This window comes from Streptomyces sp. MS06, assembly GCF_047200655.1.
Lineage (GTDB): Bacteria > Actinomycetota > Actinomycetes > Streptomycetales > Streptomycetaceae > Streptomyces.
In genome coordinates, this window is the sequence record NZ_JBJZOJ010000064.1 from 1 (window position 1) to 44,893 (window position 44,893).

At 72.2% G+C, this 44,893-nt stretch carries 41 protein-coding genes, 1 tRNA gene and 1 pseudogene; 24 read left to right on the forward strand and 19 right to left on the reverse strand.

Annotation, left to right across the window (positions count from 1 at the left end; translation table 11 throughout):
• Nucleotides 1-265 precede the first annotated feature (265 nt).
• Together ACL02U_RS27080 and ACL02U_RS27085 are read right to left on the reverse strand one after the other, a co-directional pair.
• Nucleotides 266-1,012, reverse strand: a complete 747-nt coding sequence (locus ACL02U_RS27080; RefSeq protein WP_412793578.1) for a class I SAM-dependent methyltransferase — start codon at nucleotides 1,010-1,012, stop codon at nucleotides 266-268.
• Between the two features lie 5 nt (nucleotides 1,013-1,017).
• Nucleotides 1,018-1,581, reverse strand: coding sequence for a PadR family transcriptional regulator (locus tag ACL02U_RS27085; protein WP_412793617.1), 564 nt, complete (start codon nucleotides 1,579-1,581; stop codon nucleotides 1,018-1,020).
• 70 nt (nucleotides 1,582-1,651) lie between these two features.
• On the opposite strand from ACL02U_RS27085, the gene ACL02U_RS27090 reads away from it, so the two are divergent.
• The 3 genes and pseudogenes from ACL02U_RS27090 to ACL02U_RS27100 form a co-directional block, all read left to right on the forward strand.
• Nucleotides 1,652-2,050, forward strand: a complete 399-nt coding sequence (locus ACL02U_RS27090) for a nuclear transport factor 2 family protein (RefSeq protein ID WP_412793579.1) — start codon at nucleotides 1,652-1,654, stop codon at nucleotides 2,048-2,050.
• An 842-nt stretch (nucleotides 2,051-2,892) separates the two neighbouring features.
• Entirely contained in the window at nucleotides 2,893-4,035 is a 1,143-nt protein-coding gene (rho, locus tag ACL02U_RS27095) for a transcription termination factor Rho (protein ID WP_412793580.1), read from the forward strand.
• A 98-nt stretch (nucleotides 4,036-4,133) separates the two neighbouring features.
• Nucleotides 4,134-4,967, forward strand: a pseudogene (locus ACL02U_RS27100) (D-alanyl-D-alanine carboxypeptidase family protein); the annotation flags it as partial.
• 83 nt (nucleotides 4,968-5,050) lie between these two features.
• On the opposite strand, the gene ACL02U_RS27105 reads toward ACL02U_RS27100, so the two are convergent.
• The 3 genes from ACL02U_RS27105 to ACL02U_RS27115 all read right to left on the reverse strand — a co-directional run bounded on the left by ACL02U_RS27105 (nucleotide 5,051) and on the right by ACL02U_RS27115 (nucleotide 9,101).
• Entirely contained in the window at nucleotides 5,051-6,439 is a 1,389-nt protein-coding gene (locus tag ACL02U_RS27105; RefSeq protein ID WP_412793581.1) for a glycosyltransferase 87 family protein, read from the reverse strand.
• Nucleotides 6,436-7,836, reverse strand: coding sequence for a polyprenol phosphomannose-dependent alpha 1,6 mannosyltransferase MptB (gene mptB / locus ACL02U_RS27110; RefSeq protein WP_412793618.1), 1,401 nt, complete (start codon nucleotides 7,834-7,836; stop codon nucleotides 6,436-6,438). The genes ACL02U_RS27105 and mptB overlap by 4 nt, the downstream gene beginning before the upstream one ends.
• Nucleotides 7,837-8,171: 335 nt before the next feature.
• Entirely contained in the window at nucleotides 8,172-9,101 is a 930-nt protein-coding gene (locus tag ACL02U_RS27115) for a glutaminase (RefSeq protein WP_412793582.1), read from the reverse strand.
• A 221-nt stretch (nucleotides 9,102-9,322) separates the two neighbouring features.
• On the opposite strand from ACL02U_RS27115, the gene ACL02U_RS27120 reads away from it, so the two are divergent.
• The 3 genes from ACL02U_RS27120 (at nucleotide 9,323) to ACL02U_RS27130 (ending at nucleotide 11,439) form a co-directional block, all read left to right on the forward strand.
• Entirely contained in the window at nucleotides 9,323-9,952 is a 630-nt protein-coding gene (locus ACL02U_RS27120) for a hypothetical protein (RefSeq protein WP_412793583.1), read from the forward strand.
• A 75-nt stretch (nucleotides 9,953-10,027) separates the two neighbouring features.
• Nucleotides 10,028-10,342 carry a hypothetical protein gene (locus ACL02U_RS27125; protein WP_412793584.1) on the forward strand — a complete coding sequence of 105 codons (315 nt, stop codon included), beginning with the start codon at nucleotides 10,028-10,030 and terminating at the stop codon, nucleotides 10,340-10,342.
• Between the two features lie 89 nt (nucleotides 10,343-10,431).
• Nucleotides 10,432-11,439 (forward strand): TIGR00341 family protein, encoded by a 1,008-nt coding sequence (locus tag ACL02U_RS27130; protein ID WP_412793585.1) that lies wholly within the window; start codon nucleotides 10,432-10,434, stop codon nucleotides 11,437-11,439.
• A gap of 81 nt (nucleotides 11,440-11,520) precedes the next feature.
• Here the strand turns inward: ACL02U_RS27130 and ACL02U_RS27135 are convergent, their stop codons facing one another.
• Nucleotides 11,521-11,928: a hypothetical protein gene (locus ACL02U_RS27135; protein ID WP_412793586.1), complete on the reverse strand. Its 408-nt coding sequence runs from the start codon at nucleotides 11,926-11,928 to the stop codon at nucleotides 11,521-11,523.
• A gap of 464 nt (nucleotides 11,929-12,392) precedes the next feature.
• On the opposite strand from ACL02U_RS27135, the gene ACL02U_RS27140 reads away from it, so the two are divergent.
• A complete protein-coding gene (locus ACL02U_RS27140; protein ID WP_412793587.1) occupies nucleotides 12,393-14,747 on the forward strand; it encodes a sulfatase-like hydrolase/transferase in 2,355 nt (784 codons plus the stop codon).
• Nucleotides 14,748-15,117: 370 nt separating this feature from the next.
• On the opposite strand, the gene ACL02U_RS27145 is transcribed toward ACL02U_RS27140, so the two are convergent.
• The 7 genes from ACL02U_RS27145 to ACL02U_RS27175 form a co-directional block, all read right to left on the reverse strand.
• Nucleotides 15,118-16,134, reverse strand: a complete 1,017-nt coding sequence (locus tag ACL02U_RS27145; RefSeq protein ID WP_412793588.1) for an asparaginase — start codon at nucleotides 16,132-16,134, stop codon at nucleotides 15,118-15,120.
• A gap of 267 nt (nucleotides 16,135-16,401) precedes the next feature.
• The gene (locus ACL02U_RS27150; protein ID WP_412793589.1) at nucleotides 16,402-17,133 is read right to left on the reverse strand and encodes a FadR/GntR family transcriptional regulator; all 732 of its coding nucleotides are present in this window, start codon (nucleotides 17,131-17,133) and stop codon (nucleotides 16,402-16,404) included.
• A gap of 141 nt (nucleotides 17,134-17,274) precedes the next feature.
• Nucleotides 17,275-18,111: an undecaprenyl-diphosphate phosphatase gene (locus ACL02U_RS27155; protein ID WP_412793590.1), complete on the reverse strand. Its 837-nt coding sequence runs from the start codon at nucleotides 18,109-18,111 to the stop codon at nucleotides 17,275-17,277.
• Between the two features lie 241 nt (nucleotides 18,112-18,352).
• On the reverse strand, nucleotides 18,353-18,727 hold the full coding sequence (gene crcB, locus ACL02U_RS27160) for a fluoride efflux transporter CrcB (RefSeq protein WP_412793591.1): 375 nt from the start codon (nucleotides 18,725-18,727) through the stop codon (nucleotides 18,353-18,355).
• Nucleotides 18,724-19,104 (reverse strand): DUF190 domain-containing protein, encoded by a 381-nt coding sequence (locus ACL02U_RS27165; protein WP_412793592.1) that lies wholly within the window; start codon nucleotides 19,102-19,104, stop codon nucleotides 18,724-18,726. Before ACL02U_RS27165 ends, crcB begins: the two co-directional genes overlap by 4 nt.
• Nucleotides 19,101-19,562 carry a fluoride efflux transporter FluC gene (locus ACL02U_RS27170; RefSeq protein ID WP_412793593.1) on the reverse strand — a complete coding sequence of 154 codons (462 nt, stop codon included), beginning with the start codon at nucleotides 19,560-19,562 and terminating at the stop codon, nucleotides 19,101-19,103. Before ACL02U_RS27170 ends, ACL02U_RS27165 begins: the two co-directional genes overlap by 4 nt.
• A gap of 179 nt (nucleotides 19,563-19,741) precedes the next feature.
• Nucleotides 19,742-20,029, reverse strand: a complete 288-nt coding sequence (locus ACL02U_RS27175) for an ArsR family transcriptional regulator (protein WP_412793594.1) — start codon at nucleotides 20,027-20,029, stop codon at nucleotides 19,742-19,744.
• Nucleotides 20,030-20,531: 502 nt separating this feature from the next.
• Between ACL02U_RS27175 and ACL02U_RS27180 the strand changes: the two genes are divergently transcribed.
• The 4 genes from ACL02U_RS27180 (at nucleotide 20,532) to ACL02U_RS27195 (ending at nucleotide 22,398) form a co-directional block, all read left to right on the forward strand.
• Nucleotides 20,532-20,921 (forward strand): MarR family winged helix-turn-helix transcriptional regulator, encoded by a 390-nt coding sequence (locus ACL02U_RS27180; protein WP_412793595.1) that lies wholly within the window; start codon nucleotides 20,532-20,534, stop codon nucleotides 20,919-20,921.
• 327 nt (nucleotides 20,922-21,248) lie between these two features.
• Entirely contained in the window at nucleotides 21,249-21,392 is a 144-nt protein-coding gene (locus ACL02U_RS27185; RefSeq protein WP_412793596.1) for a hypothetical protein, read from the forward strand.
• Nucleotides 21,389-21,955 carry a PRC-barrel domain-containing protein gene (locus ACL02U_RS27190; protein WP_412793597.1) on the forward strand — a complete coding sequence of 189 codons (567 nt, stop codon included), beginning with the start codon at nucleotides 21,389-21,391 and terminating at the stop codon, nucleotides 21,953-21,955. Before ACL02U_RS27185 ends, ACL02U_RS27190 begins: the two co-directional genes overlap by 4 nt.
• A 2-nt stretch (nucleotides 21,956-21,957) precedes the next feature.
• Nucleotides 21,958-22,398 carry a PRC-barrel domain-containing protein gene (locus ACL02U_RS27195; protein ID WP_412793598.1) on the forward strand — a complete coding sequence of 147 codons (441 nt, stop codon included), beginning with the start codon at nucleotides 21,958-21,960 and terminating at the stop codon, nucleotides 22,396-22,398.
• 157 nt (nucleotides 22,399-22,555) lie between these two features.
• On the opposite strand, the gene hpnR is transcribed toward ACL02U_RS27195, so the two are convergent.
• Both hpnR and ACL02U_RS27205 read right to left on the reverse strand, forming a co-directional pair.
• Nucleotides 22,556-24,049: a hopanoid C-3 methylase HpnR gene (hpnR, locus tag ACL02U_RS27200; protein ID WP_412793599.1), complete on the reverse strand. Its 1,494-nt coding sequence runs from the start codon at nucleotides 24,047-24,049 to the stop codon at nucleotides 22,556-22,558.
• Nucleotides 23,988-25,208 (reverse strand): Rieske 2Fe-2S domain-containing protein, encoded by a 1,221-nt coding sequence (locus tag ACL02U_RS27205; RefSeq protein ID WP_412793600.1) that lies wholly within the window; start codon nucleotides 25,206-25,208, stop codon nucleotides 23,988-23,990. Before ACL02U_RS27205 ends, hpnR begins: the two co-directional genes overlap by 62 nt.
• Before the next feature lie 358 nt (nucleotides 25,209-25,566).
• Here ACL02U_RS27205 and ACL02U_RS27210 point away from each other — a divergent pair, with 358 nt between their 5' ends.
• The 7 genes from ACL02U_RS27210 to ACL02U_RS27240 all read left to right on the forward strand — a co-directional run bounded on the left by ACL02U_RS27210 (nucleotide 25,567) and on the right by ACL02U_RS27240 (nucleotide 33,055).
• Entirely contained in the window at nucleotides 25,567-26,214 is a 648-nt protein-coding gene (locus ACL02U_RS27210; protein WP_412793601.1) for a TetR/AcrR family transcriptional regulator, read from the forward strand.
• A gap of 21 nt (nucleotides 26,215-26,235) precedes the next feature.
• Nucleotides 26,236-27,894 (forward strand): acyl-CoA dehydrogenase family protein, encoded by a 1,659-nt coding sequence (locus ACL02U_RS27215; RefSeq protein WP_412793602.1) that lies wholly within the window; start codon nucleotides 26,236-26,238, stop codon nucleotides 27,892-27,894.
• Between the two features lie 313 nt (nucleotides 27,895-28,207).
• Nucleotides 28,208-29,032 carry a pentapeptide repeat-containing protein gene (locus ACL02U_RS27220; RefSeq protein WP_412793603.1) on the forward strand — a complete coding sequence of 275 codons (825 nt, stop codon included), beginning with the start codon at nucleotides 28,208-28,210 and terminating at the stop codon, nucleotides 29,030-29,032.
• Between the two features lie 430 nt (nucleotides 29,033-29,462).
• Complete coding sequence (locus tag ACL02U_RS27225) at nucleotides 29,463-30,434, forward strand: lysylphosphatidylglycerol synthase domain-containing protein (protein ID WP_412793604.1); 972 nt, start codon at nucleotides 29,463-29,465, stop codon at nucleotides 30,432-30,434.
• Nucleotides 30,435-30,588: 154 nt separating this feature from the next.
• Nucleotides 30,589-31,347: a crotonase/enoyl-CoA hydratase family protein gene (locus ACL02U_RS27230; RefSeq protein WP_412793605.1), complete on the forward strand. Its 759-nt coding sequence runs from the start codon at nucleotides 30,589-30,591 to the stop codon at nucleotides 31,345-31,347.
• A gap of 210 nt (nucleotides 31,348-31,557) precedes the next feature.
• Nucleotides 31,558-31,749 (forward strand): antitoxin, encoded by a 192-nt coding sequence (locus tag ACL02U_RS27235; protein WP_412793606.1) that lies wholly within the window; start codon nucleotides 31,558-31,560, stop codon nucleotides 31,747-31,749.
• Between the two features lie 214 nt (nucleotides 31,750-31,963).
• The gene (locus ACL02U_RS27240; protein WP_412793607.1) at nucleotides 31,964-33,055 is read left to right on the forward strand and encodes a mechanosensitive ion channel family protein; all 1,092 of its coding nucleotides are present in this window, start codon (nucleotides 31,964-31,966) and stop codon (nucleotides 33,053-33,055) included.
• Nucleotides 33,056-33,388: 333 nt separating this feature from the next.
• Here the strand turns inward: ACL02U_RS27240 and ACL02U_RS27245 are convergent, their stop codons facing one another.
• The 3 genes from ACL02U_RS27245 to ACL02U_RS27255 all read right to left on the reverse strand — a co-directional run bounded on the left by ACL02U_RS27245 (nucleotide 33,389) and on the right by ACL02U_RS27255 (nucleotide 38,284).
• Nucleotides 33,389-34,273 carry a hypothetical protein gene (locus tag ACL02U_RS27245; protein WP_412793608.1) on the reverse strand — a complete coding sequence of 295 codons (885 nt, stop codon included), beginning with the start codon at nucleotides 34,271-34,273 and terminating at the stop codon, nucleotides 33,389-33,391.
• A 488-nt stretch (nucleotides 34,274-34,761) separates the two neighbouring features.
• Nucleotides 34,762-37,563 (reverse strand): hypothetical protein, encoded by a 2,802-nt coding sequence (locus tag ACL02U_RS27250; protein WP_412793609.1) that lies wholly within the window; start codon nucleotides 37,561-37,563, stop codon nucleotides 34,762-34,764.
• Entirely contained in the window at nucleotides 37,556-38,284 is a 729-nt protein-coding gene (locus tag ACL02U_RS27255; protein ID WP_412793610.1) for a hypothetical protein, read from the reverse strand. Before ACL02U_RS27255 ends, ACL02U_RS27250 begins: the two co-directional genes overlap by 8 nt.
• A gap of 269 nt (nucleotides 38,285-38,553) precedes the next feature.
• Between ACL02U_RS27255 and ACL02U_RS27260 the strand changes: the two genes are divergently transcribed.
• The 5 genes from ACL02U_RS27260 (at nucleotide 38,554) to ACL02U_RS27280 (ending at nucleotide 43,602) form a co-directional block, all read left to right on the forward strand.
• Entirely contained in the window at nucleotides 38,554-39,081 is a 528-nt protein-coding gene (locus ACL02U_RS27260) for an IPT/TIG domain-containing protein (protein ID WP_412793611.1), read from the forward strand.
• Between the two features lie 279 nt (nucleotides 39,082-39,360).
• Nucleotides 39,361-41,580: an NADP-dependent isocitrate dehydrogenase gene (locus tag ACL02U_RS27265; protein WP_412793612.1), complete on the forward strand. Its 2,220-nt coding sequence runs from the start codon at nucleotides 39,361-39,363 to the stop codon at nucleotides 41,578-41,580.
• Nucleotides 41,581-41,797: 217 nt separating this feature from the next.
• Complete coding sequence (locus ACL02U_RS27270; protein WP_412793613.1) at nucleotides 41,798-42,589, forward strand: N-formylglutamate amidohydrolase; 792 nt, start codon at nucleotides 41,798-41,800, stop codon at nucleotides 42,587-42,589.
• Nucleotides 42,590-42,594: 5 nt separating this feature from the next.
• Nucleotides 42,595-42,879, forward strand: a complete 285-nt coding sequence (locus ACL02U_RS27275; protein WP_412793614.1) for an RICIN domain-containing protein — start codon at nucleotides 42,595-42,597, stop codon at nucleotides 42,877-42,879.
• Between the two features lie 270 nt (nucleotides 42,880-43,149).
• Nucleotides 43,150-43,602 carry a hypothetical protein gene (locus tag ACL02U_RS27280; protein ID WP_412793615.1) on the forward strand — a complete coding sequence of 151 codons (453 nt, stop codon included), beginning with the start codon at nucleotides 43,150-43,152 and terminating at the stop codon, nucleotides 43,600-43,602.
• A 566-nt stretch (nucleotides 43,603-44,168) separates the two neighbouring features.
• On the opposite strand, the gene ACL02U_RS27285 is transcribed toward ACL02U_RS27280, so the two are convergent.
• Nucleotides 44,169-44,242: transfer RNA gene (locus ACL02U_RS27285), tRNA-Pro, on the reverse strand.
• Nucleotides 44,243-44,424: 182 nt separating this feature from the next.
• Between ACL02U_RS27285 and ACL02U_RS27290 the strand changes: the two genes are divergently transcribed.
• A complete protein-coding gene (locus ACL02U_RS27290; protein WP_412793616.1) occupies nucleotides 44,425-44,769 on the forward strand; it encodes a cupin domain-containing protein in 345 nt (114 codons plus the stop codon).
• Nucleotides 44,770-44,893: the final 124 nt, after the last annotated feature.

Genomic DNA, 44,893 nt, shown 5'->3' on the forward strand with positions numbered 1-44,893 from the left:
CCCCCCCCCCCCCCCCCCCCCCCCCCCCCCCCGGATCGGTCCGCGCGCAGGCCGGTCCGGCGGCACGGAGGCACACGCCGTCACCGCGCCCCCGGGGCGCCCCTGGGCGGCGGGCGCGGGCGCGGGCCGCCGCTCCCGACCGCCCCGCCCTCGCCGCACACGGCCCGGAACCCGGTGTCGGGGGATGCGCACCGGAGTCGTGCCGTCGGACGGGAAACGCCCCGTCAGGCGGCAGGCGCCCGCCGGTCCGGCCGAGTCGGCGATGTCATGCCCGGCCGGTCGACGCCGCGGGAGGACGCCGGGCCAGCACCAGCCGCGCCCGCGGACTGCCGTCCCGGCGGTCGCCGAACTCCGGAAGGGGCCGCAACTCCACGCGGAAGCCGACGTCCTCGAGTGCGCGGCGGACATCGCCGAGCCGGAACGCCCGGTAGTACATGACGAACGGGGGTCTCCACACGGCGTTGCGCACCCGCATGGCCGCGTCGAAGCCCAGCAGCATCCAGTACAGGGGCGCGGTCGGGCGGGGCGGGGCGAGCACCGGGAAGGCGAAGCCGCCCCCGGGACGCAGAACCGAGTGGACCTGGGCGAACAGCCCGGGGAGTTCCCGCGGAAGGAAGTGGCCGAACGCGCCGAAGCTCACCACCAGATCGAAGACGGGCGCGAACGGCAGCGCCCGTGCATCGGCGCGCACCCAGGTCGGGCGAGGCCCGCGCCCGGTCCTGCGTGCACGGGCCTCGGCGAGCATCCCGGCGCTGAAGTCGACGCCGGTCACGCCGGACCGGCACACCCGGGCCAGCACGTCCGTGCCGGCGCCGGTCCCGCAGCACAGGTCGAGGCCCTTCTCGTACGGTCCGGTCCGGATCAGCGCCGCGGCGACGGCGTCCAGCACGGCGTCCGGGGTGCGGAAGGGGGTGTGGTCGAACTTGGGGGCGAGCAGGTCGTAGCCGTGCTCGACGGAGGACAGGGCCTGTACGGCCAGCTCGCGCAGGGTGGGACCGTCGGGGCCGAACATCCGCCTCACCTCTGCGGAACGCGGCGGGAGAGGACGGCCAGCACCCGCTCGCACCAGCGGAGGTTCTCCTCCTCGAAGGCGATGCCGCCCATCAGGGTGAGGTAGGGGCCGATCCGGTCGGCCTCGCGCAGGTAGTCCTCCTCGGTGCGGCCGTCGAGAAGGCGGGCGCGGACCCGCCGGTACCGGTCGAGCCTGCCCTGCGCCCAGCCCATCCGCTCCTCGATCAGCGCGCGGGTCGCCGCGGGGTCGGCGCCGTCCATGGCCTGGATCTTGATGAGGAGCTCGTCGCGGAGCGCGGCCGGCCGCCGGGGCGGCTCGGCGGCGAACCCGCGCAGCTCGGCCCGGCCCGCCTCGGTGAGGGTGAACATCCGCTTGTTCGGACGCCGTTGCTGCTGGACGACGCGCGCCTCGATCAGCCCTTGCCGTGCCAGGCGCTCCAGTTCGCGGTAGAGCTGCTGCGGGGTGGCCGGCCAGAAGTTGGCGAGGGAGACGTCGAAGATCTTCGACAGCTCGTAGCCGGAGGCCTCGCCCTCCAGCAGAGCCGCCAGGACGGCGTACTTCAGCGACATGTGGACACCGTAGCAGCAGGTGATTATTCTCATCGGCACCTACTCAACTATTTGAATACGAGGTGATCCGATGCGCGCGTTCCGTGAGGCGGTGCTGTCCGGCGATCTCGACGCCGTGGAGGCGCTGCTGGCCGAGGACGTCGTCTTCACCAGCCCGGTCGTCTTCGCGCCGTACTCGGGCAAGGCGATCACCGCGGCGATCCTCCGGGAGGTCGCGCAGGTGATGGAGGACTTCCGCTACGAGCGGGAACTGGCCGGGGCGGACGGCCGCGACCACGCGCTCGTGTTCGCGGCCCGGGTGGGGGACCGGGAGATCAGCGGCTGCGACTTCCTCCATCTCGACGAGGAGGGACTCGTCGACGAGATGACGGTGATGGTGCGTCCGCTGTCGGCCGCTCAGGCGCTCGCGGCGGCCATGGGTGCACGGTTCGACCGGATCGCCGCCGAGGCGCAGAAGCGCCGGGCCTGAGCCGGGACCCCCGCCCGCCCCGCCCCGGGCGGAACGCGGACCCGATCGGGAGCGGGAGCGTCCGGGCACGGGACGCCTGCCGGCGTGGAACGCCCGCGGACGCTGCGGGCCTGCGGGTGCGAGACGCCCGCCGGCGTGGGGCGCCCGCCGGCGCGTGAAACGTGCGGCCGCTGCCCGACGGGAGGGGTCGACGTCGCCTCCGGTGGCGGGAACCGGTGAAGCACGGAGCGCCGCCCCGGCACCGATTCCGCGACGGCGCGGCGCCGGCCGCCGAGCGGCACCGATGGAACCCGGTCGGTTCACGGCCACTCCCCGCACCCCCACCGCGATGAAACCGGCGGGCACCGGGGGAAGTTGCACGAGCTGCAACGGAACACGCACCGTGCCGGCTGCGCGGCCGCCGGGACCCGCACCCCCGCCCCGCGGCACGCCGAGCGATACCCGCAGCCGGCCCGGTGCGATCCGACGCGTGCGATCCCGACCCGTGCTACGCTGCCGACTGCACCTGTGCACGCCCCGTCGCGGGCGTTGGTGCGGATCTCGCTCCGGTTCGTCCTGCGGACTGCACGACCACCGGCTCCGCGGACACGGACACCGTTTCGTCTGCGCAGGCACTCCCCGCCGAGATCGCGTGTTCGGATTCTTCTCGTTCCACCGACGCGCCAGCCGCATGACGGCCGGCGACCCGGTTTCCCGCTGCCTCCTCACACGGTGACGCATCGCAGTCCCGCAGGAGGCCGCCTTCCCGCCGCGGGCAGGCGCGTTCCCGCGCCGTCGGCTCCACAGCGGCCGCACCCTCCCAAACCCCGCCCCTCCCACCGTCCGCCGAAAGGACCGCCCCCATGACCACGACAGTCGAACATCCCCCGGCAGCAGCTCCCTCCGTCCCCCGGCTCGTCACCGGGGTCCTCGACATCGGCGGCAGCGGCAAGGCGCACCTGCGCACCGCCGGCCTGTTGCCCTCGGCCGCGGACCCGCAGGTACCGCAGGCGCTGATCCGGCGGTTCGGACTGCGCACCGGCGACCTCGTCGAAGGCGTGGCCGGCGGCCGGCAGGGCCTCACGGACGTGGCCCGGGTGGAGGGTCGCGCACCCGAGGGGCTGCGCGACCGACCGCACTTCCGCGACCTGACACCGGTGCACCCGCGCGAGCGGCTCCGTCTGGACCACCCCGCGGCGGGTCTGACCGGCCGCCTCACCGACCTGTTCGCCCCCGTGGGCAAGGGGCAGCGCGGACTGATCGTGGCACCGCCGAAGACCGGCAAGACCGTGCTGCTCCAGCAGTTCGCGGCCGCCGTCGCCGCACGGCACCCCGAGTGCCGGCTGATGGTGCTGCTGCTCGACGAGCGCCCCGAGGAGGTCACCGACATGCGGCGCTCGGTGCGCGGCGAGGTGTACGCGTCCACCTTCGACCGGTCGCCCCGCGGACACATCGCGCTCGCCGAACTCGTCGTCGAGCGGGCCAGGCGACTCGTCGAACGCGGCGAGGACGTCGTCATCCTGCTGGACTCCCTGACGCGGCTGTGCCGGGCCCACAACCACGCGGCGAGCGGCGGCGGCCGCACCCTCAGCGGAGGCGTGGACGCGTCCGCGCTGCTCGGCCCGAAGAAGCTGTTCGGGGCCGCCCGCGCGGCCGAGGAGGGCGGCTCGCTGACCCTGCTGGCCACCGCGCTCGTCGACACCGGCTCCCGCGCCGACGACCTGTTCTTCGAGGAGTTGAAGAGCACCGGCAACATGGAGTTGCGCCTCGACCGGGCCCTCGCCGCGCGTCGTGTGTTCCCCGCGGTCGACCTCGACGCCTCCGGCACCCGCCGCGAGGAACTGCTCCTCGATCCGCAGGTGTCGGCGGCCGTGCGCGGCCTTCGCCGCGCCCTGCGGGCCGGTGACGGCCGGGCCGATCTGGAGGCGCTGCTGGAGCGGCTGCGCGCCACCCCCGACAACGCCGCCTTCCTGCGCCTGATCCGGCCGGCGCCGCCCCGGCGGTGAGGCGCACCGCACGCGGGGCCTGCGGCATCCGGGTGTACACGACGGGCCGTCGGCCGGGTCGGCTCGGCGTACCGCAGACCCGTTTCTAGGTTGATCATATGACTATCGGTTTGATTTCCCGGGCTGTGCGGTCCGGCTGCACGCTGTGCGTGACCGGTGTCCTGGCGCTGTCCCCCGCGGCGGCGTCCGCCGCCGGAAGGACGCACACCGCACCGAGCCGACCCGCGGCCGACCGGCCGCGCCCCCAGCTGCTCCACGGCTCCGGCACCCAGGTGCGGCCGCGCACCGGAGCCCCGCGGGTCCCGCACGTGTCCGCGCTGTCCTGGCTGGTCGCCGACGCCGGCACCGGCGACGTGCTCGCCGCCCACCGGCCGCACCGCGAACTGCCCCCGGCCAGCACCCTCAAGACCCTGTTCGCGCTCACCGTGCTGCCCACCCTGCCCGCCGGCCTGCGGCACACCGTCAAGCCCGCGGAACTCGAGGGCATCGGCCCGGGCAGCAGCCTGGTCGGTGTGGTCGAGAACCAGACCTACCGGGTCGCCGACCTGTGGCGCGGGGTCTTCCTCGACTCCGGCAACGACGCCGTCCACGTCCTGGCCGCCCTGGCCGGCGGCTGGCGGGCCACGGCAAAGCACATGCAGGCCAAGGCCCGCGCGCTGGGCGCGCTCGACACCCACGTGGTCTCCCCCGACGGCTACGACGCCCCCGGTCAGGTGTCCTCGGCGTACGACCTGGCCGTGTTCGGGCGCGCCGGGCTGCGCAACACGGACTTCGCCCGGTACTGCCGCACGGCCACCGCCCGCTTCCCCGGCCGGGGAAGCGACTCGTTCGGCATCCAGAACACCAACCGGCTGCTGACCGGCGCCGACGGCGTGGACAAGTACCCCGGACTGCTCGGCGTCAAGAACGGCTACACCAGCAACGCGGGCAACACTCTGATCGCCGCGGCACGCCGGGACGGCCGCACCCTGCTGGTGACGGTGATGAACCCGCAGTCGGGCGGCGGATTCGAGGTCTACGAGGAAGCCCGCGAACTGCTGGACTGGGGGTTCGCGGCCTCCGGGAAGGTCGATCCGGTGGGGTCGCTGCCCGCGCACGACCAGGCAGTGCCGGCCGGGCCCGCGGGGGCGCCCGTCGCCGCGTCCCTGCCGTCGTCCCGCAGCCGCTGGGCGGACGCGGTCGACGGACTCGGCTGGTCCGGGGCGGCCGCGATCGCCGGGACGGCCGTACTGGGGGCCGCCGCCGTGGCGCTCGTACTGCGCGGGAAGCTCTCCGACGCGGGGAGCTGACGGACCGGCAGCCCCAGCAGCAGGCCGAGCGCGACCCAGGCGTACGCGTTGCCGCCGAGGAAGCCGGACACGCCGGAGGCGTCGTCGACCCACAGCCACACGACGCTGCTGCACAGCACCGCGTACAGAGCCGCGGCCGTCCGGGGGCGACCGGCGTGCAGCAGCACACCGAAGGACGGCAGCAGCCAGACCAGGTGGTGCACCCAGGTGACCGGGCTGACCAGGCAGGCCGCCGCTCCCGTGAGGGCGAAGGCGGCCCGCCAGTCACCGGCCGCCGCGGCACCGCGCGCCCGCCGGGCCCACACGCACAGCACCAGCAGTGCCACCACGGCCCACACCGCGCGGTGCGGCTCGCCCGACCGGGCGAGGACGCCCAGCAGGGACTGGTTGGAGACGTAGTCGAGGCGGCCCACTCGGCTGGTGTCCCGCACCGCCTCCGTCCAGTAGAAGCGGGACGCGTCCGGGAGCAGCACAGCGGCCAGCCCCGTCGCTGCGGCCGCGACCGCCGCGGCGACGGCGGCGGCCCGGAAGCGGCGGGCGAGCAGCAGCAGCACGATGAACAGCGCGGGTGTCAGCTTGATCGCCGCGGCCAGGCCGATCCCCGCGCCCGCCGCGCGGCCCCGGCCGGTTGCGAGCAGCCGGCCGTCGGCGAGCACGAGCGCCAGCAGGAGCAGGTTGACCTGCCCGAAGCTGACCGTGTCCCGCAGCGGCTCGAACAGGGCGAGCAGACACACCGTCAGGGCGCCGCCGTACCAGCCGTAGCGGCGCCAGGCCCGGCCGGTCAGCACCCGCACCACCGCGGCCAGTGCCACGGCGTCCAGCAGCAGGGCGCCGGCGACCGCGGCCGGCCAGCGGAGCAGCGCCATCGGCAGCATGGCGACGGCGGCGAAGGGCGGATAGGTGAAGCCGTAGCCGGTGCCGGGCACCCGGTAGTCGTAGAGGCGGCCGCCGTGGTGGACCCAACTGCCGACCGCACCGTAGTAGACGCGCAGGTCGAACCAGTCGCGCAGCAGCGGCACGGTCGCGGTGAAGACGGCCACGGCGGAGCCGAGCGCGACGACCAGCAGCAGGCGGCCGCGGTCGGTGCGCGGCGCGCGGGGGTGGGCGGTCCTCACGCCGCCGGCCCCCAGACCGGGGTCCGGTACACCTGGTGCGCCTGCCAGAGCACCACCAGGGCGAGCGCACCGCCGGAGACGGCGAGCACCAGGTGCCCGCGGTCGGCCGGACCGCCGCCGGGCAGCACGGCGAGGGCGAGCACCCCCGCCACGGCCGCACCGCGGTGGCGCGCCCCCGCGCTGGGTGCGGCGGCGGCGATCAGGAACAGCCCCCACAGCGCGTACCAGGGGCGGATCGCCGGGCCGAGCGCGGCGACCGCGGCCAGGCTGAGCCCGAGCGCGTAGACCGGCCGCAGGTGCAGCCGCCGCCACAGGCCGAGCAGGAGCGCGGCGGTCAGTGCCAGGCCGGCCAGGTGCCAGGCGGGCACGGCGAGTGGCGCCAGATCGCTGCCGACCCGGATGAGCAGCGCGGCGGTCACCCGGCCGAGCAGGCTGGTCGGGGCCCAGTTGCCCGGGGAGACGGGGGTGTCCAGGGCGCGTACCCAGCCGTATCCCGTCCCGGCCACCAGGGTCGCGGCGACCGTGGTGCCGGCGGCCGTCGCTCCGGTGGTCAACGCGGCTCGCAGCGGGCTGCGGCCCGACCGGACCTGGAGGACGAGGACCGCGGCCAGGCCCAGTGCCGCAGGTGCCTTCACCAGTGCGGCGAGCGTGACGAGGACGGCCGCGGGCAGCGGCCGGCCGCCGAGGGCTGCGACCAGGCCCAGTCCGAGCAGGCCGAGCATCAGGGCGTCGTTGTGGGCGCCCGCGACCAGATGCAGCAGGACCAGCGGGTTCAGGGCGCCGAGCCAGAGCGCGGCGGAGGGTTCGCCGCCGCTGCGCCGGGCGAGCGGGGGCAGTACGGCGGCCATCAGCGCCAGGCCGAGCAGGGCCAGCAGCCGCATGCCGAGCAGCCCCGCGGGCAGTTCGCCGCGGGTGAGCGCGCTGAGCTCGGAGGCGGCGGCCAGGAACACCGGGCCGTAGGGGGCCGCGGTGTGCCGCCACACCGGGGCCACCTGCTCTGCGAGCGGCCCGCCGAGCAGGGCGGGGCCGTGGGTGTACACGTCCAGATGGGCGTCGACCATGGCGCCCTGTGCGAGGTAGCTGTAGACGTCGCGGCTGAACAGCGGCGGTGCCAGGAGCAGCGGGGCCGCCCAGGCGGCCAGCACCCGCAGCAGGGCGCGCGGGCTGGGCGGGCCGGCGCCGTGCACGAGCCGGCCGAGCGACGCCCAGGCCGCGATCAGCAGGACGACGCCGAAGTAGGCGCCGACCAGACCGACTGCGGCGCGGGCGGAGGAAGGCGCCGGGATGTCGCGCACCGGGAGCGCGCCGGCGCTCTCCCCGCCGAGCGCGAGGAAGGCGGTGCCGGCCAGGCCGAGAAGCTGGCAGCGGCGCAGCGGGACAGGGGATGCCGTGGCCAACACTCGCTCAGCCTGGTGTCCTTCGGTGGCCGTGAGGCGACGTGCCGCTTCCCGGCCGGCGGCCCGTACGTGACCGGCGGGTGAGCGCGGCCGGTCCCGGAGGACCGGGGGCCGACCACACGCCGGGTGGGGTGCCGCCGGCGGCCCCGGCGGCACGCGCCGGCGGCCCCGGCGGCACGCGCCGGGGGCGCCGGGGGCGCACCCGCCGGGCGGGCTCCGGCCGTTGCGGCCGGGATACGGGGGACGGGTCGCGTGCGGCAGGATGCGGGCGGGCTGGACCCCGTGAGGCCGGCCGCGCGGCCGCACGAGGCGTCGCGGGTGCCCGCGAACGGGGATCAGAAGACCGACAGGCCGGTCAGCGTGGTGAAACGGTCCAGGGCCGCCACGCCGGCCACCGAGTTGCCGCGCTCGTCCAGGCCGGGGCTCCACACGCACAGCGTGCACCGGCCCGGCACGACGGCGATGATGCCGCCGCCGACGCCGCTCTTGCCCGGCAGGCCGACGCGGTGGGCGAACTCCCCGGCCGCGTCGTACGTGCCGCAGGTCAGCATCACCGCGTTGACCTGCTTGGCCTGGCTGCGGGTCAGCAGCCGGCTGCCGTCGGCGCGGATGCCGTGCCGGGCCAGGAAACCGGTCGCGCGGGCCAGGTCGGCGCAGGAGGCGCTGACCGAGCACTGGCGGAAGTACTGTTCGAGCAGCTCCGGCACCGGATTGTCGATGTTGCCGTACGACGACATGAAGTGGCCGAGGGCGGCGTTGCGGTCGCCGTGCGCGGTCTCCGAGGCGGCGACGTCCTCGTCGAAGCCGAGCCCGGGGTTGCCGCTCTCGGCACGCAGGAAGGCGAGCAGCTCACCGGCCGCGTCACCGGTGCGGGTGTGCAGGCGGTCAGTAACCACCAGGGCACCGGCGTTGATGAACGGGTTGCGCGGGATGCCGCTCTCGTACTCCAGCTGGACCAGGGAGTTGAACGGGTTGCCGGAGGGTTCGCGGCCCACGTGGTCCCACAGGTCGTCGCCCTCGCGAGCCAGGTCGAGGGCGAGTGTGAAGACCTTGGTGATCGACTGGGCGGAGAACGGTTCGCGCCAGTCCCCCACGCCGTACACGGTGCCGTCCGGCTCGGCCACGGCCATGCCGAAGCGGCGGGGGTCGCAGGCCGCGAGTGCCGGGATGTAGTCCGCGGGGCGGCCGCGGCCCGGGGTGCGTTCGACTTCGCCGGCGATGCGGTCGAGGACGGACTGGAACTGCGGAGCCATGATCGCCATCATGCCGCACGGCCGTGCGGGCGCGCGCGGCGGGCCGGGCGCCCGCGCGCCGGCGCCCCGGGCTTCCTCCCGCCGGGTGCGGTGACGCCGCCGATCAGGCGTGACACGGGCCGCCGCCCGCGTGCTCACCTGCCCGGACGCGGTCCGGGACGGCAGGCTGTGCTCCGAGGAGTCCGACGGATCGCGCCCGCTCGGTGCCCGGTCCGTCCCAGGGGCGAGGAGAGATGTCGCGCCAACGGAACGCATGCACGTCGCTCACCGGTCGACAGCGGCGAGCAGGGGACGCCGGCCGGCCCCTGCTCGCACGGGGTCCGCGCGTAGGCGCCGCGGCCGCCCTGTGCGCGGCGGCGCTGCTGCTGGCGGGGTGCCGGATGCCCGCCCCGCACGTGCCGGTGCGCGACAACGCGCAGGGCGGACGGACGTTCTACGTCAGCCCGGACGGCGACGACCGTGCCGGCGGCCGCACACCGGAGACCGCCTGGCGCACCCTCACCCACGCCGACTCGATGCGGTTCCGTCCCGGTGACGTGCTCAGGCTGCGGGGCGGCGCCCGCTTCCCGGGGACTTTCAGCATCGGCGCCGGGGACGCCGGCGACGCCGGCAAGCCCGTGGTCGTCGAGTCGTACGGGACCGGCCGTGCGACGATCGCGGCGTCCGGCACGCGCGGCATCGAGGTGCACGACACCGGCGGGGTGACCGTCCGCAACCTGATCGTCACCGGGGACGCCGAGTCCTACCGCGAGCAGGACGGGATCGCGTTCGTGAGCGATCTGAGGGCGGCCCCGCCGACGGCGGCACCGGGAAGCGGAGGCCGCTCCCGGCGCCGCGCTGCGCCGTCCACCCGCCGTGGCTAGGGTGGTGAGGGAGAGCACAGCGCCGGAACACGCCGTCGGCGGGTCCGCGACCGACGGTGGAACGGATGGCCAGCCATGACCGCATCGACCGATACCCCCCGCCTGGACGGCTCCTTCCGGCAGCGCGTCCCGGGCCGGGACGCCAGGACCGCACGCGAGGCCGCCGACCACGCGGTCGCCCGGCACAGCGTGACGATCGGCCTGTGCGGAGCACGCGTCGAACTCCCTCCGCCGGAGCAGCTCGCCTTCCTCGCGGGCGTCGGCGCACTGGCCGCGTTCGAGATCATCGAGTGGCCGGTGGCGCTGGTCCTGGGAGTCGGACACCAGCTCGCCCACAGCCATCACGGTCGGATGCTGCGCGAGTTCGGCGAGGCCCTCGAAGAGGCCTGACGGCGCCCGCCCGACCCCCGAGGCTGAACCTGGCCGCTCCCCCCGTGTCCTGCGCAGCGCGGGCCCCGGGGCCGTGGTTACTTGAGGACATGCCCCTGCGAGTGCGCACCCTTGTCCTCCCGGCCTCCCAGCGCCGCTCGCTCAAAGAGCTGACACAGGAGCTGGACCTGTCCTTCGGGGACACCCGGTCCAAGCGCTCGGCCTTCTGGACGATGCTGACGCTTTCGTCGGTCATCGCGGCCGGCGGCGTGCTCACCGACTCGACGGCCACCGTGATCGGCGCCATGATCATCGCACCGCTGTCGACGCCGATCATGGGCATCGCACTGGGATCGGTGCAACGCCGGCGCACCGGATCGGCCAAGGTCGTGCTGGCCGCGTGCACGCTGGTGGTCCTGGTCGGGTTGGTGTTCTCCCTGGCACTCCCGGCGAACTACGACCTGCTCTCCAACAGCCAGATCGCGTCGAGGACGTCGCCGGGGCTGATGGACCTGATCGCGGCGCTGGCGACCGGCTTCGCCGGCGCGGTGGCGCTGGCCCGCCGGGACGTCGCCGCCGTACTGCCCGGCGTCGCGATCGCCATCTCCCTCGTCCCTCCCCTGGTGGTGACCGGGGTGTGCGCGGGCCGCCTGTCGGGGTGGCTCGCGCTGGGCGCCCTGGTCCTCTTCGTGTCCAACCTGTTCGCGCTGGTCTTCGGCGGCATGGTGGTCTTCGCCGCCCTCAGTTACGACACGCAGGAGGAAGCGGCCGCCGGACGGCCCGCGCGCCGCACCTTCGCCGCCATGGTCGTCCTGTTCGTCGTGGTGTTCGTGCCGCTGGCGGCCAACACCGCGCTGACCCTCCTGATCAACACCTGGACCGCGCGCACCAAGACCGCGGCGGAGGAGTGGCTGGCCGACACTCCGGGCGCGTCCGTCACCAGTGTCGACGTCGCGTCGCGGACGATCCAGGTGCACGTCCGCGTCCGCGTCCCCGGGGACATCCCACCGACTCAGGGGCTGCTCGACCGCCTCCAGGGGCAGGTCCCGGACGGCGTGCCGATCGTGGTGGACACGATGCGCGGCCAGCGCTTCGACGTCGGCAGCGTGGGGAACTGACGGCCGGTCGCGCACCGGGCTCACGTCGGACGGCCGGGGACGGACGACCGGGGTTCCCGCCGCACGGGCGAGGGCGGACCGTCAGGGTTCCCGCTGCACGACGCTCAGCGCCCAGATGACGAAGGCGTACAGAGCGATCAGGACGATCGACCACACGGGGTAGTACGGGATCGACAGGAAGTTGGCGATCACCAGCAGTCCGGCGATGGCGATGCCGACGACGCGGGCCCACAGCGCGCGCGTGAACAGGCCGGCACTGACCGCCATGGCGATCACTCCGAGGACCAGCTGGATCCAGCCCCAGCTGGTCAGGTCGAACTTGAAGATGTAGTTGGGGGTGGCGACGTAGATGTTGTCGTCGGCGATCGCCATGATGCCCCGGAAGAGATCCAGGATTCCGGCGATGAACAGCATGACGGCGGCGAACGTCACCAGTCCGCCCGCCGCCCCCTCGCTCGTGCGGCGCTGGTTGCTCGTGATCGTGGTCATGGTCGCTTCCTCACTCCCCCGGCGGGCACTCGGCCCGCCGGTGAGACCTCTCCTGGTCGGCGGACCGTGCCGCCACCGGCGCGGTGGCGTCCCGCACCCGCTCCCCGAGGATGCGCGGCCGTCACCGGCAGGTGATCACCCGTAGCGGGTGAGATCGCGTCCCGGCGGGTCGGCCACCCCGCGGCGGGTGGAGGCGGCGAGGGGGCGGGCCCGCGGCGGGCCGCGCGCTCTCCCCGGCGAGGACGCCGCACGCCCCGACCCGCGCACTCACTTCCGTGGCGCGGCCGCTCGCGCGCCCCCGCAGGGTCCCGTCCGCCGCGCATCGCGAGGGACGGTCGGCCGAGCCGGAGTCTTCCGTCACCCGCACCGGGTGAGGCGCCGCCGGTCGCCCCGGGCCATCGTGGGGGCGACGTACGGTCTGCGCCGGGCACGGGAGCCGCGTCGGGCGTGAGGAGGAGAATGCCATGGCCAAGCCCTTCAGAGGAAAAGTCGCCCTGGACATCCGTGACGCGCAACCGGACTGGGCGCCCTTCCTCCCACCGGAGGCACCCGAGAACGCCCCGAACGTGCTGTTCGTCGTGTGGGACGACGTCGGTTACGGGACGATGGACTGCTTCGGCGGTCCGGTGCGGACACCGACGATGTCGCGGATCGCCGACATGGGCCTGCGCTACTCGAACTTCCACACGACGGCCCTGTGTTCGCCGACCAGGGCCTCCCTGCTGACCGGCCGGAACGCCACGTCGAACGGGATGGCGACGGTCGCGGAGTTCAGCGCCGGATTCCCCGGCATCTCCACGCACATCCCGTTCGAGAACGGATTCCTCTCCGAGGTCCTGGGCGAGCGCGGCTACAACACGTACTGCGTCGGCAAATGGCACCTGACTCCCGGCGATGAGACGAACATGGCCGCGTACAAGGGGCGCTGGCCCCTGGGACGCGGCTTCGAGCGCTTCTACGGCTTCCTCGGCGGCGAGTCGAGCTGCTGGTACCCGGATCTGATCCACGACAACCACCCGGTGGCGCCGCCGGCCACCCCCGAGCAGGGCTACCACATCGCCAAGGACTTCTCGGACCAGGCGATCCGGTTCATCCGGGACGCCAAGGCCGTCCGGCCCGAGAAGCCCTTCTTCATGTACCTCTCCCTCGACGCGGCGCACGCCCCGCACCACGTCTTCAAGGAGTGGGCGGACCGGTACCGGGGCGTCTTCGACGAGGGGTACGAGGCGATCCGGCCCCGAATCCTGCGCCGGCAGAAGGAACTCGGCCTGCTGCCGGAGGACACCGAGCTCTCCCCGATCAACCCGCACGGCGAGCCCGCGGTGACCGGTCCGGACGGCCAACTGTGGCCGATGCTGGACAGCGTCCGGCCCTGGGCCGACCTGAGCGACGACGACCGGCGGCTGTTCGTCCGGATGGCCGAGGTGTTCGCCGGATACGTCTCGTACAGCGACGAACAGCTCGGCCGGGTCATCGACTTCCTGGAGGCCTCCGGCGAACTCGACAACACGATCATCGTCGCCGTCTCCGACAACGGCGCGAGCGGCGAGGGCGGACCGAACGGGACGTTCAACGAGTGGCGCTTCTTCAACGGGCTCAACACGCCGACCGCGCTGTCGCTCGAGCACATCGACGAACTCGGCGGCCCGTCGTCGTACAACCACTACAACACCGGCTGGGCCTGGGCGCTGGACACGCCGTTCCCGTACTGGAAGCGCTGGGCCGGCTACGAGGGCGGCGTCGCCGACATGTGCCTGGTCGCCTGGCCGGCCGGAATCGAGGCCCGCGGCGAGGTGCGGGAGCAGTACGTCCACGCGGTGGACGTCGTCCCCACGGTCTACGAACTGCTCGGCATCGAACCGCCCGAGACGCTGAACGGCTACCCGCAGACACCGCTGGAGGGCGAGAGCTTCCGCGCCTCGCTCACCGATCCCGCGGCGCCGGGGCGGCGCACCCAGTTCTACACGATGCTCGGACAGCGCTCCCTCTACCACGAGGGGTGGCTGGCCTGCACGGTCCACCCGCCGCTGAGCGGCTGGGGCGACTTCAGCCACGACGTGTGGGAGTTGTACGACCTGACCTCGGACCGGGCCCAGTGCCACGACCTCGCCGCACGGGAGCCGGCCCGGCTGGAGACCCTCAAGGCCCTCTGGTACTACTACGCGGGCATCTACAACGGCCTGCCCCTGGACGACCGCACCGCACTGGAGCAGGTGCTGGCCGACCGCCCGCACGGCTCGCCGGACCGCGACCGCTACGTCTACTACCCCGACTCCGCGGCGGTGCCCGAGCAGTCCGGGGTGGTCACCAGCGGCCGGTCGTACACCATCGCCGCCGGGGTGGACGTCGACTCGACCGACGCGGCGGGCGTGCTCTACGCCCACGGAGGCGTGGCCGGCGGCCACAGCCTCTACGTCAAGGACCACCGCCTGCACTACGCGTACAACTGGGTGGGAAGCGACCTCCAGGTCGTTGACGGCGACCGGGAGATCCCACCGGGCAAGCACCTGCTCGCCGCCGAGTTCGCGGCCGCCGGCCGCAGCACCGACGAGGCCAGGCCCGGCGCTGTCGGCACCCTCACCCTCTACGTGGACGACCAGGCGGTGGGCAGCCACGACATCGTCACGCAGCCCGGAAACTTCTGCATCGTCGGAGACGGGATCTGCGTGGGCCGGGACGACGCGTCTCCGGTCACACCCGACTACGAGGGGCCGTTCCCGTTCACCGGAGGCACCATCGACAAGGTCGTCGTCGACGTCTCCGGTGAACGCTACGTCGATCACGAGGCGCAGGTACGCGGCTGGTTCATGGTCGACTGACGGGTGATCGGCGGAGTGGTGACCGGCTGAGGGGCGCAGGTGGGGCCGGGCGGCAGCCGGCCCGGGTGGCATTGGGGGTGGGGCCCGGGTCGGTGACCGGCGCTCGGCCCGTAATGGCGACCGGGGCCCCGGGGCGGTGTCCGGAGCGCGGTCGTGCGGGCTGGATGTCCGTCGGTGCCGTGGCGGCGCGGGGTGACCGTGCCGCCCGGGCTGGTCGCGGCGCGGGGTGTCCCCTGCCGCCGGGGCGGGTCGCGGCGCGGGGTGGCCCCTGCCGCCCGCCCGGACGTGCATCGGACGTCCGACCGGGGACGCGGTCGCCGCGGCACCGCTCCGCCGGGTGCCGGGCGCGTTCGGCGGGCCGCGGGGAGGCTCAGCCGCCGGTCGGTGGAGTACCGGGGTCGAGTGCGGGCACCGGTCGGACACGGCCCACGGGGCGCCCGCCGCCCAGGAGCGGCTCGCCGGCGAAGGCGGTGAGCCGGGCCGGGTCGACGCCGGCCCGGACGAGCGCGGCCGCGGAGACCGGCACGCGGGCCCGGTCCGCCCCGTCGGCGATCTTCACGGCGATGGCCCGGCCGTCGGGCAGCGCCGCGACCTGCACACCCTCGAAGCCGTCCTTGGCGAGCAGGCCGGGCACGGCCCGCATCAGACCGGCCACGTCCCGGCCCGTCCCCGAGGCGGTCTCGGGATACCGGCGCATCGCGTCGGCCACCCGGGCCTCCGGCGTGCCGGGGGCCGCGGTGGTGATCCGGGCGGTCGCCCGGGCGAGGCCGTGCAGGGAGACCGAGAACAGCGGCGCACCGCAGCCGTCGACGGTGACGCGGGCGACCCGCTGGCCGGTCAGTTCCTCGACGGTCCCGGCGATGGTCTTCTGCAGCGGGTGGCCAGGATCGAGGTAGTCCTCCAGGGACCAGCCGTTGAGCCTGCACGTGTACAGCATGGCCGCGTGCTTGCCGGAGCAGTTCTGGGCGAGCCGGGAGGGCGGACGGCCCGCCCTGGTCCATCCGTCCCGCACGGCCGCGCCGAACGGCAGGTCCGGGACGTTGCGCAGGGCTTCCTCGGCCAGGCCGGCCTGTTCGAGGATGCGCCGGGTGCCGGCCAGGTGGCACTCCTCACCGGAGTGGCTGGCGGCGGCGAGCGACAGCAGTTCCCCGTCGAGCGGCAGCCCGGCCCGCACCATGGCGACGGCCTGGACGGGCTTGAGCGCCGAGCGGGGGTAGCACGCCACCTCGATGTCCCCGAGGTGGAAGTCGACCGCGCCGCCCGCGCCGAGGACGACGACGGAACCGTGGTGGACGCCTTCGACCAGCTCCGCGCGGACGACGTGGGCGACGGGGACGTGGGCGGGTTCGCGGACGGGGGGTGCGGCCGCGGAAGAGGTACTGGTCATCACTGCCTGGTCACTGTCGGGAGGGTGGGACCGCGGGCGCGGGACGCGCGGCGGCCGGGGCGGGGGTGCGCACTCCGGGACCGCGTAACGTCCGGCGCACGGCACTCCGGCGGGGCGCGGCGGACACGCCTCGGTGGCGCCGTCCTCCCGCAGGGCCGGCGCCGGCGCCGGTCGGATGGTGCGGGGCGAGCGGGGCGGGGGCGGGGGCGCCGGCGGGGTGGCCGTTCCGGACGGGGGCGGGCAGGCGGAGGTCCGCGGTGTCCGCGTTCATGTCCGCGGCCCGCCTTCCGCGGGTGCGTCCGCGCGGCCGGGGCGCACGATGTCGGTGAGCGCGGCCTGGACGCGGTCGAGGTGGTGGCTCATCGCCTTCCTCGCGTCGTGCTCGGAACCGTCGGCCAGCGCCGCGAGGATCGCCCGGTGCTCGCGGTCGGAGTGCGCGCGCCGCCCGCCCCGCTCGTCGAGGAACGCCGACTGGCGCGCCAGCGCGTCGCGGATCTCCTCGATGATCCGGCGGAACACCGGGTTCTGCGCGGCCTCGGCCACGTTGAGGTGGAAGAGGGTGTCCAGTGCCGCCCAGGCCGCCGTGTCCGTCTCCCGCTCCATGCGGTCCAGCAGTCGGGAGAGCTCGTCGAGGTGCTCCGGGGTGCGGCGCAGTGCCGCGTAGCCGGCGACCGGGACCTCGACGTGCCGGCGGGCTTCCAGCAGGTCGCCGGCCGCGTAGTCGCCGAAGGTGGGGTCCTGGACGGAGCACGCCACGACGAAGGTGCCCCTGCCGGTGCGGGAGACCGTCAGCCCCATGGTCTGCAGCGCGCGCAGCGCCTCGCGCAGGACCGGGCGCGAGACCTCCAGGGTGCGGCACAGCTCGGCCTCGGAGGGCAGCTTGTCGCCGACGGTGTACTCGCCCCGCTCGATCGCTGCGCGGAGGTGGCCGAGCACGGCCTCCGCGGCGGTGGGGCGCGGCGCCAGGGGACCGGCTGTCTGGCTGTCTGACAGGTTCACGGTGCGATCGTGCGGGTGGCGGTCCGGCACTGTCAAGCCGGCCGGTCCGCGTACGGGGTGTGCCCGAGGCGGGGGAAACGGCTCAGGGGACGTGCGGGCCCGGAAGACGGCCGCACGCCCCCTGGAGGGCCCCTGCCGGAGTCAGCTTTCGAGGACGCCGGCGCCGAGGAGGCCGAACAGCAGCAGGCCGACGAGGATGCGGTAGACCACGAAGGCGTTGAAGGAGTGCTTGGCGACGAACTTCAGCAGCCAGGCGATGGAGGCGTAGGCGACGACGAAGGAGACGGCGGTGCCGACGACGAGCGGGGCCGCGCCCACCCCGGCGCCGAGGGCGTCCTTGAGCTCGTAGATCCCCGCGCCGGTGAGGGCGGGGATGCCCAGGAAGAACGACAGGCGGGTGGCGGCGACCCGGTCCAGGTCGAGGACGAGGGCGGTGGACATGGTGGCGCCGGAGCGGGAGAAGCCGGGGAACAGCAGCGCGAGGATCTGCGAGGTGCCGACCAGCATGGCGTCCTTCAGCGAGGTGTCGTCCTCACCGCGCTTGTGCCGGCCCATCTGGTCGGCCGCCCACATCACGCCGGAGCCGACGATGAGCGAGCCCGCCACCACCCACAGCGAGGCCAGCGGCCCCTTGATGAGCGGCTTCGCCGCGAGCCCCACGACCACGATGGGAAGCGTGGCGTAGATCACCCACCAGGCGAACTTGTAGTCGTGGTGGTAGCGCTCCTCCTTGTCGCGCAGCCCGCGGACCCAGGCGGAGAGGATCCGCACGATGTCCTTGAAGAAGTAGACCAGCACGGCGGCGATGGCGCCGACCTGGATGACGGCCGAGAACCCGACCACGGAGTCGTCGTCGACGGGAATGCCCATCAGCCCCTCGGTGATCTTGAGATGGCCGGTGGAGGAGACGGGCAGGAACTCGGTCACCCCCTCGACGACTCCGAGGACGACGGCCTGACCGACGCTGATGGCGCTCATGTGATCCAGTTCTTCTGAAGGAGAGGCGACTGCGGCGGGCACAGTCTTACTACAGGCGGGCGAAGGACGGTCGCCCAGGGCCGGTTGCGCAGGGCAGACCGTGCGGGGCCGGTCGTCCGGGGCGGCGGCGCGCCCGCCGCGCGGCGGCACGCGTCCGGCACCTCACGGCCCTCCCGACAGGGGCCCGGAGGGTAGCGCGAAAGTTCCGCACGGCAACCGCACAGGGCTTCCGCACCACCGGCTAGCCCCAGACCGCGCGTGCCACGGTGACGCCGAGGAAGGCGGCGCCGAGCCCCGCGGCGATGCTCGCGACGAGGTTGACGGCGGCGTAGAAGCGCGCCCCGGTCTCGGTCAGCCTCAGCGTCTCGTACGAGAACGTCGAGTAGGTGCTCAGCGCCCCGCACAGCCCGGTGCCGAGCAGCAGCCGCAGATGCGATCCCGCCGCACCGGCGACCGCGGCGCCGGTGAGGGCACCGAGGAGGAGGCAGCCGGTGATGTTGACGGCGAAGGTGCCCCAGGGGAACACCGAGTCGTGCCGGGTCTGCACCGACCGGTCGGTGAGGTAGCGCAGCGGGGCGCCGACCATCCCGCCGGCGACGACCAACAGCCAGTTCATGACCGCGTCTCGCCCTTCCCGTCCGCGCCACCCGACTCGCCCTCCCGGCCGACGTAGCGGATGACCTCGCAGTCGTCGAGGATCACCAGTCCTTCGGAGACCAGTTCGTCGAGCTGCGGCAGGAAGTCCCGCACCCGTTCCTCGGTGTCGACGATCACGACGGCGACCGGCAGGTCCTCGCTGAGGGACAGCAGCCGCGAGGTGTGGATGAGGGAGGAGGCTCCGAAGCCCTCGATGCCGCGGAAGACGCTGGCGCCGGCCAGACCCGCCCGGTGGGCGCGGTGGACGATCTCGCTGTAGAGGGGCTTGTGGTGCCAGGTGTCGTTCTCACCGACGAACACGGTCACACGCAGGGCGCTGCCGGTCAGCCTCGTCATCGCTGCCTCCAGGTCAGGACGCGGCGGGTCGCCGCGGCGGCGGCCCACACCGAGAGGAGCGCCGCGAGCGGGGTCGCGGCGAGATAGGCCAGCGCGGTGCCCGCGTGGCCCCCGTCGACCAGTTGCTGCAGGCCGACGGCGTAGGTCGAGAAGGTGGTGAAGCCGCCGAGGACGCCGGTGCCGACGAAGGGGCGGACGAGCCGGTGCGCGGCGACGGCTTCGGTGATGAGGACCATGAAGACGCCCATCACCGCGCAGCCGGCGACGTTGGTCCAGAAGGTCGGCCAGGGGAAACCGCCGGCGGGGACCGACGAGGACAGGGAGACCGCGTACCGGGCCGCGGCGCCCGCCCCGCCACCGAGTGCGACGGCGGCGACCACGGGCGCCTGGGCGCGCCATGCGGGCTGCCGCCGGGCTGAGGGCCGGGCACGGAGGCTCTCGGCTTCCGGGGCTGTCATCTCTCGTACGTCTCCTGCTGGTGCCCCCTCCGAAGCACCGCGAGGGGTGATCACGGCCGGGCACCAGGGTAGCGCCCGGCCGGGACGCGGTCACGCCGCGGGGGGTGGCCTCGGGGGGAGACGCCGGGGCGCGGCGCGGGCTGGGGGGACGGGCTCTCCGGGTGCGGAAGCCGGGCAGGTCACCAGCCCTTCTCGAACATGCGCGCCACGGCGTCGATCCGTATCTCGTCCCGACGGTAGTGCGCATGGCGCCGGATGCGCCTGACGCTCAGCAGCCCGATGCCGGCGAGCAGCGCGAGGTCGGTCTCGGCGACGCTGCGGGACACGCCGAGCGCCGCGGCCACGCCGTCCGCGGTGACGCCGTCCGCGACCGGGTCGCCGTGGCGCGGCGGCGGGAAATGGGCGGCCGGGTCCTTCAGCCGCTCGAGGATGGTCAGCCGCCGATCGCCGTTGGGAATCCTGAGCATCGCGCCCCCTCCGTTCACTCCGTCCGGCTGACTCGCAGCGCGTCCTCCCAGCTTTCCGCGCGGCGAGCCGGACTGTCCGGGGCTTGAGGTCCTTTGTCCGGTACCGAACGTCCTGCCGGAAGGAGCCGTCGGCCCTCCGCGGGGCCACCCCGGTCGCCCGGCACGGGGCCGCCCCCGGTTGCCCGGCGCGGGGGCGACCCCGGCGCGACGGCTGTACCGGGCCGTGCCGCGGACCGTGCGACGGGCAGGGCGACGGGGCCTGCGACGGGCCGCGCGACGGCGTCCTGGGCCGGCGCCGCGGGGTACGACGGGAGAGGAGCGGGAGAGGAGCGGCCGTACGGCCCGACCCGTCGGATCGGAGAAGCCGCCGCACGGCGCCCCGGCCCGGTGCGGGAACGCCGCCGCGCCCCGTCGACTCCCCCGCCCGAGGCGGTCGTCGCCCCCGGGGACGACGCATTAGTTGCACAGTCAACGACCGAGGTGATCGGTGTACGGTGCGGGTATGGCAGTGAAGGCGGCCGGCACCCGGCTCGAGGAACGCTGGCGGGACATCCTGTCCGTGCACGCGCGGACGATGTGCGAGATCGACCGCGTGCTGCATCCGCACGGGCTCGGCGCGAGCGACTTCGAGGTACTGGACGTCCTCGCGTCCACCGGCTCCGGGAAGGGCCACGGCTGCCGCGTGCAGAGTCTCGTCGGTCGGGTGCACCTGAGCCAGAGCGCCCTGTCCCGGCTCCTCGGCCGGCTGGAGAAGGACGGCCTCGTGGTGCGCTCGGTCTGCGCGGAGGACCGGCGCGGCGTGTACGTCGCCCTCACCGACCGGGGCCGCCGGCTGCACGGCGAGGTACTGCCCCTCCAGCGGCAGGTGCTGGAGCGGATGCTCGACGGCTGATCCGCGGTACGGCGCCCGGAGCCCCGGCCGGGGTCCCGGCACGCCGCGGCAGGCCTGGGCGGCCGCCCCTTCTCCGCTTTCCTCGAGTTGCTTCGAGTTGCTTCGAGTTGCCCCACGTCACATGGCCCGGCGGAGCCCCCTTCCTGCCGATCGGCGCGCTCCCGGCACGGGAGCGGCGGCGCGTCCGGCGCCGGGAGGCCCCGTACGACGTGCGGAAGCGGGCCTCGGACCGCGGCATCCCGGGCAGTGCCCCGGAAACGGGGTACTCGACCCCCGTCACGAGCAAGGGCGCGGGCAGAGCGGTGCCGAAGTGGAAGGGGTGCCGGAATGGAATGGTGGATCTGGCTGATCATCGCCGTCGTGATCGTCGCGGCCGCGGCGGGTCTCCTGCTGTCGCTGCAGGCGCGGCGGCGGTCCGGCGGGGTCATCGCCCAGGGCGGCCGTACCCGGCGAGGAGGGCAGCGGTCATGACCTCCTACCTGCGGGCCAACGAGATCGCCAAGAAGCCGGTGGTCACCCTGGCGGGGAACGATCTGGGACAGGTGAAGGACATCGTCTTCGACGCGTCCACGGGCAGTATCCGGCTCTTCACCCTCGCCGGCCGCGGACTGCTGGCCGGCCCCCTGCACCAGGTCCTGCCCTGGGGGAACGTGCACGCGCTCGGCCCGGACGCGGTGATGGTGCGGGACGAGAGCGCGCTGGAGGACGAGTCGGCCGACCTCTCGGGCGCGTCGCAGCCGGGCAGCGGGAACGTACTGGGCCTGGCGGTCACGACCCGCGGCGGGACCCGGCTCGGCACCGTCACCGACGCGGTCGTCGAGTCCGGGAGGACGCCGGTGGTCGCGGGGTACGAGGTGGAGACCGGCGAGCACCGGCGCGTCCTGCTGCCGGTGGCCGGGCCGGTCACCGTCTCCGACGAACGGGTACTCGTCCCGGACGCCACCGCCGGGCACAGTGCGGGCGACATCAGCGGATTCGGCGCCGCCGCGCGGAGTCTGCGCGAGCACCTGCCCGGCGAGTCGAAGGAGGACTGACCGTGCTGTTCACGAAGGCCGAGGGCCGTGACGTCATGGACCTCGAGACGGCGGAGACGGTGGGGACGGTCGCCTCCTGCACGGTCGCACCCTCCCCGGCGCGCATCACCGCGCTGCGCCTGAGGCGCAGGGGACGCGGGCACCGCACGCTGCACTGGCCGGACGTGCGGTCCTTCGGTCCGGACGCGGTCGCCGTGGAGGAAGCGGTTCTGATCCGCGAGGAGAAGGGCGTGGAGCCCGAGGCGGACGCCCACCCGGCACACGATCCCCTCGGCAAGGTGGTGCTCACCGAGACGGGTGCCGCCAGGGGCACCGTGGTCGACCTGGAGTTCGACGAGGAGTCGGGGCGCGTCGTCGAGTTGCTGACGGAGGAGGAGCGGATCCCGGGCGAGGAGCTTCTCGGTGTGGGCGGCTACGCGGTGGTGGTGGCCGGCGGCCGCTGACCCCCGCGCGGCCGCACACCCGGGGCACCGGCGCAGCGGAGACCGGGCCGGGTCCCCGCCGCGCGGCGGGAACGCGCGGCGGACCGGGGACGGGGGGCCGGGGACGGAGGGCCGGGGACGGAGGGTCGGGGACGGAGGGTCGGGGACGGAGGACCGCCTACTCCGACCGCCTGGCGTCCCGCCTGCCGACCGGGCGGCTGTGGACGTAGAGTTTGCGGCGGTCGGCGACGTCCAGATGGCGCGGCAGCGGCAGTTCGTACCGCACCGGGCGGCGGTGGTCGGCGATCTGCCGGTCCGCGTTGTAGACCCGGTTGAACTGCCACAGCATGCGCGCGAAGTTGGTCTGGCCCCGCGCCAGGTTGCCGCCCAGCACCCGCAGGGCGCCGAACGCCGTGCGCAGGCCCAGGTGCTTGCGGTTGATGACCGCCTGGGTCCGGACCAGTTCGCGGTAGAAGACGTCCAGGGGCAGCGTGGTGGGCACCACGGCGTGCTGGATGTCGAACAGCCGGTAGTCGCGGGTGGTGAGCCTGCGGGACTCCGTGTGCCAGATCTCCGTACCCGGGTACGGCGTCATCACCGTCAGGTGCACGATCTCCGGCACCGACAGGGCGAACTCCCGCACCAGGCGGAAGCGTTCCTCGTCCCAGGCCGGGTCCACGATCAGGTTGATCGCCACGTTGATGCCTAGCTTCCGCGCCACCTCCAGGGCGCGGAAGTTCTCGTCGGGGCTGACCCGCTTGCGGAACAGATCCAGCCCCTCGGCGTCGATGGCCTCCATGCCGAGGAACATGTACCGCAGGCCGAGCCGGGTCCAGCGCTGGAAGACCTCCTCGTTGCGCAGCAGGACGTCGCTGCGGGTCTCCAGGTAGTAGCGCTTGCGGATCCGGCGGCGCTCCAGTTCGGAGGCGATGGCGTGGCCGTGCTCCGGCCTGATGAACGCGACGTCGTCGACGATGAAGACGTTGGGTTCGCGGATGCCCGCAAGTTCCGCCGCCGCCGCCTCGGGCGACGCCTTGCGGTAGCTGCGGCCGTAGAAGGTCCACGCGGAGCAGAACGAGCAGTCCCACGGGCAGCCGCGGGTGAACTCGATGGAGGCGCACGGGTCGAGTTCACCGATGAAGTAGCGTCGCCGGTGGCGCATCAGGTCGCGGGCCGGAAGGGGGCTGTCGATCCCGTGCAGCATGCGCGGTTCGGGACCGCGGCCCGCCGCGGTGACCACACCGGGCACGCCGTCCACGCCTCCGTCCCGCAGGGCCTCCAGCAGTGGGGCCACGGCGGGCTCCCCCTCGCCGCGCACCACCGCGTCGACGGCTCCCTCGGCCTGTTCGAGCACGTCCTCGGCGACGAAGGAGACGCTGTGCCCGCCGAAGAAGACGAAGCAGCGCGGGTCGGAGCGTTTCGCCGCGTGCGCGAGCCCGATCGCCTCGGGGATGTTGGCCAGGTAGTTCAGGGAGACACCGAGCGCGTCGGGCCGGAACGAGGCGAACTCCCGGGCCAGTTCGCGGACACCGGTCACCTGCAGGTCGATGATCCTCACCTCGTGGCCCGCGGCGCGGGCCGCTCCGGCCACGCGCTCCAGGCCGAGCGGCTCAAGTCTCAGGAAGATCTCCGAGTACATCAGGGCACTGGGGTGGACGAGAAGCAGGCGCATGGTCACCTCGATGGTTCGTGCGTTCGCCGTCCGGTGCGGCGCCGTGGCCCACCAGCGGAACTCCGTTGCTGCGCAGCACTTCGCGGACGTCCAGGATCAGGGGGAACACCTCGTGGTTCCGGTCACCGCCCTGCTCGTCCCAGGCCCGCTGCTCGGCCTCCACGGCCATCCGGTCCTCGGCGAACACCCGCTCGGTGAAGCGCCTGATCAGCGGCCAGGCCAGCGGGAGCACGCCGGGGACACCGGGCTTGGCAATCATGAGCAGGCCGTAGGCGCGGCAGGTGCGCTGCTCGGCGTCCTCGGGCACGTAGGCGGCCCACAGGCGGAAGGAGTGCCGCTCGGAGTCCTGCGGGACAAGATCGAGTGTCTGGTACGGGTACTCGGTACGGATGGTCATCACGTCGCTGGAGTCGCTGCCGCCGAGACCCTCGCCGGCGAGCAGGTTCGCCCCGCGGTTGCGTTTGCCGCCGGCGTGGGTGAACCGGTACTCGGCCTCCACCGACCGCGCGGCGGTCCGGTATCCCAGCAGTTCGGGCCGGAGTCTGCCGACCACTCCCCGGTGCAGGAACTGGTGGTTCATGTCGAGCAGGTTCTCGTGCATGAACGAGTAGTGGCAGCGCACCGTCCGGGAGAACGTCATGGTCCGGTAGTCCGGGGAGCCGAACGCGGGCAGGTCGGGCAGTGCCGTGCGGTCGGCCTTCTCCGGATCGCCGGGGAAGACGAACACCAGGCCGTACGCCTCGCGGACCGGGTAGCCGCGCACTCCTCGCGGCGGCCGGCCGTCCCCCTTGGACAGGTAGGGGATCTGCGAGATGCGTCCGTCGCCGCGGTAGGCCCAGGCGTGGTAGCAGCAGCGCAGTACGTCGCCCTCGACCACGCCCATGCTGAGCGGTACCTGCCGGTGGGCGCAGCGGTCCTCCAGGGCGTGGACGGTGCCGCCGCGGCCGCGGTACACCGCGATGCGCTGGCCGGCGAAGGTCGCCGCGCGCACCTTCCCCCGGCGCACGCTCCTGGACAGCGCCACGGGGTACCAGTGGTCCGGGTGCGCCCCCACGCGCCGCAGGTCGGCCCGGTCGGCGTCCGGGGCTCGGCGGCCCGGGTGCCGGACGCCGCCGGCCGCGTCGGACTCGGACGCGGAATGGGACTCGGTCTCGGTCATACCCCTCCCTCAGCCGGGAACGCCGGTACGGACTGGACGCCGCCCGCCGGACACCGGCGGGGGCCGGTGCCGTGCGGGGGCACAACGCTCCCCATCCTGCGCACCGCCTGCCGCGGTCGGCCCGTCCGGCGCGTCCGAAGGGGTGAGGGCGGGACGGCGGACGTCCCGGGGGCGTGCGGTGGCCGTGGGATCCGACGCGGCAGCGCGGCTCCACGCGCCGGACCCGCTCGGCCGCGTGGAGCCTCGGACGCGGCGCCAGCGGCGGCACGCGGGCCCGTGGAGGGCCCGGCGCCGTACTCCGTGGTCCTGGCACGAAGCGGTCCTGGCACGAAGCTCTGAATGGTGGTTCACTTCTTCTATGGCCTACCGCAAGACCGCCGCCGAGATCCGTCGCCTGGAAGCCGCACGGGACCATCTCGTCGTCTGCGCCACCCGCGTCGTCGCCGAGGTGGGGTGGGCGCAGGCCTCCGTGACCGCCGTCGCCGACGCCGCCGGGATCGCGGCCGGATCGGTCTACCAGCACTTCGCCTCCAAGGGCGCACTCGCCGTCGAGGTGTTCCGGCGCGCCTCCGGGCACGAGGTCGAAGTGCTCGGCGAGGTGCTGCGCGGACCCGGCGACGCGGTGGAACGGCTGAGCCTGGGCGTGCAGGTGTTCGCCCGGCGCGCCCTGGAGAACCGCGGTCTGGCCTACGCACTGCTCGCCGCCCCCGCCGAACCCGCGGTCGGCGCCGAACGGTTGGCCTTCCGGCGCCGCTACCGGGCGCTCTTCGCCGACGTGGTACGGGACGGCATGGCCGCCGGACTGCTGCCCGAGCAGGACGGCGGGATCACCGCGGCGGCCCTCACCGGGGCCGTCGGCGAGGTCCTGGTCGATCCGCTGGGCGCCCCCGCACGACAGGACACCGACGCGCTGCTCGCCGAACTCACCGCCATGGCACTGCGGTGTGCCGGCGCCCGGCCCCCGCACCACCGCCCCGCACCCGGCGCCCCCGACCCCGCCGCCTGACCGACGACCCACGGAGATCCGATGACCACGACCACCGCGCCGCGCAGCCACCCCTCGGCCGTGACCCACGAGGTGACCAACCAGCCCCCGCCGCTGACCGGCCACGACGTGGCCGACGACCCGGTGCTGATCGAGGGTGTGCGCCGCGAGGGCGCCGACTGGTACCTGGACGACCTGCACCGGCTGGGGCGGCGCACGGGCAGCGAGGAGGTGCAGCGCTGGGCCGACGAGGCGAACCGCTGCGAACCGGTCCTGCGCACCCACGACCGCTACGGGCACCGCGTCGACGAGGTCGACTTCCACCCGGCCTACCACGCCCTGCTGGACGTGGCGATCGGCGAGGGTCTCGGCGGCAGCGCCTGGGCCGACCCCCGGGTCGGCGCCCATGTGGCGCGTGCCGCCGGGTTCATGGTGTGGAGCACCGCCGAGGCGGGGCACGGCTGCCCCGTCTCCATGACGTACGCGGTGGTGCCTGCGCTGCGCCACGCGCCGGAACTCTCCGCCGTCTACGAGCCCCTGCTGACCAGCCGGGTCTACGATCCCGGGCTGCGCGCGCCGGCCGGCAAGCGCGGCCTGCTCGCCGGGATGGGCATGACGGAGAAGCAGGGCGGCACCGACGTGCGCGCCAACACCACCGCCGCCACCGAGCAGAGCGACGGTACCTGGCGGCTGCGCGGCCACAAGTGGTTCACCAGCGCGCCGATGAACGACCTCTTCCTGGTCCTCGCCCAGGCTCCCGGCGGGCTCTCCTGCTTCCTCGTGCCGCGGGTGCTGCCCGACGGCAGCCGTAACACGTTCCGCATCCAGCGGCTCAAGGACAAGCTCGGCAACCGCTCCAACGCGAGCAGCGAGCCGGAGTTCGACGACACGGTGGCCTGGCTGGTCGGTCCGCAGGGCAAGGGGGTGCGCACCATCATCGACATGGTGACCATGACCCGCCTGGACTGCGTGCTCGGCTCCGCCTCCGGCACCCGCGCCGCGCTCGTGCAGGCCGCCCACCATGCCCGTCACCGCGCCGTGTTCGGCACGAAGCTCGTCGACCAGCCGCTGATGCGCAACGTGCTCGGCGACCTGGCGGTGGAGTCCGAGGCCGCCACCACGCTCGCCCTGCGCCTGGCCGGCGCGGCCGACCGCGCCCAGCACGGCGACGCGCACGAACGGAACTTCCTGCGGCTGGCCACCGCCGTCGGGAAGTACTGGGTGTGCAAGCGGCAGCCCGCGGCGGTCGCGGAAGCCCTCGAGTGCCTGGGCGGCAACGGCTACGACGAGGCGTCCGGCCTGCCCCGGCTGTACCGCGACGCCCCGCTCAACGGCATCTGGGAGGGCTCGGGCAACGTCAACGCGCTGGACATGCTGCGCGCCCTGGCCCGGGAGCCCGAGTCCCTCGACGCCTTCCGTACGGAGATCGAGGCGGGACTGGGCGCCGACCGGCGTCTGGACGCGGCCTGGAGCGACCTGCGGGACGAACTGGTCCTCACCGAGGACGCGCCGCTGCGCGCCCGGCGCGTCGTGGAGCGCGCCGCCCTGGTCCTGCAGGGGTCGCTGCTGGTCCGCCACGCCCCGGACGCCGTGGCGGACGCCTTCTGCGCCTCCCGACTCGGCGGGGACCGCGGCCTGGCCTTCGGCACCCTGCCGCCCGGTACGGACTTCGCGGCGCTGCTCGACCGCCTGCCGCGCTGAACGCCCGCGCCGCTCCGACGCGCTGGGGCGGCGGGCCGACGGACGGCGGGCTCACGGGCCGGAACACCGACGGACCTCCGCCGACGCGCGGCGTCTGGGAGGATGGCCGGTGCCGTCGGTGCGGGAGCGGGCGGCACCGGCAGGTTCGGCGCACAGGGTGCACAGGGCGCACCGCGTGGAGCGGACCGGCCGAGACCAGTCCTGTCGCGGCCGGTCTTGTCGCGGCCGGTCTTGTCGCGGCCGGTTCCTGCCACGCCCGACCCGCCCGCCGTCCCACCGTCCCGCCGTTCGCACATCAGGAGAGCGCAGCACCGTGACCCAGGAGAACCCGCCCGCCGCCGAGCATGCCGAACTGCGGGCCGACTGCGCCGAGTGCTTCGGGTTGTGCTGCGTCGCACTCCCCTTCGCCCGCTCGACCGACTTCGCGGTGGACAAGCCCGCGGGCAAGGCGTGCGGGCACCTGCGCAAGGACTTCCGCTGCGGCATCCACACCCGCCTTCGGAGCGAGGGCTATCCGGGCTGCACCGTGTTCGACTGCTTCGGCGCCGGCCAGAAGGTCTCCCGGGTCACCTTCGGCGGCACCGACTGGCGCACGACGCCGACCGCCGCCGGGGAGATGTTCGCGGTCTTCCCGGTGATGCGGCAACTGCACGAACTGCTCTGGTACGTGACCGAGGCGCTCGCTCTCGCGCCGGCCCGGCCCGTGCACCCAGAACTGCGGCGTGCTCGGCACCGCATCGACGCGCTCACCCATGGCAGCTCGGACTCGCTCCGCGCGCTGGACGTGAACGCGCTGCGCGGCGAGGTCAACGCCCTCCTGCTGCGGGCCGGCGACCTGGCGCGCGAGCAGGTGCCCGGCCGCAGACCGAACCACCGCGGGGCCGACCTCGTCGGGGCACGTCTCGCCGGCGCCGACCTCCGGGGTGCGAGCCTGCGCGGCGCACTGCTCGTCGCCGCCGACCTCAGCGGCGCGGACCTGCGGAACGCCGACCTGATCGGAGCCGACCTGCGGGACGCCGACCTCTCCGGTGCCGACCTCACCGGCAGCCTCTTCGTCACCCAGGCCCAGCTCAGCGCGGCCAGGGGGGACGCGGTCACCCTGCTGCCCGCCGGACTGAGCCGCCCCGCGCACTGGTAAACCGGCCGACGGAACGCCCGCCACGGCACGCACGCCTCCCCCGGGGCGCGCACCGGCCCCCCGTTCGGTGCACCGGAGATGCGGTTCCCGCGTGCGGCCCGTTGACTGGGAGGCATCGGCCCGGCGGGACGGACCGCCCCTCGCCTCCCGTCGGGGCGCCCACACCGGCCGGGCCGGGTCCGGACCCCCGAGACGGACCCGACCCGGCCGGTTCTCCCCGCGCAGACACATACCGGCCGGCGGCGCGGGGCCCGCCCGCCCGGTGAGCCCCGGATGCGAGCGACGGATGCGAGCGGCGGGGGCGAGCGGCGCGGCGGGGCGGGGCGTACGGGGACACGGCCCCGGTACGGAGGAGCGGATGGCCGTCCGTAAGGTGCCGTCCCCGGATCGGCAACCCGCCGTTGGCACGCCACCCGGACCCTGGGGAGACGTGACAGCCGTCTCCCTCCCCGGACGCCGGGTCCCCCCTGCCCGGCGTGTGTCCCTGCGGCAGGTGCTGTGCCTGCTCCCGCTCGTGATCGTCACCGTCGTGGCCGTGCGGCACTGGCCCGTCCTCGCCGACGGCTTCGGCCGGTTGCGCACCGCCGAGTGGCCGTGGCTGGTCGCCGCGGCCGCGGCCACCTGCCTGACCTGGGTGGCCGCGGCGTGCACCCGGCAGGGCGCGGTCCTCGAACGGCTGCCCCTCCTCAGGTTGCTCGCCACCCAGTTCGCGGCCGGTGCCGCCAACCACGTGCTGCCCGGCGGGCTGGGTGCGGGCGCGGTGAACCTGCGTTTCATGGCCGGGTGCGGGGTGCCGCTGGCCAGGTCCTCCGCCGCGCTCGCGCTGTACCTGCTCGCCGAGTCCGTCAGCCGGGTCGCCCTGCTGGCCGTGCTGCTGCTGGCCTCCCCCGGTGCGCTGAGCCTCGGCCCGCTACTGCCCACGGGGACGGTCGGACCGCTGCTGCTCGCCGTGGGTGCCGCCGTGCTCGCCGCGGCGGCGGCACTGGTGTGCGTCCGAACGCTGCGGGCGGCCGCCGGCTCCTTCCTACGCACGGCACTGGGCGAGTTCCGCTCGGTGCACGCGCGTCCGGCGCGGGCGGCGGCCCTGTGGGGCGGCTCCCTGGCCTTCCCCGCACTGCAGGCGGTGGTGCTGGTGCTGGTGGGGCGGGCCCTCGGGGTGCCGGTGCCGCCGGTGCACATGGCGGTGGCGTATCTGGCGGCGACTGCGGCCGTGGCACTGATACCCACACCCGGCGGGCTCGGCTCGGTCGAGGCGGCGCTGGCGGTCGCCCTGGTCGCGGCGGGCGCCCCGGCGGCCGTGGCCACGGCGGTGGTACTGGCGTACCGCGTCATCACCGTCTGGCTGCCGCTGTTGCCGGGCGCGCTGACGCTCGGGGCGCTGATGCGGTGGAAGGTGATCTGAGGTGTCCGAAGCCGCCCAGCACCTGCCGCCTGACGCCTGACGCCTGCCTCGCATCCGGTGCCCGGGACCTTCACCCGGCGCCGCCCCGCCACCTACTCGCGGGTACGGTGCCGGGAGCGGCATCGAGCCGCCGCAGGCGGAAGGGAGCCCCATCATGCCGGTGCGCCTCGAACATCGGGGACATGTCACCACGGTCGTGCTCTCCCGACCGGAGGTCCGCAACGCGGTGGACGGCCCCACGGCCGCCGAGCTGGCCGCCGCCTTCCGGAGTTTCGAGGCCGACACGGAGGCACGGGTGGCGGTGCTGTGGGGAGAGGGCGGCACCTTCTGTGCGGGCGCCGACCTCAAGGCCATGGGCCGGGAGCGGGGCAACCGGGTGGCGGAGGACGGTGACGGCCCGATGGGACCGACCCGGATGCGGCTGTCGAAGCCGGTCATCGCCGCCATCGCCGGACACGCCGTGGCGGGGGGCCTGGAACTGGCCCTGTGGTGCGATCTCCGGGTAGCGGAGGAGGATGCGGTCTTCGGCGTCTTCTGCCGACGCTGGGGCGTACCGCTGATCGACGGGGGCACCGTCCGGCTGCCCCGGCTGATCGGCACGAGCCGGGCTCTGGACATGATCCTCACGGGACGGCCGGTGCCCGCCGCCGAGGCCCGTGAGATGGGCCTCGCCAACCGGGTGGTCCCGCCCGGCACGGCCCGGTCCGCCGCGGAGGAGCTGGCCGCCGGCATCGCGGCGTTCCCCCAGTCCTGCCTGCGCTCCGACCGGGCCTCCGCGCTCGCGCAGGAGGGCCTGCCGGAGGAGACCGCACTGCGGCTGGAGCACCGCCACGGAGCCGGTGTGCTCGCCGAGGGCCTGGACGGCGCCGCCCGGTTCGCGGCGGGCGCCGGACGGCACGGCTCGTTCGACTAGCAGGTGGCTGCCGGCCGCCGACCACCGGCGGACGCGCGCCGGCGCCGTGGTCGCCGACCGGCGGACCCGGCAGCGGACGGCCGCCGCCTCCTGCGGGCGGCCGCGGGGACCGGCCATCCGTTCGGGCTACCCGGAGGGGATCGAAACGCCGATGACGGGTTACCTGAAGAGGACATGCAGTGCACCCGATCGCCGCGAGGAGTCACCGCGATGGGAATGATGGACAAGCTCAAGCAGATGGTGAAGGGCCACGAGGACCAGGTGGACAAGGCCGTCGACAAGGCCGGAGACGCCGTCGACGACAGGACCCGGGGCAAGTACGGCAGCCAGGTCGACAGCGCCCAGGAGAAGATCAAGGACGAGTTCGGCGAGGACGGGGGCCGGCAGGGCCCGCCCCGGTAGTCGGAACCCGGGAGTCCGCTGCTTGCCCGTCGCACCGGCCTGATTCGGACGAGCGTGCCGGATGCGGCAGGATGAGCGGTCACGCCGTGCGGGCTGCCGCCCGCACGGCGGGCCGCACATCCCGCAACCGAGCAGGTGAAAACGTGAGGACTCTTCGCATCGGGCCGGCGGCGGAGCCGCCCCGCACCACGGACCGTCTCCGGGGAGGTCGCCGGTGAACCGGGCAGTCACACTGGACGACTGGATGATGGCCGGCATCGCGCTGGCGGCCGGACTGGTCGCCGCCTTCCTGGCGCGCGCGCTGCTGCGCTGGCTGGCCAAGCATGCCGAGCGCACCGCGTGGACCGGCGACGACGTCATCGTGGACGCCCTGCGGACCGTGGTGCCGTGGGCGGCGATCGCAGCGGGGGCGGCGGCCGCGGCGGCGGTGCTGCCGCTGACGCACACGGTGGACGGCAACGTCCACCGGACGCTCAAGGTGCTGCTCATCTTCGTGGTCACCCTCACCGCGGCACGCGTCGTGTCGGGGCTGGTGCGTTCGGTCATCCAGGCCCGCTCCGGAGTCGCCGGCTCGGCCTCGATCTTCGTCAACATCACCCGGGTGCTGGTCCTGGCGATCGGCTTCCTGGTGATGCTGCAGACGCTCGGCATCTCCATAGCGCCCCTGCTCACCGCCCTGGGCGTCGGCGGCCTCGCCGTCGCGCTCGCCCTGCAGGACACGCTCGCCAACCTCTTCGCCGGCATCCACATCCTCGCCGCGAAGACCGTGCAGCCCGGTGACTACATCCAGCTCAGCAGCGGCGAGGAAGGCTACGTCGTCGACATCAACTGGCGCCAGACCACAGTGCGGCAGTTGTCCAACAACCGGGTCGTCATCCCCAACGGGCAGCTCGCCAGCACCAACATGACCAACTTCAGCCGTCCCGAGCAGCGTCTCACCGTGCTGGTGCAGGTCGGCGTCTCCTACGACAGCGATCTGGAGTACGTCGAGGAGGTGACCAAGGAGGTCGTCGCCGAGACGATGGCCGCCGTCACCGGCGCCCTACCGGAGCACGAACCGGCGGTCCGCTTCCACACCTTCGGCGACTCCAGCATCAACTTCACGGTGATCCTGGGGGTCGGCGAGTTCAGCGACCAGTTCCGGATCAAGCACGAGTTCGTCAAGCGCCTGCACCGCCGCTTCCGGGCGGAGAACATCGAGATCCCGTTCCCGATGCGCACGGTCACGGTCCAGCCGGGCCAGGTCTCCATCCCGCAGCAGCGCAACCAGGAAGCCAAGAACGCTGCCGTCGCCGGCCTGGACTGAACGGCCACACGACGGACACCGGGCGGGCCGGCCGCGCCCGCCGACGCGCTGCGCTACGACAACGGCCGCCGTACCGGACGGCAGGTGGCAGCGGCTGCGCGACACCTACCTCACCACGACGGCCGACATCGGTGGCGACGCCGACCGTCCTCCTCGCCGCCGCCATGGACGGCTGCAAGCACCGCGCGATCCTGAGCCGTCGATCGTCGTCTCGGCGCGCCGGTGAGGCCCGGACCGGCTCTGGTCCGGGCCTCACCGCTGTTCTGCCGAGAGGCGGGCTCAGGCACGATCGCAGTCGGACTGGAGGTGACTGCTGCCACCTGCTCGGGCTCTTTACGTGATCAGGCAATGTCCGGTGCCGCCGAGAGGATGAACCGCGGCAATGCCGAGGGGCGGATCCTCGGAGCCGACCGCGGAGACGAGGAGCAGGACGTCCGCTCCGACACTGCGCAAGCCGGTGCGGCGTCTGATCGACGTACCGGGCCAGACGTGAGTGGCCAACTGTTCGGCCCGGGAGAGGTCCAGGGAGCTGACGCCACTCAGCCCCACCGTGACGGGGAACCCGTTTCCCCCATGTCCTGCTGAGACACCGGTCAAATCCATGGGCGTGGTCGGGCGGGGCGGGATCTCAGGTCCGACCAGCGCGCACGACCGCAGCGTCGGGTGGTGTGGCTGCTCCTGCCCTGGCCGTTCGAGAAGCAGGGCGTGTCCTCCTCCGGACAACGAGGGCAGGTCCTCACAGCCGAGCAGCCTCAAGCCCTGGGAGAAGGGACCGCCCACGAGGTCGACTCCGCAGACGACGGCGACGTCGGCCCGATCCAGTGACAGAAGGTCCTGGGCGAAAGCCAGAGCCGTCATATGGGCCCCGGTGGAGCCGGTGAAAACGAACGCTTCGGCGATGTCACCTCGACGCCCCAGCCGGTGAACGACGCCTTCCAGAGAGGGCTCGGGCTCCTGGGGTTGCTGCCCGGAGAACAGCACCCTTCCGGCGTCGGCGAGAAGGGACCCCAACAGCAGGGCTACACGGCGGTGACCGGTGGGGACGAGCGAAGGGACCAGTCGCTCGACCAACGTCCCGCAGTGTTCTTCTCCGCCGTGCTCCTGACGTTCGTCATATGCGCAGATGAGGCATGCAGCGGGCGCCACCGAGGAACCCGCGCCGATCCAGAGCTCCGCCGTGGCGTCCGCAGTTACCCCGCCAGTGGCGTCGGCGGCCACCGCCACCACCTGTGTGGCACGCCCGCACGCCAGCCAGACCTCGGCCACCGCCCGTGCGGAGGCAAGTCCGCCGGGAACAGCAGCAGTCGGCCCCCGTGCTCCCAGTGAGTCCGCAACCCTCTTCGTCACTCGCCCGACGGGAAAGTGTGTGACCGCCTGGCGAAGTGCGGTGGCCTCCCGGACACCAAGCCCCCGCGAACTGCCCAGATTCATCCTGCGCCGGGCCAGCACGTGCTGGTCACCCCGATGGGTGCCGACCACCAGCCCGAGGCCAGGCCCCGCCCGGAGCCCGGGGGCCGCAGTGAGAAGTCCGTCAGCGGCTCGTACGGCAGCGTGAGTGGTACACAGTTCCTGATCGAACTGTCGCTGTGCTGCCGCGGAGAATTCGATGAGCGTCCGTCCTGACCCGTCCTCCCCCAGTGTGGCGTCACGTGACCCAGCACTCTCGAGTACCGCAGTGCTTGAGGCGTGGACAGTGCCGAGCTTCTTCACTTCTCCGTGCCTTCCGGTTCGGCGCGCAACGCGTCGAAGTAGTCCTGGAACTTCGACGGCGGATAGATCGCCCAGTAGGCCGTCCGGGAATTTGATTTGGTAGAGGGGTACACAACGACGACAACTTGGTCTGCCTGAGCCAGTTCGATCTCCATGGACGCCGTTCCGCGCCCGGTTGGCTGCAGTTGAAGGCACTCCTTTCCCAGGCAGTCCCCAGTAGGATCGAGGCTGCCCTCTGTGTTTTCCACAGGGCAGCCTTTGTAGAATTCCACGCAGGCATTGGTCGATTGTGTGCTGTTGTTGAATACTTCCGCGCTCACCTGTACCTTTCGGTCCGAAGACTCGCCCTTTCGGCCCGAAGACTCGCGGAACGAGATGGACCGACTGAACCCTGCAAGCACCTTGTTGCTGGTCCCGGGACACAGGGCCTGCAGGGCAACCCGGGGAGTGGCATAATAGCGATTCCAGGCACTGCCCCTGAGGTCCACCTTGTACCCCACCATGAGGCATCCCATGGTTTTATGCTGATAGATGTAAGGCGTAAACCCGTAGAGGTATTGGGGGTCTGCAGCCCTGCCACCTGAGATACTGATGCTCATAGTGGCCGAATGTGAAAGCATGGTCGTCTCCACATCGGATTGGGAATAGCTTTCTCCCTCGCTCAGGTTCAGGCCGAAGCTCACTGGGATGTAGTCCAGCAGGCTGTCGCTGTAGGTGAAATGCGCGCTGTCGGTCGCGGAATTATGGACGGTGAACGATTTTCCAATGTTCTTGCTGGCCATGTGATTCTCATCGAAGATGAGGCTGGCAGGAAAATCGCTGCTGACCGTGAGGCCCATCAGATCGAAAATCCGGTTCGAACCCACGTACCCGTCGAGCTCCTGGTCCACGTAGCTCAACAGAGAACCGATCTGCGAGCGCGGCTTGTACCCCAGAGAAGGATCGTAGGCGGGAACGAGATACTGCTGGCGCTCGACATCGGTCGGAAAGATGACCGCCATGGAGCCGTCGGGCTTCTCCTGCACGCTTTTCCGGTATACCGGGTAGGTCCAGACATCGTAAACAATCGTGCAGGTCAGCAGGTAATCGGCTTCCGCGATCGGCCTGATCGTCTGCACGCTAAAGGTGGTCGAATTGTCTGCAGTGTTGTCGAAGCCGTTTCCGTAGGACTCGCTGATGCTGTGGCTGAGCGTCTGTCCACGTATTCCGATGGACTCTCCGAACTCTTTGCTGAACATCCACATATTGCTCGATACGACGCTCACTCCCTTGGTCCCGGATTGGCCCTCACTAAAAGTGAGGCTGGGCTTTTCCACCGTGACAGTGGGGTCGTCTTGGTAGGGCGGTGCCTGGATCACCGCCAGCAGTTGGCCGCTACCTGATGTTCGCGAGTACGTGGGCGGTCCGAGAATCACGCTTTTCCCTTTTACATCGCTCGGGAAGGCGTAAAAACCCTGCTTCGAGCGGTAGTCGACAATCATCAGTTCAGACAGATACCGTGGTTCGCCAGGCTGTTCTTCTTGCGGTGGAAAAGTCTTGCGGGCCGGATCGACGGTGACCAGGCCGGCCGTGATGGACGCCTGTCCATCGAGCAACTGCCGGAATGAGGCGCCGGCCCCGGCGACGAGCACACCCAGGTCCCCACAGGCCTTTCCTCTTGCCGACGTCGGTTGGTCCTCGGGCAACGGATCACCGAAGAGCCCCACCGCGATCCGGAAATCTATGGAAGCCAACGGTTGGGCACCCTTGTTCCCTGCAGCATAGTCGCTCAGGAAGACCAGCCTATTACTGCCGTCGGGCTGCGGCTGCAGCTCGAAGAGCAACAACCCTACGCATCCCGATGTCGACCTGTACGCCGCTCTGTACCCGACCACGAGTTGATCGGCTCCATTTCCCAACAGTCGTCCCGCGGCCACCCGGTACTTCGGAGTGTCCTGAGGCGCCATATTGACGCTGGTCTCGTGGGTCATGGCAACTTCTTTTCGCAGCTCAGGACCTTTTCCTGACTCGGCCCAGGACAGTACGGATACGCACAGCGAGCCCTTTTTGATTTCGTTCGAGTCGGTGTCGATCGAGTGCGTCACCACGACTTGCTGATCGGGAGTTCCAGGCTTCAGGGCGGCGGTGGTCAGGCCGATGTCCGGTGAGATGGCCCGGCCGATGGGCACGGTCGTAACGGAGTCGATGACCGGCCTCGCACCCACGGCGCGCGCGCCCAGATCGTGTATCTCGATCAAGCTGTCACGGACGGTGCAGATGACGATATGAGCCTCGAGCTGGCGACGGACGAGCAGCGCACCCAGCACTGTCCCGTCAACCGTCTTGGGTAGGTACGTGGTACTCAGCACCGAACCGGAGTGGCAGCCGACCGACCGGAGGAAGATGCCTCTCGCGTCCTTTCCCATGACCAGCAGGCACACGTCCGCGGATACCTGCGGATCGATGCCCACGATGACGGAGAGATCGCAGACAGGCCACCGTACGATCTCCTGGCCGTCATTGCCGGGCGGCTCGATGATGTGCAGCTCGTCAGCGGTCAGGACGAAGACACTCTGCCTGGCTGTTTTCGGGATCGTCACGGCCTTCGCGTCCAGGATGCGGTCCTGCGGCATCAGGGGAAGCGACTCGGCGGGCCGAAACCCATCGGAGTCGAGAACATTCCGACTGCAGTACGCGATCTTTTTGGCCTCGGGGGTGCCGAAGTCGGCCTTGGGGGTACCGACGACAGTGAAATCCGACACCTCGTACAGCGTCTCTCCCAGCTGCAACGGATTCTGCAACGGTGACGAGCTACCCATGGCGAAGCTCCTGTCGCACGCCCGGAGCATCATTGAGCAAGTTCAGTAGCGCGCCACTGAAGCCTGCCACCTTTATTCCATTCAGAAACGCTGCACGTACCGCTCTGGACTCGTTGTAGTACCTGAAATCGAGAAGCTTCACGAACCAGGACTTATCGAGCCATCCGGCCGATTGGGGTGTTACAGTCATCGACGTGGACCCACCTTCGCCGAGAACGACCTCTTTCAAGGTGAGCCGGTCTCCGAGCTGGGCAACGTAGCGTAGAGGGCAGTCCTTCATGCTCTGTATGAAGGTACCTCTTCCGTCGGCGGTCGCTTTACTGACGGGCTTGCCTGTGAAGGTGTCCAGGGATTTGCAGTTCTGGCTGAACGAGTAATCTCCCTTGACCTCCAGGAGGTGGAAAGTCAACGGGAAGTACACCGTTGCTCCGTCACCCGCCTCGACTGCGCCAGGCGTGACTGTATCGACCTGGGTAATGGACATCGAGCTCAACGCGAAGCTGGCATTGCCGTCGCTTTCCCACACGACGGCGGCCGGCTCGGTGCCACCAGAAAAGTTGTACTGGTCGCAGGCATTGATGTCGCCGACGTCGATCGGGGAGCAGTCCGGAAGGTCAGTGCCCAGCATCTTTACGGGCAGCTCGTTCTGCAGCCACTGCGCGAGGTCCCTCCAGGCATCGATCACGGGCTCCGGAATACCTGCAATGTATTTGTTGACCATCTCGAAATACCCTGGTTCTCGCAATTGCTGGTGGACAGCGGCGCTGTACCGCCGGAAGTGCCACGCCGCAGGAAAGCGGATGCGCCCACGTACCCTTCTTCCACGCTAGCTGCGCAGAGCAGAGGTCACAACACGAATCGGAGAGTCGGCGCCTGGTCTTGGACTGACGCTGTCAGGCTGATCCAATTGCAGCGTCCTGCACCGTGTTTTAGACTCGTGTTCTGTCCAGTCACGTCACGACGCGAGTCGAACGGAGGCATGGAAAGGACATGCGCATAATCGGATTCACCCCCGAAAGCGGCCGGATCGGAACGCCGGTGACGCTGGAACTCGCCGACATGCCGAACGATGCGAGCACCGAGAACACCCTGGTCGAACTGGGCGGCCTCGGACAGGGAACCGGCACTACCCTGGTTTCCGTCGACGCCGTTACAGGCACAATCCAACTTCTCATCGGACCGATGGCGATGACAAACAAGTTCCACGTCACCGTCCATGCCGACATCAGAGCATCCAGTGCTGAATACTTCACGGTACAGGGGGCGGCGGCGCGTATATCTTCGATGCGGCCCACGAGTGGGCCCCCCGGGCAGCAGTTGACACTTACAGGAGAGGGTCTGGGGAGCATCAGCAGAGTCACTTTTGGCCCATATCAGGCGACCAACCTGACCCATGTGGGAGAAACCGGTCTCCGGCTTTCGGTGGCCAGGAACGCGCCCCGGGGAACCTACCAAGTCACTGGCCACGACGGTGCCCTCATCAATGTCAATGCGCCTTCCCGGTTCACAGTCACGTAGGCCTTCCGCTGCCTTCCGCAGATCCCGTCGCCGGGCGGCCGACCCACCCCCGCTCCTCGGATCAGATCCACTCCCGTGCCATACGCGCTCCGGTCGACCCGGGACAGGTTCACCGGGGCGCGCAGGCTCAGCTGCCGGAAGGCCGTCGTCGACGGACGGGCCCCGGCGGGCGACTCCGCGCCACCCGGTCGGGACGACGGCCGGGCCGCTGTCGTGACGGCACCCTTCACGAGATATCTTGATGTCGAGCAATGTTGCAGACGTGGAGCGGAGCACCCGGTGACTGACTCGACCATCATCTACACACACACTGACGAGGCCCCGGCCCTGGCGACGTATTCCTTCCTGCCGGTCATCCGGGCCTACGCCTCGCAGGCCGGTGTCCCGGTGGAGACCCGGGACATCTCGCTGGCCGGACGCATCATCGCCGTGTTCCCGGAGTACCTGACCGAGGAGCAGCGCATCCCGGACGCCCTCGCCGAGCTGGGCGAGCTGGCCAGGACGCCCGCCGCGAACATCATCAAGCTGCCGAACATCTCGGCCTCCATCCCGCAGCTCAGGGCCGCCGTCGCCGAGCTGCAGGGCCAGGGCTACGCGCTGCCGGACTACCCGGACGACCCCAGGACCGACGAGGAGCGCGAGGTCCGCGCCCGCTACGACAAGATCAAGGGCTCCGCGGTCAACCCGGTGCTGCGCGAGGGCAACTCCGACCGCCGCGCCCCGGCATCGGTGAAGAACTACGCCAAGACCCACCCGCACCGCATGGGCGCCTGGTCCGGCGAGTCCAGGACCGACGTGGCGACGATGGGCGCGGACGACTTCCGCTCCACCGAGAAGTCCGTGGTGATCGCCGAGGACGGCACGCTGCGCATCGAGCTGAAGGGCGACGACGGCTCCACGACCGTCCTGCGCGAGTCGGTGCCCGTGCTCCGGGGCGAGGTGGTCGACGCCTCGGTGCTGCGGGTCGCCGCGCTGCGCGAGTTCCTCACCGCTCAGGTGGCCCGCGCCAAGCAGGAGGGCGTGCTGTTCTCCGTGCACCTGAAGGCCACGATGATGAAGGTCTCCGACCCGATCATCTTCGGCCACGTGGTGCGTGCCTTCTTCCCGAAGACCTTCGCCCGGTACGGCGCGCAGCTCGCCGCGGCGGGTCTGACCCCGAACGACGGCCTGGGCGGCATCTACAAGGGCCTCGAAGGCCTGCCGGAGGGTGCCGAGATCAAGGCGTCCTTCGACGCCGAGCTGGCCGAGGGCCCGGAGCTGGCGATGGTCGACTCCGACAAGGGGATCACCAACCTGCACGTGCCGTCCGACGTGATCATCGACGCGTCGATGCCCGCCATGATCCGCACCTCCGGCCACATGTGGGGCGCGGACGGTCAGGAGCACGACGCGCTGGCGGTCATCCCGGACTCCTCCTACGCGGGCGTCTACCAGGCCGTGATCGAGGACTGCAGGGCCAACGGCGCCTTCGACCCGTCGACCATGGGCTCGGTGCCGAACGTCGGCCTGATGGCGCAGAAGGCCGAGGAGTACGGCAGCCACGACAAGACCTTCGAGATCCCCACCACCGGCACCGTCCGCCTGGTCGACGAGGCCGGCAACGCCCTCGTCGAGCAGACCGTGTCGGCCGGCGACATCTTCCGCGCCTGCCAGACCAAGGACGCGCCGATCAAGGACTGGGTGAAGCTGGCCGTCACCCGCGCCCGCGCCACCGGCGACCCGGCGGTGTTCTGGCTGGACGCCGGCCGCGCCCACGACGCCAACCTGATCAAGAAGGTCGAGCAGTACCTGCCGGAGCACGACACCGAGGGCCTGGACATCAGGGTCCTGTCCCCGGAGGAGGCGACCAGGCTGTCGGTGGAGCGCATCCGCCGCGGCGAGAACACCATCTCCGTCACCGGCAACGTGCTGCGCGACTACCTCACCGACCTGTTCCCGATCCTGGAGCTGGGCACCAGCGCCAAGATGCTGTCGGTGGTGCCGCTGATGGCGGGCGGCGGCCTGTTCGAGACCGGCGCGGGCGGCTCCGCGCCGAAGCACGTGCAGCAGCTGGTCAAGGAGAACTACCTGCGCTGGGACTCCCTCGGCGAGTTCTTCGCCCTGGTGCCGTCCCTGGAGCAGTACGCCGAGGCCACCGGCAACACGCGGGCGCGCGTCCTCGCGGACGCCCTCGACCGCGCCACGGCGACCTTCCTCAACGAGGACAAGTCCCCGACCCGGCGGGTCGGCGGCATCGACAACCGCGGCAGCCACTTCTACCTGTCGCTGTACTGGGCGCAGGAGCTGGCCCGGCAGACCGAGGACGCGGACCTGGCCAAGGCCTTCGCCCCGCTCGCCGAGACGCTCACCGCCGCCGAGGCGAAGATCGTCGAGGAGCTCAACGCAGTACAGGGCAAGCCCGCCGAGATCGGCGGCTACTACCAGCCCGACCCGGCCAGGGCCGCCGAGGTCATGCGGCCGTCGGCCACCTGGAACGAGGCGCTGGCCTCCCTGAGCTGACGCTCCGGGCCCGACGGGCCCCCGACCGTGCCCCGGCCGAGCACCACCCGGCCGGGGCACGGCCGTCACCGGACCCGGGTGCGGTCGGCTCCTCCGCATCGGCGTCCGGGAGACCGTGGGCCTGCGCGACGAACCGGCCGCCTCCGCATTCCGGTCGGTCCGCGGTCCCACCCGTCGATCATGCACCGCACCGCTGACAACGCTCCGGGAGCCGCCCGTGACCACGCCCTCCTTCGTCCTGCTGCCCGGCGCGCCGCACTCGCCGGTGCTGCTGCACGTGCCGCATTCCGCGCGGGAGATACCGCCCGCGGTGCGGGCGGGCGTCGTGCTGGACGACACGGCGCTGGAACGGGAACTGGACCACATCACCGACGCGCACACCGACCGGATCGCCGCGCGCGCCGCCGCGGCGGCCGGGGTGGCGCCCTGGCGGTTCGTCAACCGGCTGTCCCGGCTGGTCGTCGACCCGGAGCGGTTCCCGGACGAGCGGGAGGAGATGACGGCCGTCGGGATGGGCGCCGTCTACACCCGGACCACGCACCGGGAGGAGCTGCGGTCCGCGGGAAGCGACCCGGAGCCCCTGCTGGCGCGCTACTACCGACCGTATGCGCGGGCGATGAGCGGGGCGGTGGCGGAGCGGCTGGCCGCCGCCGGGCGTGCGGTCGTCGTCGACGTGCACTCCTATCCGGCCCGGGCGCTGCCGTACGAGCTGCACGGGCGGGGGCCGCGGCCCGCGGTGTGCCTGGGGACGGACCCCTTCCACACGCCTCCCGAGCTGCTCGCCGCGGCCCGGGAGGCGTTCGCGGACTGCGGTGACGTGGGGCTGGACAGCCCGTTCGGCGGGACGTACGTGCCACTCGACCACTACCGCCGGGAGCCGCGGGTGAGCGCGCTGATGGTGGAGATCCGCCGCGACACCTACCTGGCCCGGCCGGGCGGGCCGCCCGGCCCGGGGCTCGACCGGATCGCCGCGGCGCTCGGGCGCCTGGTCGCCGCAGTCTCCGCCTGACCTCTGTGTGGAGCGCTCCCGCGCGACAGGCGGGCCGGGGGCGCCTCTGCGTGGACGTCGACGGCGCCTCGACGGCGGACCGGGCTCGGATCCAGCAGTGGACCTGCACCGGACGACCCGACCGGCAGTGGGCCCTGCGGGCCGCCGCCGGCGGACGCTGGACACTGGTGAACCTCAACAGCGGCAAGTCCGCCGACATCGCAGACGGCTCCACCGCCCAGGGCGCGCACGTCGTCCAGCTGGGTCCCGACGGCACCGCGACCGAGCAGTGGACGCTCCGACCCGCCTGACCCGCCGGGCAGGGCGGTCCGCGGCATCCGCCCCGCCCGAGGTGGGGGTCTCCTCGGCCATGCCACCGCGCTCACCCCGGAGTTGCGGTTGGTCAGGGTGAAGTAGCCGGAGGTGATGGCGCTGTGCAGGTCTCGGATCCGGTTGGCGTCGCCGATGTAGCCGTGTGTGCTCGCGGGTGACGGGTGCAGAAGGTGCCTCCCCGCGCGCGCTGTTCGAGTTGCAGCGTTTTGAAAGCGCCCGCAACCTGGAATGGCGGTCACAGCGGTCATATGCGTACCTGGCGATCGACAGCAGCTGTTGCCGCTCCCGCCACTGCCAGCGCGAGCAAGGCTGGTCGCATCGCGGCTGAGCCGGCAGCGCCGGAAACATCCATTGAAGTCTCCGCACAATACGGAGGTTTGCCTGTCATGGGAACGCAAGCTGAGAAGATCACACGTCCCGTCCTGCCGCCCATCATCGTTGACCGGAACGACACCACCGCTACCGGCGGGGTCGGCGCGCAGTTCTACTTCGCGCACCTGGAAGACCCCGCACACACGAAGATAAGCACCGACCACCCGGACGTGCTGCAAGTCATTCCGGGGTACAAGGCACCGAACGACGGTGAGTTCACCTGTGGTGCCCATGCGCTTCAACTCGGAAGTGCGCACATCAAGATCGTCCCGTCCCCTGAGGACCCGAACCAGAAGCCCGTCGACGTGGACATCACCATAACCAGGTAGTACGGCTGACGAGTTCGTGTACGACTGAACCGCTCCGGGTCTGATGGAGGCTCGAGTCCCTGAGAGGATCGAGTCGCGGCCCGTCCGTCCCCAAGCCCGAAGTCGACGGCGCCCGGCGCCCGGCGTCACGTCCGAGGAGGCGCCGAGATCAAGCGGCTGCGGGTAGATAACTCCGAGCTGCGGCGGACCAACGAGTTCTTCTTGAAGGCGGCGTTGGCTTTCTTCGCGTCAGTATCGCGAACGAGCACCTGCCACGCCCCAAGAACCGCGCCCCAGCGCCCGGTCGGTCCGCGACACGGAGCTGAAGACCCGGATCAGCCGCGTCTGCACGGACGATTTCAGCGCCTACGGCGTGCGAAAAGTCTGACGGCTGGGACGACGTGGTCGCCAGGCTCGGCTACGAGCACCTGCGCCGCCACGATCTCCGGCACACCGGACTGACCTGTTTCGCCGACGCAGACGTGCAGGTCCACGTCCTGCGCAGGGCGCCGGTCCGCAAGAATGACCAAGGGCCGGTTTTGGATACCTCCGAAACCGGCCCTGACCTGCGACTTCGAAAGAAAAAGTCGGGACGACAGGATTTGAACCTGCGACCCCTTGACCCCCAGTCAAGTGCGCTACCAAGCTGCGCCACGTCCCGATGCGCGCCATCGCGGCCTGACCGCGTGATCGCGCAGGTAAACCCTACCCCAGGTGCGCCGTCCCGCTCACCGGCGCGTCCTCGGACGGTCGGGCCGTCGTGACGGAGTGTCCTGCCGGGAGGCCGGATACCCCACACCCTGTCGACGGCGCGGCCACCGGCAGGCGGGCTACGGTCGGCGCATGACCGAGACCTTCGCCCTGCACATCCCCGACGCCGAGCTCGAACCGGAGCCGCTCGACCCGGGACAGATCGTCTCCGGATCGCCCGAGGTGACCGGGAAGGTGGTCTGGGAGTCGGCCGACGGACGTCGGATCCGGGGCATCTGGCAGATCACACCCGGTGTCGTGACGGACACCGAGGCGGACGAGCTGTTCGTGGTCGTCAGCGGGTCGGCGACGATCGCGGTCGAGGGCGGCCCCACGCTGCGGGTCGGCCCCGGCGACATGGCCGTCCTGCGGCAGGGCGACCGGACGACGTGGACGGTGCACGAGACGCTGCGGAAGGCGTACGCGATCAACTGCTGACCGGGGTTGCCGGTGCGGTGGACGGCAGCCGGCCCTCGGCCACATGCCACCGCGGCTCCCGGCCCGGCGCGGGGGGGGGGGGGGGGGGGGGGGGGGGGGGGGGGGGGGGGGGGGGGAGGGCGAG

Bases quoted from the DNA above. Each gene is read 5' to 3' on its own strand.
- ACL02U_RS27080 (WP_412793578.1), bottom strand. From the start codon at position 1,012: ATGTTCGGCCCCGACGGTCCCACCCTGCGCGAGCTGGCCGTACAGGCC.
- ACL02U_RS27085 (WP_412793617.1), bottom strand. From the start codon at position 1,581: ATGTCGCTGAAGTACGCCGTCCTGGCGGCTCTGCTGGAGGGCGAGGCC.
- ACL02U_RS27090 (WP_412793579.1), top strand. From the start codon at position 1,652: ATGCGCGCGTTCCGTGAGGCGGTGCTGTCCGGCGATCTCGACGCCGTG.
- rho (WP_412793580.1), top strand. From the start codon at position 2,893: ATGACCACGACAGTCGAACATCCCCCGGCAGCAGCTCCCTCCGTCCCC.
- ACL02U_RS27115 (WP_412793582.1), bottom strand. From the start codon at position 9,101: ATGATGGCGATCATGGCTCCGCAGTTCCAGTCCGTCCTCGACCGCATC.
- ACL02U_RS27120 (WP_412793583.1), top strand. From the start codon at position 9,323: ATGTCGCGCCAACGGAACGCATGCACGTCGCTCACCGGTCGACAGCGG.
- ACL02U_RS27125 (WP_412793584.1), top strand. From the start codon at position 10,028: ATGACCGCATCGACCGATACCCCCCGCCTGGACGGCTCCTTCCGGCAG.
- ACL02U_RS27130 (WP_412793585.1), top strand. From the start codon at position 10,432: ATGCCCCTGCGAGTGCGCACCCTTGTCCTCCCGGCCTCCCAGCGCCGC.
- ACL02U_RS27135 (WP_412793586.1), bottom strand. From the start codon at position 11,928: ATGACCACGATCACGAGCAACCAGCGCCGCACGAGCGAGGGGGCGGCG.
- ACL02U_RS27140 (WP_412793587.1), top strand. From the start codon at position 12,393: ATGGCCAAGCCCTTCAGAGGAAAAGTCGCCCTGGACATCCGTGACGCG.
- ACL02U_RS27145 (WP_412793588.1), bottom strand. From the start codon at position 16,134: ATGACCAGTACCTCTTCCGCGGCCGCACCCCCCGTCCGCGAACCCGCC.
- ACL02U_RS27155 (WP_412793590.1), bottom strand. From the start codon at position 18,111: ATGAGCGCCATCAGCGTCGGTCAGGCCGTCGTCCTCGGAGTCGTCGAG.
- crcB (WP_412793591.1), bottom strand. From the start codon at position 18,727: ATGAACTGGCTGTTGGTCGTCGCCGGCGGGATGGTCGGCGCCCCGCTG.
- ACL02U_RS27165 (WP_412793592.1), bottom strand. From the start codon at position 19,104: ATGACGAGGCTGACCGGCAGCGCCCTGCGTGTGACCGTGTTCGTCGGT.
- ACL02U_RS27170 (WP_412793593.1), bottom strand. From the start codon at position 19,562: ATGACAGCCCCGGAAGCCGAGAGCCTCCGTGCCCGGCCCTCAGCCCGG.
- ACL02U_RS27175 (WP_412793594.1), bottom strand. From the start codon at position 20,029: ATGCTCAGGATTCCCAACGGCGATCGGCGGCTGACCATCCTCGAGCGG.
- ACL02U_RS27180 (WP_412793595.1), top strand. From the start codon at position 20,532: ATGGCAGTGAAGGCGGCCGGCACCCGGCTCGAGGAACGCTGGCGGGAC.
- ACL02U_RS27185 (WP_412793596.1), top strand. From the start codon at position 21,249: ATGGAATGGTGGATCTGGCTGATCATCGCCGTCGTGATCGTCGCGGCC.
- ACL02U_RS27190 (WP_412793597.1), top strand. From the start codon at position 21,389: ATGACCTCCTACCTGCGGGCCAACGAGATCGCCAAGAAGCCGGTGGTC.
- hpnR (WP_412793599.1), bottom strand. From the start codon at position 24,049: ATGCGCCTGCTTCTCGTCCACCCCAGTGCCCTGATGTACTCGGAGATC.
- ACL02U_RS27205 (WP_412793600.1), bottom strand. From the start codon at position 25,208: ATGACCGAGACCGAGTCCCATTCCGCGTCCGAGTCCGACGCGGCCGGC.
- ACL02U_RS27210 (WP_412793601.1), top strand. From the start codon at position 25,567: ATGGCCTACCGCAAGACCGCCGCCGAGATCCGTCGCCTGGAAGCCGCA.
- ACL02U_RS27215 (WP_412793602.1), top strand. From the start codon at position 26,236: ATGACCACGACCACCGCGCCGCGCAGCCACCCCTCGGCCGTGACCCAC.
- ACL02U_RS27230 (WP_412793605.1), top strand. From the start codon at position 30,589: ATGCCGGTGCGCCTCGAACATCGGGGACATGTCACCACGGTCGTGCTC.
- ACL02U_RS27235 (WP_412793606.1), top strand. From the start codon at position 31,558: ATGGGAATGATGGACAAGCTCAAGCAGATGGTGAAGGGCCACGAGGAC.
- ACL02U_RS27250 (WP_412793609.1), bottom strand. From the start codon at position 37,563: ATGGGTAGCTCGTCACCGTTGCAGAATCCGTTGCAGCTGGGAGAGACG.
- ACL02U_RS27255 (WP_412793610.1), bottom strand. From the start codon at position 38,284: ATGGTCAACAAATACATTGCAGGTATTCCGGAGCCCGTGATCGATGCC.
- ACL02U_RS27260 (WP_412793611.1), top strand. From the start codon at position 38,554: ATGCGCATAATCGGATTCACCCCCGAAAGCGGCCGGATCGGAACGCCG.
- ACL02U_RS27280 (WP_412793615.1), top strand. From the start codon at position 43,150: ATGCGTACCTGGCGATCGACAGCAGCTGTTGCCGCTCCCGCCACTGCC.
- ACL02U_RS27290 (WP_412793616.1), top strand. From the start codon at position 44,425: ATGACCGAGACCTTCGCCCTGCACATCCCCGACGCCGAGCTCGAACCG.